Origin of the sequence: Labrys sp. WJW, from assembly GCF_001676615.1 — a bacterium.
Taxonomy (GTDB): domain Bacteria; phylum Pseudomonadota; class Alphaproteobacteria; order Rhizobiales; family Labraceae; genus Labrys; species Labrys sedimenti.
This window is the reverse complement of record NZ_LYXZ01000006.1, coordinates 1-57,000: the sequence shown is the minus strand read 5'-3', so window position 1 is coordinate 57,000 and position 57,000 is coordinate 1. Positions and strand designations below refer to the sequence as shown.

Below are 57,000 nucleotides of genomic sequence, written 5' to 3'. Positions count from 1 at the left end.
CTCGGCGGCGTGCTGATCGACTGGAATCCCCTCTATCTCTATCGCCAGCTCCTGCCGGACGAGGAGACGGCCCGCCGCTTCCTCGCCGAGGTCTGTACGCCGGCCTGGAACGGCCAGTTCGATGCCGGCAAGCCGTTCGCCGAAGGGGTGGCCGAGCTTTCCGCGGAATTTCCCCATCATGACGGGCTGATTTCCGCCTTTCACGCGCGCTGGGCCGAGATGTTGGGCGGGGCCATCGAGGGGACGGTCGCCATCCTGGAGGAACTGCGCCGGGAAGAAGTGGCCCTGCATGCGATCTCGAACTGGTCATCCGAAACCTTTCCGATCGCGGTTGAGCGCTATGCTTTCCTCTCCCATTTCGAGGTGCTGATCGTCTCGGGCGAAAGAAAGCTGGCCAAGCCGGATCCGGCGATCTTTGAACTGTTCCTGCAGGAAACCGGCCTGTCGGCCCAGGATTGTGTCTTCATCGACGACAATGCCGAGAATATCGCCACCGCCTCGCGCCTCGGCTTCCAGGCGATCCGCTTCCGCGATCCCGAAACCCTGCGCCGGGACCTGCGGGCTCTGGGCCTGCTGGGTACGCAACCTGCCATGTGACGGGTCTTGTCAAATCTCGGGATGGAAAATCGCCGCCTCGCTCGCCCCTGTCGCCAGGGTCGCGTAGCCCCTCAAAATCAACGAAGGCACATTTAGCCAATTTCTCCGGACAATGTTCCAAACGCTCCTGGAGCAAAGCGCGTTTAGACGGAAACGCGTCTTTGCTCCAGCTCTTTGGTTATAGACACGTCTTTGCGACTCTTGGCAATTCCGCCAAATCGCAAAACGCTCTAGCGCCAGCCCGACGTGCGCCCGACGGCGGCGCGGAAGCGTTCACGCCAGCGCTCGCGGGGGGCCTCGCCGGGCTCGTAGAGCTTCCGGTTCGAAGCCGAGACGGGCGGTATCTCCACACCGATGCCAAGGGCTGCGAGTTGGGCCGTGCCCAGGGCGGTGGTCTCGTCGAAATCGGACAAGGCGACGGCCTTGCCGGCGCTGTCGGCCAGGAACTGGCAGAAATAGGGGCTGCGCGACAGGCCGCCGTCGATGGCGATCACATCGCCCGTCTGCACTTCGGCCTCCATCGCCGCCAGGATGTCGCAGGTGAGCAGCGCAATGCCCTCGAGCAGGGCCTGGCGCAGATCCGCGAAATCGGAGGCCGGTGTCAGGCCGATGATGACGGGGGCGGCGGTGCGGTCCCAATGGGGGCAGGCGAGGCCCGAAAAGGCCGGCACGAAGACGAGCCCCCGTTCGACCGCCGGCGGTCGCCGGAACTGGTGGAAATCGTCGACGCCGCTGGCGATCCCGGTCTTGATCGCCCATTCGATGCTCGAACCGACGTCATAGACGCCGCCATCGAGGGCGTAGGTCGGGCGATCGCCGATATGCCAGGCTACGGTCGGCAAGAGCCCGCCGGTCAGCGATGGTGCCTTGGGGATCGTCGAGGTGACGGCCAGGCAGAAGGCGCCGGTGCCGAAGGTGATCTTGAGGTCGCCGGCGCGGCGGCAGCGATGGCCGTAGAGGGCGGCCTGCTGGTCGACCAGCGAAGCCGTGATCGGCCCGGTTTGCGTCTTGCCGAAGGCCGCCACGGTCTGCCGGATCGGCGGCAGGCTGTCGAGGGGCACGCCGAACAGGGCGCAGAGTTCCTCGTCCCAGGCTCCCGTCGCCAGATTCATCAGCGAGGTGCGGGACGCCGTGGTGGCATCCGTGGCGAACTCGCCCGTCAGGCGTTGCAGGAAGAAGGCATCGGTGGTGCCCAGGCGCAGCCGTCCCGCAGCGCGAGCCTTGGCAACCTCGGGAAGGTTGTCGAGCATCCAGCGGAATTTGGTGGCGGAAAAATAGGGATCGAGCGGCAGGCCCGCCCGTTCCAGCACGGTCGCGGCCTTGCCGTCCGCCCGCAACCCTTCGACTATGTCCGCCGTGCGGCCGTCCTGCCAGACGATCACGGGGGAGAGAGGCTTGCCGGTGACGGCATCCCAGGCCAGGCAGCTTTCACCCTGGTTCGACAGGCCGATCGCCGCCGCCGGACCTGCGGCTTCCAGGCAGATCCGGATATTGGCCAGCAATTCTTCCGGATCGTGCTCGACCCAGCCCGGATTGGGATGATGCTGGCCGTGCCGGATGGCCTTGACGATGGCGATGGCGCCGTCCTCGTCCACCACGAGGGAACGGGTGGAGGTGGTGCCCTGGTCGATTGCAACGATGTTTGCCATCGAGAACTGCTCCTATGGCGCTTAGCTTTGGACCACCTGCAGCGTCAGCTCGGCCGCTGCAGGCGGAATGGCGAGACGCGCGGTGGGAATCAGGATTCGTCGTTCCGGCCCGGACGCGATCGTCCGTGACCACAGCATGGAATCGCCGGCCGAAAGCGACAGGGTTCCTCTCAACCGTTCGGAGAGGCGCAGCTGGAGTTCCGGCAAGGCGCGGGGCAGATCCGCCCGGCCGATTTCCTTGGGGTCGATTCCTTGGGGGTCGATTTCCTGGGGCACGACCAGCTTGATGCCCGCACCGGTGCGGATGGGAATGGTGGCCTGTCGGGCGGGCAGTCCACCCTCGAGGTCGCGGGCGATGCTGCCGGCGATGCGCCGTGCCTCGGCCCAGCACCAGCCGGCGGTCTCCACGGGCCTCAGCAGGTTGCCGGCGGCGAAGATCGCACCGTCCCGGGTGCGGCCAAAGGCATCGACGACCGGGCCGCCGCTGCCCTGGTCGATCGCCAGGCCGCCGAGGCGGGCCAGAGCCGATTCCGGCGTGAAAGCGCCGGTGAACAGCACGCCGTCGCAATCGATACCGAGCTCTCCTGCTTGCGAGCGCGTGACCACTTGCTGTACCCGACCCTTGCCATTGATGGCGCCGATTTCGGTGCGATAGTGCACGGGAATGCCGAGCAGGCGCGGCAGCAGCCAGAAGGGAAAGCGAGCAGTCGGATTGGCGTTCGGCTCGATCACGGCGGCGGGGCGGATACCGCCCGACAGGCAGGTGAGGATGGCCGACATCGCCACCAGTTCGGTGCCGACGATCACGGGGCGGCGGAAGGGCGCGAGCTTTTCCAGATGCACATAGGCCTGCAGGGCGGCCGTGTTGAGAATGCCGAGCGGGCGTTCGCCCGACACCAGCCGCGCGGCACGCGAGGCCTCGCGCGTGCCGGTGGCCAGCAGGATGCGCCGCGGCCGGTAGTCGACGAGGCCATCGGGTGACACAGCCCTGACCAGCCCGTCCTGCACCGAGAGCACGGAGTGGCGGGTGAGGATCTCGACCCCCCGGTCCCTCGCTCGGGCCTCCAGCCGCGCCGCATAGCGCGTGCCAGAGAGGATGCGGCGGAATTCGCGCATGCCGAAGGGCGAGTGGCCGCAATGACGCGGAATGCCGCCCACGATCGTGTCGCGCTCGAGCAGCACCACCCTGTCGACCCCGAGTTCCCGGAGCGTCGTCGCCGCCGACAGGCCGGCGGGGCCGCCACCAACCACCAGGACATCCGGAGCCATCGTCTCGGCCGCACTCATCGTGCCGCTCCGCTGTCGAGGGGTACGGCAAAACGGCCCTGGGTCAGGCTCGCCAGCCTGGCGCTGCAGTTGAAGCCCTGGCAGCGCCCCATGGCGCAACGCGTGCGCCGCTTCAGGCCGCCGAAATCGCCGGCGGCCAGCGGGCGAGACAGGGCGGTCTCGATTTCGCGCCTCGTCACCAGCTCGCAGTGGCAGATGATTTCCTCATAACCCGGCCGGTCATAATCGCGCGGCAGATGCTCGGCGAGATTGGGCATCGGGGAGGCGGGGCCGGCTGCGACTGGCGCGATGCTGCCGCCTGCCTCCTGGTAGAGGCGCAGCACATGGCGGGCGATGCCGAGCGAGGCGGACAGGCCGGTCGAGCGGATGCCGCCGACGCTGATCCAGTTGCGCTCGGCATAGGCATCGATGCGATAGTCCTTCTTTTCCGTGGCCGGCCGCAGCCCGGCATAACAGGCGGTCACGGGCATGCCGGCCAGGGCCGGCAGGATCTCGACGCCGCGGCGGATCAGGGCTTCGAGCGCGTCGTGGTCGACATCGGCCCGGTCGCGGTCCTGCTGTTCCTCGGCTGTGGGGCCGACGAGCAGGTTGCCGAACACGGTACGCGTGACCACCACACCCTTGGTGCGTTCATTGGGCACCGGCAGGATGATGGCCGAGGCCAGCCTGTAGGCCGCCTTGTCGAAGACCACGAACTGGCCCTTGCGGGGGCGGATCTCGAAGGCGCAATGGCCGAGAAGAGCCTTGTCGATCTCGTCGCCATGGTTGCCGGCGCAATTGATCACGCTGCGAGCCTCGACAGGCCCGGCCGTGGTTTCGAGGCGCCAGGCCTGGCCGTCGAAGCGGCCGCCGGTGACGCGGGTGCCGCGCAGGACGGTCGCGCCATGGGCCATGGCCTGCTCGACATAGGCGAGGAAAGGGCTCCAGGGGTCGATCAGTGCTTCGTCCGGCACGAAAAGGGCCGACCGAGCCGCTTCGGACAGGCCCGGTTCCCTGGCGCGCAATTCGGCGCGGCCAATCAGCGCGACATTGTCGATGCCGTTCTCCAGCGCCTTGGCGCGAATGCCCTCGAGGCCGGCTTCCTCGGCCTCGTTCCAGGCGACGACGAGGGCGCTGCTGCGCAGGAGCGGCAGTCCCAGGGCCTGGTGGATCTCGAGATATTCGGCATGGCCGTCGCGGATGCAGGCGAGTTCCAGACTGCCGGGCGGGGCGTCGAAACCCGTATGCAGGATGGCGCTGTTGGCCTTGCTGGCGCCGGAGAGGATGTCGCCACCGGCTTCGATCAGGGTGACGGCGAGCCCTTCCAGTGCAAAGCGCCGGGCGATCGCGCATCCCACGACCCCCGCGCCGATAATGGCGACATCGCTGACCATTGTGCCGTCTTCCCTCCAGGCCGCTCCGGGCACGGGCCTGTTCCGCCATCTGAGCAAATTCGCGGCTGCTTCGCTACTGGCTGGTGCTGCCACCCCTCATCCCCCTGCCGGGACCTTCTCCCGTAAGGGGAGAAGGGATTTGATTGGGATGGGCGTTGGAGATCGCAACGGGACCAAGGCACTGGACCAACAGAGTAAAACTCTCTTCTCCCCTTGCGGGAGAAGGGAGCGGCAGCCGGATGAGGGCTGAGCCACCTCTCGAAGATTATTCGATCACCATCAAAGATTCATATTTAATATATAGAAATAGTAGTCTATTGTGCCTTCCTCTCCTTGGCGGGCCGTCGGCGCCGCATCGAAATCGAGATGGCACGATGAGTTACAGGCTGAGTCTGCTCGACAAGAGCCCCCTCGCTCCCGGCGACAACGCGGTCGATGCCCTCAAGCGTACGATTGCCCTGGCCCGGGCGGCTGAGCGGCTCGGCTATCATCGCTTCTGGGTTGCCGAGCATCACAATGCCCCCGAACTCGCCAGTTCCGCCCCCGAAGTGCTGATTGCCTTCCTGCTGGCCCATACGGCGCGCATCCGCATCGGTTCGGGCGGCGTGATGCTGCAGCATTACAGCGCCTACAAGGTGGCGGAAGTCTTCAACCTCCTCGCGTCGCTGGCGCCGGGGCGGGTCGATCTCGGCATTGGCAAGGCGCCGGGCGGGCTGCCGCTGGCGACACGTGCGTTGCAGGGCGCCCATGATCCCGCCCGCAAGCCGGGCTTTGCCGAGCAGCTCGACGATCTCGGCCGCTTCCTGGAGGGGGCGATCGCGGCCGGCGAGGTGCTGGCCGGGTTGAGTGCCACCCCGCGGCCGCCCGTGGCGCCCGAACGCTTCCTGCTGGGCGCCAGCGTGGAGAGCGCTCAGCTTGCCGCCGCCCGGGGCTGGCAGTTCGTGTTTGCCCGCCATCTCAATGGCGACGACGCGCTGCTCGCCGATGCCGTGGCCGCCTATCGCAGCCAGGCCGGGCGACCGCCTTTGGTGGCTGTGGCCGCCATCGTCGCCGACAATGCGGCCGAGGCGGCGCGCCAGGCTGCCGGCTTGCAGCTCTTCAAGGTGCATGTTCCCGGCGCCCAGAGCGTCACCGTCGGCAGCGAGGCGCAGGCGGAGGATTATGCGCGCCAGGCCGGTGCCAGCGAATTCCGCGTCGAGCGCAAGACGCCGAGCGTTCTCGCCGGCACGGCGGGCGACGTCCTGGCGTCGCTCGATCGCCTGCATGAGCGCCACGGTATCGAGGAATTCATCATCGAGCCGGCCGTGAAGGGCGATGCGCGGCTCACTTTGGTCGAGCAGCTCGCACAGGAACATGGTGTCACTGCGCGCCGGCCCCCGGCCACGCAGCCGGCGCCGCAGCGCCAAGCCATTCCCGCCTGACCGTCACGCATTGGAGGAGAGAGATTTGAGCAGGAAACGCATTCCCTTCGGTGTGATGCTGCAGGGCCCGGGCGGCCATATGAACGCCTGGAAGCATCCGAGCGTGCCCGCCGATGCCAGCATCAATTTCGAGCATTATGTCCGCACCGCACGCCAGGCCGAAAAGGCCGGCATCGCCTTCGTCTTCATCGCCGACGGCCTCTACATCAACGAGATCTCCATCCCGCATTTCCTCAACCGGTTCGAGCCGATCGCCCTGCTTTCGGCCCTGGCCGCCTCGACCGCCAGTATCGGGCTGGTCGGTACGCTCTCGACCTCCTATTCCGATCCTTTCACCGTGGCCCGGCAGTTCGGCTCGATCGACGTGATCAGCGGCGGCCGCGCCGGCTGGAACGCGGTGACCTCGCCGCTGGAAGGCTCGGCCCGCAACTACAATCGCGACAAGCATCCCGAACATGCGCTGCGCTACGAGATCGCCGGCGAGCATATCGAGGTGGTCAAGGGGCTGTGGGACAGCTGGGACGACGATGCCTTCCCGCGCGATCGCGAAACCGGTCGCTATGCCGACTTCGCCAAGATGCACCGGCTCGATTTCAAGGGCCGCTTCCATGCCGCCGAAGGGCCGCTCAACCTCGGCCGCTCGCCACAGGGCCAGCCGGTGCTGTTCCAGGCCGGCGCCTCCGATGATGGCATCAAGCTCGCCGGCCGCCATGCCGATGCGGTGTTCGCTGGTTCCGAATCCTTCGAGGACAATCGCGAGCTGTCGCGCAAGCTCAAGCAGAGTGCGCTGGCCCATGGCCGCCAGCCCGATCATCTCAAGATATTCCCCGGCGTCGCGCCGATCGTGGGATCGACGCAGGAAGAGGCGGAGCGCAAATATCAGGAGATCCGCGCCCTGGTGACGGATCACGAGGCGCTGCTCTATCTCGGCCGCTTCTTCGACCACCACGATTTCACAGCCTATCCGCTCGACGACCCCTTCCCGGATCTCGGCGATATCGGCGCCAATAATTTCCGTGCCCATACCGACCGCATCAAGCGCGTCGCGCGCGAGAAGAAGCTCACCTTGCGCGAGATCGCGCTCGATGTCGCGACGCCGCGTACCAGCTTCATCGGCACACCGGAGGCGATCGCCGACGAGCTGGTTCGCTGGGCGGAAGGAGGGGCCGCCGATGGCTTCGTGCTCGGCTTCCATGTGCTGACGGCCGGCCTCGACGATTTCGAGGCGCATGTCCTGCCGATCCTGGAGGCTCGCGGCCATCACCGTCCGGCCCAGTTCGGCACCACGCTCCGGGACCATCTCGGCTTGCCCTATCGCGAAAGCCGGTATGCGGTGCCGAGAGCTGGTACCGGCGAGGAGGCGGCTTGATGACGGCGCAATTTCCTCCGCCCTCGGCCGCCGCGGCCGAGATCGCATTGCAGGGCGACGAGTTCATCGCCCTGCGCCGCAAGCTTCATACCCAGCCGGAGCTGGCCTACAAGGAAGAGAAAACCAGCGCTCTCGTCGCCGATTATCTGGAAGGCTGGGGCTATGAGGTGGCGCGCAATGTCGGCGGCACCGGGGTGGTCGGCACGCTAAGGAGCGGGCCGGGCACGCTGCGAAACGGCGTGGGCAGCAAGACCGTCGGCATCCGGGCCGACATGGACGCCCTGCCGATCACCGAGGCCACGGGCCTGCCCTATGCCAGCACGGTGCCGGGGGTGATGCATGCCTGTGGTCATGACGGCCACACGGCGATCCTGCTCGCGGCGGCCAAGCAACTGGCCGAAACCCGTACTTTTTCCGGCACGCTCCGGGTGATTTTCCAGCCTGCCGAAGAGAATGGTGGTGGCGCCCGCGCGATGATCAAGGACGGGCTGTTCGAGCGCTTCCCGGTCGATGCGGTGTTCGGGCTGCACAACTGGCCGGGCGTGCCCGCCGGCGAGTTCGGCTTCCTGCCCGGGCCGGCCATGGCCTCGGTGGACCTTGCCGTCATCCGCATCATCGGCAAGGGCGGCCATGGCGCCAAGCCCCAGCAGGCGGTCGATCCGGTGGTAGCCAGTGCCTCGCTGGTGCTGGCCTTGCAGACGGTGGTCTCACGCAATGTCGACCCGCTCGAGGCGGTGGTCGTCACCGTCGGCTCGATCCATGGCGGCATTGCGCCCAATGTCATCCCCGACAGCATCGAGCTGCAGCTGACCATCCGTACCTTCGACGATGCCGTGCGCGAAGCGGTGCGCCAGCGCATCATCGACCTCGCGCAGAGCCATGCCGCCTCCTTCGGCGCGCGCGCCGAGGTTCATTATCCGCGCGGCTATCCCGTGCTCGTCAACCATGCCGGGGAGACCGCGTTCGCCCGGCAGGTGGCGGCCCGCCATTTCGGGGAAGAACGCATCCGCCGGGGCTTCCGGCCGATCACCGCAAGCGAGGACTTCGCCTTCATGCTCAAGGAGCGGCCGGGCAGCTACCTTTTCATCGGCAATGGCGACAGCGCCGACCTGCATAACCCCCATTATGACTTCAACGATGCCATTCTGGCGGATGCGGCGCGCTATTGGGTCGCGCTGGTCCAGGATTATCTTTCCGATAATAGTGAGCCGGCAAAATGACAGATGCTTTCTTCTACACCACGCCGCTGGACGAGCAGGCTCGTCCCCTGATCGAGGCACTGACCTTCGAATATCAGTCGCGCTACGGCAATTATTGGGGCGAACCGGGTTCGGCGGAAATGAGTCGCTATCCGGCCGAGCTCTTTGCGCCGCCCCATGGCAATTTCGTGCTCCTGCTGCGCGACGGGGTCGCCATCGCCGGCGGTGCCTTCAAGCGCTATGACGAGCGAACCGCAGAGTTCAAGCGCGTTTGGACCCATCTCGACCTGCGCCGCCAGGGCCTCGCCCGCAAGGTGCTGGTCGAACTCGAGGCGCAGGCCGCCCGCCAGGGCTATAGCCGCATCTATCTCACCACCGGCTTTCGCCAGCCGGAAGCCGCGGGCCTCTATCTGTCGACCGGCTACACTGCTTTGTTCGACGTCACCAAGGATCCGGAGACCTACGGCTCGCTGCCCTTCGAGAAGGACATCCTCCATCTCGCGGCCGAAGTCGGGCAGTCGATTGCAGCCGAGGCGCCGCCGACGGACGACAGGCTGGTCGCACTCAATGTTGCCCGAGCCGCGCGGCAGTCCGTGCCGGACCACGGCCAGCCTGGGCGCAAGGCAGGCTGACAGGGCCTTTCGGCCAAAATCACTTCGCCATTTAATCTACTTTTTCTATGGACTAACTGAATCAAGAACGAAGGAAGCGCAAGATGGCCTCCACCACGGATTTCGACGGTGTACTTGCAGGACCCCAGATTGCAGGACCCCAGGCGAGCAGCGCGACCGACTATTCGCGCTACCGCGTGGTGCCGGCCCGGCATCCCTGGCGTGCCGTCGGCACGGTGGTGGCCGTCCTCATCCTTGGTGTCACCCTCTATTCCATCCTGACCAACCCGAAATGGGGCTGGAACGTCTTTGCGCAATATTTCGTCTCCGAGCCCGTCCTGGTCGGACTCGTCCGCACGGTACTGCTTACCGTGCTGGCCTCGATCTTCGGCTTCCTGCTCGGTGGCACACTCGCTTTTGCGCGCGTCTCCAAATCGCCACTGCTCGCCGGGATTTCCTGGGGCTATATCTGGCTGTTGCGCTCGGTGCCGCTGATCGTGCTGCTGCTGATCCTCAACAATCTCGGCTATCTCTACACCACGCTGGATATCGGCATCCCCTTCACCGGGATCCTGTTCGCCCAATACAATCTGGTGGAGATCCTCAGCCCCTTCGCAGTGGCGCTGATCGGTCTTAGCCTGAACCAGGCCGCCTTCTCGGCCGAGATCATCCGGGGCGGCATCCTGTCGGTCGACCAGGGCCAGCACGAGGCCGCCGCCGCGCTCGGCCTGTCGCGCCGCCGCCATGCCCTCGGCATCGTGTTGCCCCAGGCCATGCGCGCCATCCTGCCGAGCGGCTTCAACGAGATCATCGGCTTGGCCAAGTCGACCTCCATGGTCTATGTGCTGGCGCTGCCGGAACTGTTCTATACCGTGCAGGTGATCTACCGGCGCAATCTCGAGGTCATCCCGCTCCTGATGGTGGCCACGGTCTGGTACCTCATCATCATGAGCGTGCTCTCGCTCATCCAGCTGAGGATCGAGCGGCATTATGCCAGGGGCGCCCTGCGCACCGCCCCGGCATCTTTGCTGGAGCGAATTACCGGCCGCGACAGTAGCCGGCAAAGTAAGTCGCCTCCGCTATCGCAGCCGACGGCGCCAGCCATCCGCAAGCCGCTGGTTTCAGCGTTGCGCCCGGCCCGCCAGGAAGGGCTGATCGAGATCCACGGCCTGTCCAAGCGCTATGGCAGCCACACTGTCCTGGACAATGTCAGTCTCACCATCCGGCCCGGCGAAGTCACGGCCATTCTCGGCCCCTCGGGTGCGGGCAAGTCGACCCTGCTGCGCGCGATCAATCATCTGGAGCGCGCCAATGAAGGCTTCATCGCCATCGACGGCGAACTGATCGGTTATGAGCGCCGCGGCTCCGTGCTCTACGAGCTGAAGGAGAGCGCCATCAGGCAGCGGCGTTCCTCGATCGGCATGGTGTTCCAGAACTTCAACCTGTTCCCGCATCTGACGGTGGTGGAGAACATCATCGAAGCCCCGGTCTCGGTGCAGAGGGTGCCGCGCGCCGAGGCGGTCGAGCAGGCGCGCGACCTTCTGGCGCGTGTCGGCCTCGCCGACAAGGCGGACTCCTATCCCCGTCAGCTCTCGGGCGGCCAGCAGCAGCGCGTCGCCATCGCCCGCGCCTTGGCGCTCAAGCCCAAGGTCATCCTGTTCGACGAGCCGACCTCGGCCCTCGATCCCGAGCTGGTCGGCGAAGTGCTGGAGGTGATCAAGGAACTCGCCAGCTCCGGCACCACCATGGTGATCGTCACCCATGAGGTCGGCTTCGCCCGCGAGGTCGCCGATACCGCGGTGTTCATGGAGAACGGCCGCATCCTCGAAGTCGGGCCGCCCGCACAGCTCTTCAATGCGCCCGCCCATTCCCGCCTCGGCGAGTTCCTCGCCAAGGTTTTGTGACGCCCAAATTTCTTCGACGTCCACGTTTCTACGACGTCCATGCCGGCGCGCGGGAAGCCGCCGGTGCCCTTCTTCCTCTCAAGCTCGATCAGGAGACCCCATGACCACCCGCCCTGCCTCCATCGCCGCCGGAACCCTCGCTGCCGCGCTGGCCCTCGGCCTCAGCTTCGCCGCCTTCGCCGGCGAGTTCGACCTCAGCCCGGAGCAACCCGGCCGCCTGCGTGCCGACAAGAACGAAGAGGCCATCAAGGCGATCGCCAAGGATGCCAAATTCGCGCGGGACGGCAAGTTCGTGGTGGCGGTCAATCCCGGCCTGCCGCCGATCGCGACCTATGCCACCGATTCCAAGACGCCGATCGGCTTCGATCCGGACCTTTCCCAACTGGTGGCCGACAGCCTCGGCAAGGAACTGGTGCTGGAAACCGTGGCATGGGCGGATTGGCCGCTCGGCCTGTCCTCGGGCAAATATGATGCCGTGATCACCAACGTCACGGTGACCGAGGAGCGCAAGGAGAAGTTCGATTTCTCCACTTATCGGCGTGACATTCTCGGCCTCTATGTCAAGTCGGACAGCGCGATCACCTCGGTGAAGGAGCCCAAGGACATTGCCGGCCTGAAGGTGATCACCGACGCCGGTACCAACCAGGAAAAGATCCTGCTGGCCTGGGACAAGCAGAACCAGGCCGCCGGCCTCAAGCCGGTCGAGGTGCAATATTACGACGACGATGCGGTGAAGACCCTGGCCCTGCAGTCTGGCCGCGCCGACATCACCTTCAGCGTCAACGCCACCCAGGCTTTCCAGTCGGCGCAGACGGGCAAGACCAAGCTGGTCGGCACCATCTCCGGTGGCTGGCCTGTTACCGCCGACATCGCCGTCACCACCCGCAAGGGCGGTGGTCTGGCCGATGCCGTGACGATCGCCATCAACGGCCTGATCAAGGATGGCAAATATGCCAAGACGCTCGCCCGCTGGAACCTGAGCGCCGAGGCGATCGACAAGGCTGAGACCAACCCCCAGGGCCTGCCGAAAAGCTGAGGGCGAGCGCGACGATACAACATGGATCCGTAAGGCTCTGTCATCCCCGGCTGAGCCGCTCGCGAGCAGAGCGAGAGAGGGCGAGGGGAAGGGGATCCAGGGGCCAGAAGGCGAGGCCCCTTAGCCCCTGGATCCCCTTTCCTTCGCTACGCTCAGCCGGGGATGACGGCTCCTTTTTCGAACAAATCCCAACCAAGAAGATTGCTCATGCCCACTCCCGTCGTCAGCCATGTCGGCTTCCTGTCGCCGGGAAGCTATCCGGACGATGATCCGGCGGGCGGGCTGGAGCGCACGCTGCAGCTGTTCGAGCTTGGCGAGAGCCTTGGCTATGACAGCGCCTGGGTGCGCCAGCGCCACCTCGAGCCGGGCGTCTCCGCCGCCGCGGTCTTCCTGGCGGCGGCAAGCCAGCGTACCCGCCATATCCAGCTCGGCACCGCGGTGATCCCGATCGGCTATGAGAGCCCCTACCGCCTGGCCGAGGATCTCGCCACCGTCGACGTGCTCGCGCGCGGGCGCCTCAATGTCGGCCTGAGTGCCGGCACGCCGCCGCATGCCGAGTTGCTGGCGCCGCTGGTCTTCGACGGCGACTGGCGCAGCCATGATTTCTCCCATGCGAGGGTGCAGCGGCTGGCCGATAATCTCCGCGGGCGCTATCTCGGCGCGCCCGACAGCCTGATCGACATTCCCGGCGGACGCATCCGGCCCCGTCTGCAGCCCTATGCCAAGGGGCTGGTCGAGCGCCTGTGGTATGGCGGCGGCTCGTTGCGCTCGGCCGAATGGGCCGGCCGCAACGGGTTCAACCTCCTGATGGGCAATGTCACCACGGGCGAGGGCACCGACGATTTCTTCGAGGCGCAGGCGCGTCAGCTCGAAACCTATCAGGCCGCTTCGGCCCGGCCCCGCGTCGCCCTCGGCCGCGTCATCGTGCCCCATGACAGCGCCGATCGGGCGACGCGGCGGCGCTATGCCGACTATGCCGCGAGCCGGCATGCCCGCACGCTCGTGCCCAATGGCCCGCGGCGCACGCTCTACGCCGCCGATCTCATCGGCCCCTCCGAGCAGATCCTTGAGCGCCTCGCCGCCGATCCGGTGCTCGCCGGCGTGGGCGAGTTCCGGCTGGAGCTGCCCTACGCCTTCGACCAGCACGACTATGAGCAGATCCTCACCGATTTCATCCAGCGCATCGCGCCCGGACTTGGCTGGGGATCTGGAAGCGCGAACTTCTCAGCGACAGGCTCGCCTGTCGCGATATCCGCTTCTTTTTCAGCCCGCGCGCAGCATTCCTGAAAGGACGATGCGGACTGGAAGTCCGCGCTCCGAAGCAGCCCCCGCCAAAACAAACGAGACATGACATGAATTCCGGCACTCTCCGCGCCGCCGTGGCACAGCCCGGCCGCATCCACGACAACCTCACCGACCTGATCGGCAACACGCCGTTGCTCGAGCTGCACAATTACGCCCGCAACCGCAATCTGTTCGGGCGGATCGTCGCCAAGATCGAGTACTTCAATCCCGCCGGCAGCATCAAGGACCGCGCGGCCTGGGCCATCATCGCGGAGGCCGAGGCGGCCGGCCGCCTGAAGCGCGGCGACCTCATCGTCGACGTGACCAGCGGCAATACCGGCATCGGCCTTGCTGCGGTGGCAGCCTCGCGCGGCTACCGGGCCAAATTCTATGTCAGCGACAATATCAGCCAGGACAAGGTCAAGCTGCTGCGCCTCTACGGGGCGGAGGTCGTCACGGTGAAGAACGAGTTCTTCCTCGACCCGGAGGCGATCGACAAGATCACGCAACGCATCCGCGAGGAGAATCCCTCGGCCTTCTTCGCCGACCAGCTCGCCAATCCCGCCAATCCGCGGGCTCATTTCGAGACGACAGGCCCCGAGATCTGGCGCGACACCGCCGGCAGCGTCGACATCCTGGTTGGTGGTGTCGGTACCGGCGGCACCACGGCCGGCGCCGGGCGCTTCCTCAAATCGAAGAAACCGGGCCTTAAGGTGGTGATCGCCGAGCCGGCCGAGGGTTCCATCCCGACGGAGGAGAATCCCTATCCCGACGAGATCGACGGGGTGCACAAGGTGAGCGAGGTGCCGCCCGAGCAGCTTCCGAAGAATGTCGACACCGGGGTCGCCGACGAGATCATCGCACTGAGCACGGCGCAGGCCCGGCGGACGGCGCTGGAGCTGGTGGCGGAAGAAGGCGTCTTCGCCGGTACTTCCTCGGGCGCCGTGCTCTGGGCCGCCACCCAGTTGGCCGCCCGGGCGGAGAACACCGGCAAGGTCATCGTCGCCATCCTGCCGGATACGGGCGAGCGCTATCTCGGCTCCACCTGGTGGCCACTCGAGACGGCGCCGGGGGTTGAGGGGCCGAACGCGGAGTAGTTGAGTTGAGACTATGAGAAGGCCATGCAATTGACACACGCCGTCATTGCGAGCGTAGCGAAGCAATCCAGTTTTTCGTGTCCGGCCGGCTGGATTGCTTCACTGCGCTCGCAATGACGGGGGCCATTATCAGCCAACATTTAATGGCCGTCGGCAGCGCCGTCAGTCGACCTGCCCGTTGCTGCGGGCATGGGCCTGGGTGATCTGGCTGCCCGGCGGGACGCTGCGGGTCAGCCAGACATTGCCGCCGATTGCCGAGCCCCGGCCGATGGTGATGCGGCCCAATACGGTGGCGCCGGCATAGATGACGACGTCGTCCTCGACGATCGGGTGGCGAGGGCTGCCCTTGACGAGTACGCCGTTCTCGTCGGTGGGAAAATGGCGGGCGCCTAGCGTCACGGCCTGGTAGAGGCGGACGCGCTCGCCGATGACGGTGGTCTCGCCGATCACCACGCCGGTGCCGTGGTCGATGAAGAAGCTGCCGCCGATCTCCGCGCCGGGATGGATGTCGATGCCGGTCTTCGAATGGGCGATATCGGAGATCAGCCGGGCGAGGAAGGTAGCGCCCAGGCCGTGCAGGGCATGGGCGAGGCGGTGATAGATGATCGCCGTCATGCCGGGATAGCCGAGCAGGATCTCGGGAAAATTCGTGGCCGCGGGATCGCCGCGGAAGGCGGCGGTGAGGTCGCTGACCAGCACACCGCGAATGGCAGGCAGCCGGCTGGCGAAGTCGCCGGTGATGGCCAGGGCCTGCTCGTGCAGGCTGGCCTCCGGCGGGGCCTCCTCACGGGTGAAGGCGAGGCTGCGGCGCACCTGCTCCGTCAGCAGGATCAGGGCGTTGTCGAGAGTCGAGCCGACGAAATAGTCGATATTGCCGGCGCCGATCTCCGACTGGCCGTAATGGCTGGGAAAGAGGGCGGCCTTCAGCCCGTCGAGGATCGTCGTCACCGTCTCGCGCGAGGGTGTGCGGCGGATGCGGCCCTGGTGGCGGATATTGTGGGTGATCTCGCGCGAGAGCCTGAGCTGGGCCACCAGGGCATCGAGATTCCAGCCCGGCGCCGGAGGGCGCGGCGTCTGCGCAGCCTCTTCCTGCAAGGCGATGGCATGCTGCAGGGTCTCGTTCATGGCATGGCCCTTCGTGACGTCGCGATTGCACGGCCCCAGGGGCGAAACCGATGCGGTCCGAATGTTGTAAATTTTATTTTCTACTATTTCTATAGACAAATTGTAAATTTCGATCGAAGCTGGATTCCAGCATCGCTCCTGCATCACGGAACCGACCATGACACCTGGCCTTGCCTCACCCCTTTCCGCCGTTCCTTCCGGTTTTTGCATGGGATGGGCCGGCCCGATGGCGGCCAAGGCCTGAGCCGCGTGGGGTTGGGCGTGGCCGGTACGACGCGCGAAGCGAGGAGCGTCATCGATGCGGGGCGGGGGAGCGCCGTGACGAAGGCCCGCTTTTGTCCGCGCACTGCCTATCTGCGCAGGCTGATCGCGCAAGGCCGCATCGTCGCAGCCAAGCAGCAGGCGGGTGCCTGGCTGAGGGAAGCCTATGCTTCGCCGCAATTCCTGACCCTGATTGCCGAATTGCTCGACCCGGCCAAGCCCGATCGCAGCCGTCGCCGGCCGCCGCCCGCGCAATGGCTCGATATCGGCGAGGCCTTCGACGCCCTGCGCGACGACGGCTTCACCCATGACCAGACGATCCTGGTGCTCTGCGACCGTTTTCATCGGTCCGCCAGCCTCATCGAAAAGGCACTCACCTTCTATCGAGGGGCCCGGCACACGCACGATCCGGTGCCGGCGCGACGGGAGCCACCCGTCGACGCCACGGCCCGGAAATAGCCGCATGGCGGCAGATCCGGCTTATTCCACGCACGGTGTACGGGATTTGCGGAAGCCACGCGGCATGTCGGTTGTTAGGGCATTTGTCCGGCGCTCCGGCGCGCTGGATATACGTCGAATCAAGATTTCCTTCCGCGCCATGAACCAGACAAGGAGCACCGTATGGCCGATGAACCCGCCGTCCGCCGGACATTGAACGAGGCGGCGGCAAGGCAGCTTGCCAATGCCACCAAGACCAGGGCCCAGTGGTCCGGCATCACGCCGCGCTGGCTGGTTTCCTTTCTGCCCTGGACGCCCGTCGAGGCCGGCATCTATCGCCTGAACCGGGTCAAGGAAGACCAGGGCGACATCAGCGCCGAGGTCGAATGCTCTCCCCGACGCGACCAGGATCCGGACCTGCCGGAGACCTTCGTGGATTATGAGGAGGCGCCACGCGAATACTCGCTCAATGCCGTCACCACGGTGCTCGACGTGCAGACCCGCGTCTCCGACCTCTACAGCCATCCTTACGACCAGATCCAGGAACAGCTTAGGCTCCTCATCGAGAAGGTGAAGGAGAAGCAGGAGAACGAACTGGTCAACAACAAGGAATATGGCCTCCTGCCCAATGCGCAGGCCGGCCAGCGCATCAAGACCCGTACCGGCGCTCCCACGCCCGACGATCTGGACGAACTGATCACCAAGGTCTGGAAGGAACCCTCCTTCTTCCTGGCGCATCCGCGCGCCATCGCCGCCTTCGGCCGCGAATGCACCCGCCGCGGCGTGCCGCCGCCGACCGTCACCTTGTTCGGCACGCCCTTCCTGACCTGGCGCGGCCTGCCGCTGGTGCCGAGCGACAAGCTGGAGGTCGACGCCAAGGGCAAGAGCAACATCCTGCTGCTACGCACCGGCGAGAAGAAGCAGGGCGTCATCGGCCTGTTCCAGCCGGGTGTCCCCGGCGAGGTGCAGCCCAGCCTGTCGGTGCGCTTCATGGGCATCAACCGCAAGGCCATCGCCTCCTACCTGATCTCGCTCTATTGCTCCTCGGCCATCCTCACCCATGATGCGCTGGCGGTACTCGAGGGGGTCGAGGTCGGGAAGTACCACGACTATCCCGACAAATATGTCTGAGTGGGGTTGATCCGACAGGGCGCGCCGCCCCTCACCCTTACCCTCTCCCCGTAAGAACGGGGCGAGGGGGCGCCGAGTGTGGCGTCAACTAGGCGAGGCGCTGAGCGTGCTGGATAAGATGCGACGTCACCGTCTCCCTCGCCCCGCACCTGTGGGGAGAGGGTAAGGGTGAGGGGCGACTCTGACCTTGCAGAAGAGCGCTGCTGATCCGATTCCCACCGTATGCCATGATGATCCCCGGCACCGTCCGGCGGACGTCTCCAAGGAGCTCCCGCTCGATGACGACAGGCCTTTCCTCGACCCCGTCCTGGCCGGATCCGGCGGTGCTGGCCGATCTCGCCAACGCCTTGTTCCAGGCGCCGCCTAGCCAGGGTACCGTGCCGCTGGCGCCGACCGTGCCGGCGGTTCCGCCGAGTCCGACTTTGGCGCCGGCGCCTTCCATCACCACCAGTGTCGCCCCGCAGGTGCCGGCCCGCCCGCCTGTCGGCCCGCCCGACCTGCCGCCGGTGACCATTCCCTCGATCGTGCCGACGCCGACCATCCCGATCGCGCCGGCCACCGCGCCGCAGCCACTGTCGGGCGCCTCGGCCATTCCCTCGGATGTACCGCAGCCCGGCGGCTCCGCAGGTCCCTTCGTGCCTGCCGTGCCCACCCAACTCGACTTCTCGGTGTTGCCGGCCGGCATCGCCGAGTTCCTCTCGCTGCTGCGTCCCGACGTGGCCGCAGCAGCGCCCCTGCAGGCGCCGTCCACGGCTTCGGTTCCCGGCTCGATCGCCCAGCCTTCGCAGGATGGCTATTACTTCCTGCGCGACGGGCAATCCCTCGCGCCCTCGTCGCAATCCGCCCCGTCGGCCGCGCAGCCGGTGATACCCACGGCGCCGCAGATCCCGACGGTCGCGTCCTCCCCCGCGCAGGCGGCACCGCCTGCCGTACCGGCCGCGCCGCGCCTGTTCGATTTCAGCGCTCTCTCCCTGGAACTGCGTCCCGATGCCGTGCCGGACCTCGCCTCGTCGGGCCGCCCTTTCGACGCAAACTCGGTCAAGCGCGATTTTCCGATCCTGCAGACCCAGGTGCATGGCAAGCCGCTGATCTGGCTCGACAATGCGGCGACGACCCAGAAGCCGCAGGCAGTGATCGATCGCCTCAGCCATTTCTACGAGCATGAGAATTCCAACATCCACCGCGCCGCCCATGCGCTGGCCGCCCGGGCCACGGATGCCTATGAAGGCGCGCGCGAGAAGGTGCGGCGCTTCCTCAATGCCGGCTCGACGCGCGACATCATCTTCGTGCGCGGCACCACCGAAGGCATCAACCTGATCGCGCAGGCTTATGGCCGCCGCCATGTCGGGGAAGGCGACGAGATCCTGATCACCTGGCTGGAGCACCATGCCAATATCGTGCCCTGGCAGATGCTGGCCGCCGAGAAGGGCGCCAGGCTGCGCGTCGCACCGGTCGACGATACCGGCCAGGTGATCCTCGAGGAGTATGAAAAGCTCATCAATCCGCGCACGCGCATCGTCTCGATCACACAGGTCTCCAATGCGCTCGGCACCGTGACGCCGACGCGGGAGATGGTGGCCATCGCCAAGCGCCACGGCGCCACGGTGGTTGTCGACGGCGCCCAGTCGGTCTCGCATATGCGCACCGACGTGCAGGCGCTCGATGCCGATTTCTTCGTGTTCTCGGGACATAAGGTGTTCGGGCCGACCGGTATCGGCGTGGTGCATGGCAAGCCCGACGTGCTCGCCCATCTGCCGCCCTGGCAGGGCGGCGGCAACATGATCGCCGACGTCACCTTCGAGAAGACGATCTATCACGGCCCGCCCGAGCGCTTCGAGGCCGGCACCGGCAATATCGCGGATGCGGTCGGGCTCGGCGCGGCGCTCGACTATGTCGAGACGATCGGCATGGATGTGATCGGCCGCTACGAGCACGAGCTCCTGGTCTACGCCACCGAGCACATGCTCACCGTGCCCGGCCTCAAGCTGATCGGCACCGCCAGGGACAAGGCGAGCGTGCTCTCCTTCGTGCTCGACGGCTGCCGGACCCAGGATGTCGGCGTGGCGCTCGACCGCGAGGGCATCGCGGTACGCGCCGGCCATCACTGTGCCCAGCCGATCCTGCGCCGCTTCGGCCTGGAAAGCACGGTGCGCCCCTCGCTCGCCTTCTACAATACGTATGAAGATGTCGACGCGCTGGTCGCGGCTCTGAGAAGGATCCAGAGCGGGCGGGGGTATTTGTAGGGGGAGCTTCCCTCGCCCCTCTTCCGCAAGGGGCTATCGCATTCACACATCTCAACCAAGACAGGTAAAGCGCGGGAATCCCTCACCGACGTCGGGGAGGATGGGCCGGCGAAGCCGGCTCGGGTGGGGTAAAGTGGTGAAACCTGGCCATGTTCTGGCCGCCTGGCGCCACTTTCCCCCTTCCGTCGCCGCTACGCGGCGACACCTTCCCCGACGTCGGGGAAGGATTCCCACGCCCTATATTGAAATCGCCAGATATGTGAGTCGGGTCGGGAGAGGGATAGAGGGTGAAGGAGCTGGCGCCCCTACTTGCCCAGCCAGATCGTGCCCGACGGATTGTCGACGGGAACGCCGACGGCATTGCCATATTCGGTCCAGGAGCCGTCATAGTTGCGGGCGTCATAGCCGAGGAGGCGCTTGAGGGCGAACCAGCTATGGCTCGAGCGCTCGCCGATGCGGCAATAGGTGATGATCGGCTTGGTTCCGTCGATGCCCTTGGCCGCGTAGATGCCGCGGATTTCCTCGACGGGCTTGTAGGTGCCGTCCTCGTTGACGATGGTGGCCCAGGGCACGTTTTCGGCGCCGGGCACATGGCCGGCCCGGATCGCGAGTTCCTTCACGCCCTCGGGAGCGAAGATCTTGCCGGCATATTCGTCCGGTGAGCGGATGTCGACCAGCGCGCCATCCACCTTGCCCTGGGCAAAGCCGAGCACGTCGGGAAGCCGGGCGCGCAGGCTCTCGTTGCGATCGGGCAGCGTCAGCGTGGAAGCCGCGAAATCGGGTATGTCGGCGGTGAGGGCGAGGCCGCGAGCCTCCCAGAGCTTGCGGCCGCCATCCACCAGCTTGGCGCGGTCGCCGAAGCCGTAGACATCGAGCACCCATACGCCCCAGGCGGCGAACCAATTGTTGTTGTCGCCATAGACGATCACGGTGGTGTCGTCCTCGACGCCGGCCTTGCGCAGGGTGTCCTGCAGCTTCTCGCGTGAGGCGATGTCCCGGTTGACGGTGTCGACCAGGTCCCGGTGCCAATCGAGATTGACCGCCCCCGGTATATGGCCGCGCTCATAGACGGTGGGATCGACGCTGACCTCGAAGATCCGCACCTTGGGATTGCCCAGATTTTCGAGAAGCCAGTCAGCCGTAACCAGGGATGGGGAAGCCGGTGTCGTCATCGCTTGCCTCGTTGCAGGAGTGTCCGGAAGGCGAGCTTAATTCATAAATACACTTAGTCCATAATTTTTATATAATAATCTTGACCAAGCCCGGTTCCCTGTCATTATTCCGCCATATCGATCGAAAGACGCGTCTTTCCCTTGAAATTCGGAGCAGGCGGCATGCGACATAAGATCGGACTTCTCGGCTTTACGGCACTCGCTTTCGCGCTGCAGGCGCCCGCGGCAAGGGCGGAAACGCCGCCGGGGATCGCCGTGGTGGCGCAATCCATCGACGACGTCACCAGCTTCGATCCGGCGGAGGCCTTCGAGTCGACGACGGGGCAGGTGGCCAACGCGCTCTATCAACGCCTAGTGCAGGCCGATCGCGATGAGAGCGCCGCGATCAAGCCGGCCCTGGCCTCGAGCTGGGAAGCGGGCGCCGACGGCAAGAGCCTGACCTTTACCCTGGCAAAGGACGCCAAATTCGCTTCGGGCAATCCCGTCCGGCCGGAGGACGTGATCTTCTCCTTCTCGCGGGCTGTGAAACTCAACAAGGCGCCCGCCTTCATCATGAACGAACTCGGCTGGACCGCCGACAATGTCGACGGCGCCATCAGCAAGATCGACGACGGTAGGGTCAGGCTGCGCTGGCAGGCCGATGTCGGCCCGTCCTTCGTGCTGGCCATCCTCACGGCCAACGTGGCCTCGGTGCTCGACGAGGCTGTGCTGGCACCACAGGCGAGGGATGGCGATTTCGGCAATGGCTGGCTGAAGTCGCATTCGGCCGGCAGTGGTGCTTTCAAGATCAATGCCTATACCGCGCATGAGGCATTGGTACTGGATGCCAACCCGACTTCGCCGGGCGGTGCACCCAAGCTGCAAGGCCTCGTCTTCCGCAATGTGCCCGATCCGGCAGCCCGCCGCCTGCTGGTCGAACAGGGCGATGTCGACATCGCCCGGGGCCTTGGCACGGACCAGATCGAGACACTCAGGGACAAGAGCCAGATCAGCATCTATGCGACGCCCTCGGCGCGGCTCGAATATCTCCTGATCAACACCAAGGCCAATCCGACCCTCGGCAATCCGGCCTTTTGGGAAGCGGCGCGTTATCTCGTCGACTATGAGGGCATCGCCAGGAACCTCTTGCGCGGGCAATATCGCGTGCACCAGGCCTTCCTGCCGGCTGGGTTCCCGGGGGCCTTGAGCGATACCCCCTACAAGCTCGATGTCGCCAAGGCCAGGAAGATCCTGGCGGATGCCGGCATCGGCCCGACCAGGATCGGTTTCCCCGTCTTCAACGAGCCGCTCTTTCTCACCATTGCCCAGTCCCTGCAGCAGAGCTTCGGCCAGGCCGGCCTCACGCTCGACATCCAGCCGGGCGTGAGCAGCGAGATCTTCGCCAAGGCGCGTTCCGGCCAATACGAGGTGACCTTGCGCTATTGGGGGCCGGACTATTTCGACCCGCATTCCAATGCCAGCGCCTTCGCGGTCAACCGCGACAACAAGCATAACACCATCGCCAAGCAGGCGGGCTGGGTGATCCCCGAACTCAGCGACGAGACGGCTGCCGCCGTCAAGGAGCAGGATCCGGCCAGGCGCGCGGCCCTCTATCAGGAGCTGCAGCGCAAGATCCAGAAGAGCTCGCCCTATGTCGTGATCCTGCAGGACAGCGATCAGATCGTGCTCGCCAAGGGCGTCACCGGCTATTTCCAGAGCCCCAATGGCGATGTGTTCTACGATCGCGTCGAGAAGCGCCCTGCCGCGGTGCGGGCTGATACCAACTGACCGGAGATCGGGACATGGCCCGCAGCCGTGACAAGCTCTTTCTGCTCGAACCCGGATTCGAGGATCCCAACCATCCGGGCCAGCGTTTCGTCTGCCCGTACAGCAACCAGATCGAAGGAGTGCTGGCGAGCTTTCCGGAACTCGCCGGCCGTCTCGACATCGAGCGCGTACCCTTCGCCCGGCCGCGCCGGGCGGTGATCGCCGAACTGGGTGAGGCCAACCAGTCCCTGCCGGCTTTGATCCTGGCGGAGGGACCGATTCCCGACGACGCGGAGCGCTTCGGGGAGGTCGCCTTCGTCAAGCCGACCCAGCGCATTCTCGAACTTCTGGCCGAGCGGCACGGCTTTCCGCGCCTGCACGCCTGAAATCAGCCTTCAACCACCGACGGAGTGAAACCATGCACTTGAGGCGGCGGGCTCTGGATCAGCTCTTGCAGGGGCGCCATGCTCATAAGGGCGGGCGCACGCTGGCGCAGCGCGCCCGCAACCTGACGGCGATCGCAACGGCCTATTCGTGGGATGAACTGCTGGCCGAACGTGGCATCGGGCAGGTCACGGCCCTCGAGGTCGAGCGCTGGCTCGCCCTCAACGGGCTGCAGTTGCGGCAGGCGGGCGCCGGACCGTTCCGGCACGGCTGAAGCTTATCAGGTTTGTGCCGAGGCCATGGCAGCATCCACCTGCCGGACCTGCCTGAGCGTGCCGGCCCAGCGGTGAAGCTGCCCGATCATCACGTCCATGGCTTGGCTGGCCTCGGGGCCGGGTATGAAACGGCCCTCGGCGTCGATCGCCCGCCAGGCATTGGCAAGGCTCACGCTGTCGCGCAGGGCGATCGCATGCAGCTCGGCAAAGACCAGCCTCAATTGTTCGACCGCCCGCAACCCGCCGGAAATGCCGCCATAGGAAATGAAGGCGATCGGCTTTTCCGCCCATTCGCGGCCGGCCGCATCGATGATCAGCTTGGCGGCTGCCGTATAGCCGTGATTGTATTCCGGTGTTACCAGGACGAAGCAATCGGCGTGGGCCAGCCGGCGGCGCAGTGCCTGTCTCGCCGGGCAGTCTTCCTGGTGCAGCAATGCCGCAAGATCGATTTGCTGCGGATCGACGATGTCGATGTCGAACTGCCGGGACTGGACAATCCGCGAATGAGCCCATGGGCCGACGGTGTCGCAGAAGCGGCCTCGGCGGCTGCTGCCATAGATCAGGCCGAGGCGGAGGAGCTGCCTGCTCATGCCGGCCTCCCATGGTTTTCCAGCCCCACGCGGCGAAAATAGGAATATTTCGTGATTTCAGGCGGCTCAGTGTGTCGGTCGGTCGGCCCAATTGTCATCGAACTCAGTCTCCATGCAGGCAATGAGTTCTTCTACAAGTTCAAGTGAACTTGAGATCAAGTGATAAACGTGCTTTGATGCCAGTATGGATCCGACCCTCACCATCAATCAGATTTCACGTCGATCGGGCGTGGCGGCATCGGCCCTGCGCTATTATGAGGAGCGCGGCCTGATCCGGGCCGAACGCGCCGGCTCTGGGCATCGGCGCTTTCCGCGTTCGACGCTCAGGCGCATTGCCTTCATCGTCTTCGCCCAGCGCCTGGGCATGACATTGGAGGAGATCGGGCAGGAACTCGCCCGGCTACCGAGCGATCACGTGCCCGGTGGCGAGGATTGGGCGCAATTATCCCAGCCCTGGACCGAGCGGATCGATGCCAGGATCGCCGAGCTTCAGCGGTTGAAGAACGGCCTCACGCGCTGCATCAGCTGCGGCTGCCTGTCGCTGGAATTCTGCCAGCTCGCCAATCCGGACGACCGCGCCGGTCGTCTTGGGCCCGGGCCCCGTTATTGGGTGACGACGCGCAACAATTGAGGCAGCAGGTCGGCGGGCATCGAGCGGCCCCGTTTGCGATGCATGGAAGGAGCTGCATTGCCGGGTCAAGCCCGGCAATGGCAAAGGTCGAGCCAGGTCGATCCGTTTGTCGACGGACGAACCCTTACTCCATGCCGAGGGCCTGGAGATACAGCTCCAGGATGGCATCTTCCTCGGCGCGTTCGGCGGCCGGCTTTTTGCGCAGGGACACGATCTTGCGCAGGATGGTGACATCGAAGCCGTTGGCTTTGGCCTCGCCATAGACTTCCTTGATGTCGTCGGCGATCGCCTTCTTGTCCTCTTCGAGGCGCTCGATGCGCTCGATGATCGACTTGAGCTGGTCTGCGGCGACCGAGGTTGCGTCCGTCATTGCTTACTCCTGAGACAAATTTGGGGGCGGATGTGGCTGATAAAGCCGAGTCGGGTCAAGCCTTTCCGACTCGGGTCTGGAACCCGTGCCTGTCAAACCTTCGTCTGCGTACGTGATCCCCAGTGCTCGATGCGCCGGATGGCGGGATCGACGATCAGGGGCGACAGGGCGCGTGCGATGCGGTCTGCCCAGTCCTCCGCGCCCTCCTGGGTGCCGATGAGGTCCTGACGCAATTCGATCAGGGCGTGGGGCAGGCCGCGCAACGTGGCGTGCTGATGGAGCGTGTCACCTTCCAGGGCACCATCATAGGGCTCGTTGTCGCCCACCACCAGGGCAGGGTCGCGCTCGAAGGCCTCGATCAACGGCCTGGCGATGCGCGGATCCTTGTCCCAGAGCAGGGTGACGTGCCAGGGGCGCGGCACCCCGCGCCAGACCGGCGTGAAGGAATGCACCGAAAACAGCACCGGCACGATGCCGCGGGCGAGCTTCTCGTTCACCAGCTCTCCGATCGCCCGATGATAGGGACGGTGAAAATGTTCGATCCGCCTGCCGATCTCGGCATGGTCGGCCCGGGCATTGCCGGGCACCAGGGCGCCGTCGGACAGGCGCATCACCAAAGTGGGGTCGTCGGCGCCGCGATTGGGGTCGATCAGCAGGCGCGAGAAGCGGGTGAGCAAGGCAGGGGCCCGCAGCCGTGCCGACAAAGCGTGCGTGACCGCCCGCGCTCCGATGTCATAGCCGATATGGCGTTCGAGCTGCGCCGGCGGCAGGCCGAGCGTGCCATAGTCGGCGGGCAGGGCGTTGGAGGCGTGGTCGCAGAGCAGGATGAGACCTGAGTCGAGCTGGCCATCCAGCCTTTCGATAGGCGAAAAATCGGACTGCAAGGGAGATACTGACCAAAGGCACGGATATTGTGGGATCGGATGAGGCAGCATAAAGACGAGCCTGAGCCGGCGCCACCGCCAATGCATCTTCCCCATCCGCGAATTCGAGCGGATGCGGATACGCTGGTTCGCATGCGTGACCTGCCAGGAACCACTCCCGATGAGCTCTGCAGTCCAATCAGCGGCCCCGGCGCGAAACGCCTTCTGGCCTGCTTTCGCCGCACTGATCGTCGGAGCCGTGGCGATGGGCATTTCGCCGATCTTTGTGCGGCTGACGGATGTCGGGCCCTTCGCCAGCGCCTTCTACCGCGTGCTGCTGGCCCTGCCGGTGCTCTATGCCTGGATGCGGATCGAGGAAAACAAGGCCGATGCGCCGGACACCGGCGCGGCCTTCTCCTGGCCGGTGCTGGTCACCGGCGTGTTCTTCGCTGCAGACCTCTTCTTCTGGCATCTCGCCATCACCAATACCACGGTGGCCAACGCCACTTTCTTTGCCACCATGGCGCCCTTGTGGGTGGTGATCCTGGGGTGGCTGGTCTATCGGCGCAAGGCGAGTCGCGCCGCCCTGATCGGCCTCGGCCTGTGTCTGCTGGGCGGGCTGGCCCTTGTCGTCCAGTCCCTCGGTTTTGCCCCGGGCCACCTCATTGGCGACGGCTATGCCGGGGTGACGGGAATTTTCTTCGGCGCCTATTTCCTGGCGGTGGAGAAAGCAAGGCTGCGCCACCGCGCGGCGCGGCTCACTTTCTATATGTCGGTGGTGGCGGTGGTGATCCTGGCCGTGGCGGCGCTATGGGCGACGCAGAGCCTGGGCCAGCGCTTCCTGCCGGCCGGGGCGACGGGCTGGCTCGTCCTGATTGCTCTCGCCTGGGTCAGCCACGCCGGCGGACAGGGGCTGCTGTCGGTCGCGCTCGGCTCGCTGCCGGTGGTATTCTCCTCGCTGGTCATCTTCCTGGAGGCGGTGGCGGCGGCAGCGCTCGGCTGGCTGATCCTCGACGAACCGGTCTCCCTGCTGCAGGCGCTCGGCGGGCTGGTCATCATCGCCGGCATCTGGGTGTCGCGCCCACGCCCGGCCTGAGAATGGCGCGGAGGCCGAAATCAGTGGTGGCAACCGTGGTTTACGCCTTCTTGCCGCCTTTCTTGCGTCCGAACGAAACGATATCAAGAGGGTCCACAACAGCCTCCAGGTCGAATCGCTCCGGATGATCTCTTCCTCTCTCCGCCTCCCGCTCGCTGCCGCCGTGATCTGTCTGGCGCCGTTGCTCGCCGCCAGTCCGGCCATGGCCGATTTCCGCCTGTGCAACAATACGTCGAGCCGGGTGGGCGTCGCCGTCGGCTATCGCGACAAGCAGGGCTGGCTCACCGAGGGGTGGTGGAACGTCGCGGCGCGCAGCTGCGAGTCCATCCTGAAGGGCCCGCTGGCGGCGCGGTTCTACTATGTCTATGCGGTCGATTACGACCAGGGCGGGGAATGGAGCGGCAACGCCTTCATGTGCTCGCGCGACAAGGAATTCACCATTCGCGGTTTCGAGAACTGCCTGGCGCGCGGCTATAACCGCACCGGCTTTTTCGAGATCGATACCAGCGAACAGAAGGCCTGGACGGTCCAGCTTTCCGAGCAGGCCCAGAACGGGGCGAAGCCCAAGTCGAACGCTCCGGCCGACACGCCTCCCGCGCAAGGGCCTTCGGCTCCGGCTGCACCGGCACCGGCTGTCCCACCCGCCTCCGTTGCGGCGCCCGCTCCGGCCAATCCGCCGGCCGTGACAACGCCGCCGGTGGTCTCGCCCGCCGCGCCGTCGCCGATGACGCCGCAGGATGCGCCAGCTCCCGCCCCGCCGGCGCAACCCGCCGGGGAAGGCGCGCAGCCGTCGAACCCGCCAAACCCCAGTGCGCCCGCCCCCGACAAGCCGCCTCAGGACGCGGCTGCGCCACAGCCCGGTGCCGATGGAGCTCCCCCGGCGGAAGGGACGCCTGCCACGCCCGCGCCCCCTCTGCCGCCTGAGCGACCACCTTCGGCACCCTAGAGCAAAGCCCGTTCACGCCTGAACGCGCTTTGCTCCAGCTCTTTGGTTCGACGCGTCTTTGCGGTTCGAGGTGATTCCGCTCTATCGCCAAACGCTCTGGGCGAATTAGCGGGCCAGCGTGGCATTTATGTCACTTAACTGGCGTGAAAATCGGACTAGAGTGCCATCTCATCCTTGCGGATGCGCTGTGTCAGCGCCACGAGATCCGCGCAAAAAAACCAAGATAAGAAAGAAACAGTCGTATGCGACGCCAGCGAAAAGTAAAAATTCTCGCCACCTTGGGTCCTGCCTCGTCGTCGCGGGAGATGATCGCCCATTTGTTTCGCGCCGGTGCAGACCTGTTCCGCATCAATATGAGCCACACCTCGCATGACCGCATGCGCGAAATGGTCGGCCTGATCCGTGACGTCGAGAAGGAATGCGGCCGACCGATCGGCATCCTGCTCGACCTCCAGGGCCCCAAGCTGCGGATCGGCGAATTCGTCGGTGGTGCTGTGCAACTGGCCAATGGGACCAGCTTTACGCTCGATTCGGACCCGACGCCCGGCGACGCCAGCCGGGTCTACCTGCCTCATCCGGAAATCCTGTCGGCCCTGCGGCCCGGTCATACCCTGCTACTCGACGACGGCAAGGTGCGGTTGAAGACCACCGAGGCGACCGGCGACCGCGCCGTCACCGAGGTGATCGTCGGCGGCAAGATGTCGAACCGCAAGGGCGTTTCGCTGCCCGATACCGAGATCGCCGTCTCGGCGATGACGCCGAAGGACCATGCCGATCTGGAGGCCGGGCTCGGCGCCGGCGTCGACATTGTCGCCCTCTCCTTCGTGCAGCGTCCCGAGGACATTCTGGAAGCGCGCGAGATCATCCAAGGCCGTGCCCTGGTGATGTCGAAGATCGAAAAGCCCCAGGCGATCCTGCGTCTCGACGAGATCTTCGAGACGTCCGACGCCCTGATGGTGGCGCGCGGCGACCTCGGTGTCGAGTTGCCGCTCGAAAAGGTGCCCGGCCTGCAAAAGCGCATCGTGCGCGGCGCGCGCAAGCTCGGCAAGCCGGTCGTGGTGGCGACCCAGATGCTGGAATCGATGATCACCTCGCCCGTACCGACGCGCGCCGAAGTGTCGGACGTGGCCACGGCCGTTTATGAGGGCGCCGATGCCGTGATGCTCTCGGCCGAGAGCGCTGCCGGCGAATTCCCGCGCGAAGCGGTCGCGACCATGAACCGCATCGCCGAGGAGGTGGAGCGCGACGTCCTGCACCGTACCATCATCAACGCCCAGCGCAGTGAACCCGAGCAGACCGGTGCCGACGCCATTGCAGCGGCCGCGCGCACCATCTCCGAAACACTCGACCTCGCCGCCCTGATCGCCTGGACGGCCTCGGGCTCGACAGGCATCCGCATCGCCCGCGAACGCGCCGAGAAGCCCCTGCTGGCGCTGACGCCCAATGTCGGCACGGCGCGCCGGCTCGCTCTGGTCTGGGGCGTGCATGCCGTGCTGACCGACGATGCCCGCGACATCAACGACATGGTCGATCGGGCCTGCCGCCATGCCTCGCAGGACGGTTTCGCGCAGAGCGGCCAACGCGTGCTGATCATGGCCGGCATTCCCTTCGGCACGCCGGGCGCCACCAACATGGTGCGCATTGCCGTGATCGGCGCCGATGGCGGCGAAGGGGCCTGACCACTCTGTCACGACGGGTTTGCTAAGAAATTAGCCGGCAATACTATTGCCGGCTAATATTTTGAGTCCATGGACCATAAATGTGGGAACTCGGGCTGGATCCCATAGTGGCCGGTCGTGATTCGGCTGGCTCGACACCAGGCGTGGCGGTACTTTCGTGGGGGCACAATTCCGGGGCTGTTATAAAGAGCCGGCGAACTATTGTGCCGCCTGTCGCATCGAATCCTGCTCATCGGCGGCCTGGGCGACACGACCGATCTCCTCCAGCACCACCTGCTTGGCCGTGTAGTGGATCTGATGACCGCCACCGGGAACCAGGACCAGGCGTGACCCTTGCACCTGCCGGTGCAGCGCCTCGGCATGGATGCTGGTCGACACCACGTGATCGGCCGGATCGGCAACGATGGCCGTGGGGACCGCGATCTCGTGATAGCGGGGAGACTGGGCCACCAGGCAGGCTTTGAGGGCAGCGACATCCTGCCCGTTCCAGCGGAACTCGTTCGGTCGCAACACCAGCGCGGCGCTGGCCTTGCGGACATAATCGGCCGGAGCCTCGCCTGGCCGGAAGGAATCGTCGACCGACTTCTTCAGGCCCCAGCTGCCGGCCGGGGTCATCACGGTGTGCACGAAAAGCCGCCCCAGCACCGGCAGGGCGGCGAGACGGTAATACCAGTTGATGCCGCCCGGCCAGGGATGGGTCGCCCCGGCCAGCACCACCAGGCCGGCGACCCGATCCTTGTGTTCGACGGCCAGCAGCGTGGCGAGCGAGCCGGCCAGGGAATGGCCGACGACGATGAAGCGGTCGACGCCATGCGTATCCAGGGCCGCCATCACCAGCTTGGCCTGGGCCGCGGTAGCGGCATCGCCGCGGCCGTTCGGCCGGTCGCTCCAGCCATGCCCCGGCCGGTCCACTGCAATCACGCGACGCTGGCGCGCCAAATCTTCGCCGATGCCATAGACGATGTCGCGGGCATTGGAGGTCGCGCCGTGCAGGAGCAGCACCGGCAGCTTCTCGCTGCCATGGCCGGCACCGAGATCGATCAGGTGCAACCGGCCACCGGGGACGGGCGCGAACGCGCCTTCGGGCGGGTTTTCTGCGGCGATGCGGGCGGCGATGACGGCGGTGGCCTGGATGGCTCCGAGCACATGGGCAAGGAGAAGAATGCCGATGAAGAGCAGAAAGAGGGTCAATCGCGGCCTTTCGGCATAGGGAAGCGAGAAGGAACTATGCTTCTAGCCGTTTTGCAACCAGCTCGAAAGTCCCGGGATCGCAAGCTTCCAGCGTTGCCGCAATGGCACAGGAACACGGAGGAGCGATCTCCAGATCGACCATCTTTGAAAACGTTATGCCTGATTGTGGGCGAAGACGGTCGATCTCGCTCCATCACTTTGATGGAGCTGGGGAGATCGACCCTCCAATGCCATGTCGCAATCGCCAAGCTGGCGCCGATGAGCTTCTAGTGTGCTGCTTTGGCAAGCACCGTTCCCGAGGCCAGGCCGAAGCTTCTGTCCCGGAGCTTGTACCAGGATGCATAAAGGCTGATCCGTCATTGCGAGCGCAGCGAAGCAATCCAGGAGCCGTAAACTCTATGCCTTCAAGTCCCTGGATTGCTTCGCTGCGCTCGCAATGACCGAATGGGTGAGTCAAATTTTATGCAGGCTGGTATCAGATATCGCGCCCTTCGACCTCGGGCTTGAGCTCGTCCATCATCTTGCGGGCGCCGGCAATGTGAGGATTGATCGCCAAAGCATGCTTGAGCGCTTCATAGGCGTTCTTCTTGTCGCCCAGGTCGACCAGCATCATGGCCAGGCCGTTCCAGGCGCCATATTCGCGCGGATTGCGCCGCAGTGTCTCGGCGACGTCGGCGATCGAGCGCATATAATCCTTTTTCAGATAATAGGCGGTGGCGCGCTTGTTCCACGCCTCGGCGTAATCGGGCTTGAGATGGATGACGGCATTCAGGATCTTGATGGCCTTGTCGGTGTTGGAGGCCTTGATCGCCGTCAGCGCCCGGTCCATCAGGAGGTCGGTGGTATCGCTGCCCGAGCGCAGCTCCACGCGCTCGATGGCGAGCGCGATATTGTCCGCTTCCTTTTCCGACTGGGCCTTGGCAAGGCGCTCATAGAGCCGGTCGAGCGCAGGATCGCCGGCCGGCCGGGTTTCGGCCAGGGCGATGGCAGGGGCGGCAAGCATGCCGATCAGGGCCAGAATCGCGATCCTCATGCCTGGATACTGGCGCGAGATTGTGGCGGATTCAAAGACAAAAACCCGGCCGCATCGCTGCGGCCGGGTTCAAACGCGGCAGACCCGATAATTCGGCGCAAAATCAGCCCTGGCGGGCCTTGTAGCGCTTCTGGGTCTTGTTGATGATGTAGACGCGGCCCTTGCGGCGGACCAGCTGATTGTCGCGATGGCGCGTGCGCAGCGACTTGAGCGAATTGCGGATCTTCATGGTACTCGTGCCTCAGGTTGGAGCACGCGAGAAGACGCAAGAGCTCCCAAATTCGAAAGATGCGGGGTTCTAGCGACGAGGGCGCTGGATGTCAACACGGTCGGCGCTGCCATTGTCGTGGCGGAGCGGCAGAACTGCGTGCCGGGCCTATGCCATCGCGGCTCTATTGTCTATGACTGGCCCGACGAGGAGATCCGCATGGCCGACTACAAGCTCTACGCCTTCGGTGAATCAGGCAATTGCTACAAGGTGGCGCTGATGCTGGCCCTGACGGGCACGCCGTGGCAGCGCCTGCCGGTCGATTTCTTCAATGGCGAGACCCGCACCGACGATTTCCGCGCTGTCAACGAGATGGGTGAAGCGCCGGTGCTGCTGCATGACGGCAAGGTGCTGAGCCAGTCGGGCGTGATTCTCGATTACCTCGCCGAGCAAACCGGCCGCTTCGGGCCTGACAATGCCGACGAACGGCGCGAGATCCTGCGCTGGATGCTGTTCGACAACCACAAATTCACCAGCTACTACGCCACCCTGCGCTTCCTCGTCGGGTTGCAGAAGAGCGGCGAGAGCCCGGTGACCGAGTTCCTGCGCGGGCGGGCCAAGAGCGCCTTTGCCATCGTCGACAAGCATCTGGCGGGTCGGGATTTCCTGGTCGGCAACAGACTGACCATCGCTGACCTGTCCCTGGCCGGCTATGTCTTCTTCGAAGAAGAGACGGGGCTGCCGCTCCAGGCTTATCCCAATATCCTGGCCTGGCGCGCCCGCATCGCGGCCATGCCGGGCTGGAAGCCGCCCTATGAGATGGTGCCGCATGCCCCACCGGCCCGGGCCTGATCGAAGCTGCCGGTCCTTGTCATTGCCGGGCCTGACCCGGCAATTCAGGCCCAAGCAACGAAACCGGGTCGAGCCAGGGAAAGACAAAGGCCGGTGTCTCTTTCATCATTAGTCAGATAGTTAAGGCCGCCGAGCGCCCAAATAGAAACCGACGATACGGGACATTTCCTTGCACGCACCCGCCCCGACTTCCCTGCTCGACCGCTACCTTGCCCTCGTCGCCGCCGGCGGGCTTGAACGCGATGCGGCCCAGGAGGCAGTCCTCGCCCGCCTGCAGACCGTCCTGGATGGATTGGGTGAGATGTCGGCGACGGGCAAGCCCGGTGCCTTCGGCTGGCTGTTCGGGCGCGCCAAGCCCAAGCCGGCGCCGAAAGGCCTCTATATCTGGGGCGAGGTCGGGCGCGGCAAGACCATGCTGATGGACCTGTTCCATGAAGCGGTCCCGGCCGGCATCAGCCATCGCCGCGTGCATTTCAATGCGTTCATGAACGACGTGCATGAGCGCATCTTCCATTACCGCAGCGAGATCCGCGCCGGGCGGGTCAAGGGCGACGATCCGATCGGCCCGGTGGCCGAGGTGCTGGCCAGGGAAGCCAGGCTCCTGTGCTTCGACGAATTCTCCGTCACCGACATCGCCGACGCCATGATCCTCGGCCGCCTGTTCACGCAACTGTTCGCGCATGGGGTGGTGGTGGTCGCCACGTCAAATGTGGTGCCCGACCGGCTCTATGAGGATGGCCTGAACCGCGCGCTGTTTCTGCCCTTCATCGCCCTGCTGCAGCAGCATATGGAGGTGGTGAAGCTGGAGGCGCGCACCGATTATCGCCTCGAGAAGCTTTCCGGCGGGGAGACCTATCTCGTCGGCAGCGGGCCACAGGTCCGCGCCGGGATGGATGCGGCCTTCGAGCGCCTTACGGGCAGGAAAGAGGGCCTGCCGCTGGTGCTGACCGTCAAGGGCCGTGCCCTGAAAGTGCCGCAAGCCGCCATGGGCGTTGCCCGTTTTTCCTTCGCCGAACTCTGCGGCCAACCCCTGGGCTCGGCCGACTATCTCGCCCTCGCCGAGCATTTTCACACCCTGCTGATCGACGACATCCCGGTGCTCAAGCAGGAGCAGCGCAACGAGGCCAAGCGTTTCATCCTGGTCATCGACTGCCTCTATGATCGCGGCGCCAAGCTCGTAGCCTCCGCCGCGGCGGAGCCAACCGGGATCTATCCCTATCAGGAAGGGCGCGAGGGCTTCGAAATCCAGCGCACCATTTCGCGCCTGATCGAAATGCGTTCGGAGGCCTATCTGGCTCAGCCCCACCGGGCGCCGTTGAAGACTTCGCTGGTGGACGGCTGAACCGGCGGGGGACGGAACATGGGCGGCAAGAGCGAACCGACCGGCGCGCGTCTCCTCGACATCGCTACCGATCACGTGCGCAAGCATGGGCTGGAGCGCACATCCGTGGTGTCCGTCGCCCGCGAGGCCCAAGTCAGCCATGCTGCGGTCTATCGCTATTTCGCCTCCAAGGACGCGCTGATCGATGCCGTCACCGCCGATTGGCACAAGGCAGTGGAGACCCAGCTCGCCGTGGTCGCCGATGCGCCCGACCCAGCCGACGACAAGCTGGAGCGCCTGATGCTGCTGCTGGCGCGGCTCTATCGCGAGCGCCTGGACCAGGAGCCCAATCTCTATGCAGCCTGGTTGTCGGCGATCGGCGAGAACCGCGCCGTGGTGCGCAAGCATCGCCGCCGCATCCGCAGCCTGATCGAGCGCGTCGTCGATGAGGGGCGGTCCATCGAACTCTTCCGGGCGCGCTCGAACGAGAGGCTGATCGCCTTTCTTGGCGATGCCCTGCACCGCTTCATCGATCCGGCCGCCATCGCCGCGGATCGGGATGCCAACCGCCTCGAACTCGACCAGCGCCTTGCCCGCCTGTTGCGCGTGGTGATTCGCGCCATGGTGGCCGGCAGCGTGTAAGAGTCTGCGATCCCCGAGGGCCGTCTTTCCGAGCTATTAATCATTCCACGGCATTGTTCTTGCTTCCCCCTTTCACGCCCAATGCAGCGGGCGCAGGACGCGAAGCATGTATGATAGTGCCGTGCCGGCCTCCGGCACTTGTGTCGACCAGCCGACCCTCGATCCCGGCGCCCTTCTCGGCGCCCTCGGCCAGGCTAGTTACGAATGGTGCCTGGAGACTGACCGCCTCGCCTGGGGGGCAGGTGCGTCCGCCGTGCTCGGCGTGCGGGCCGCAGCCGACATCGCCGATGGCAAGGCCTTCGCCCGCCTGATCGACCTCGATCGGCCCGGCGGCCGGCACGAGGCCATTCTCCAGAGCCCGCATGGCGGGACGGCCGAGGGCACGCCCTATTGCCTGCGCTACAGCTACCGCCCGCATGCGGCTGGCCGGAAGCGCTGGATCGAGGATCGTGGACGCTGGTTCGCCGGGCCGAATGGGCGCCCCGTGGTCGCGCGCGGCTTGGTGCGTGTCGTGGCCGAATGCCCGGAAGACGAGACCGGGGCCGCCGCCCATGGGGTGATCGGCATTCACGATCGTGTTTTCGCCGCCGCCCTGGCCGATGCCTGCGCAGCGGGCCGGCAGGCCGGGCTGTTCCTGGCGACCATCGACCAGCTCGGCGCCCTTCATGGTGCTTTCGGCGCCGTGGTGGCGGATCGCGTCTGCGCCCAGGTGATGCGCGGATTACGCAGCGTGTTGCGCATCGGCGACAGTCTTACCAGCATTGCGGACGGCAAGTTCGCCGTGATGCTGCCCGGTTGCCAGGCCGGGGATGTCAGGGCGGCGGCGGAACGCTTCCGGCTGGTGGTCGAGCGTATCACCGTGGAGGCAGAGGTCGGCATGGTCCGGCCGACGGTCTCGATCGGTGCCGTCCACATCGCACCTTCGGCGGAGACCGCCGGCACGGCCTTGCATGCGGCCCAGCAGGCCCTCGACCGCTGCGAGCGCGAAACGCCGGGGGGTATCGCGATCTTCGCGGAAGGCGATCACCAGGCCGCTTCGGCGAACGCGGCGCAGCGCCTGGCGCTGGCCCTCAACGAAGACCGCGTCTTCCTCGGTTTCGAGCCGGTGCTGGCGGCCCGGTCTTCGGGACGGCAGGCTTTCCGGGCTCGCGCCTTTATCCGGATGCCTGCCAATGCCGCGACATCGGCTTCCGCCACGCTGCAGCCGGAGTCCATGCAACCGGCCTGGCTGACCCCGACCTGCGACCGCGCGCTTGTCCGCCGGCTTGCATTGCGGCTGGTGGACCTGGCCGGCATGGTGCTCGACCGCCATCCCGGTGTCGAGCTGATCCTGCCCCTGCCGGTCGTCGTCGATCCGCGCCGGGGCCCCGGCGACAGTTTCAAGCGCTTGACCATCGAGCTCGACGAGGCGCTGGCCAAGGCCGATCTCGCCAACAACGGGCGTTACTGCAGGGCGATCCGCGCCTCCGGTGCCCGGCTCGGCATTGGCGGTTTCGGCGGCGGCCATCTCGGCTTCGCCGAACTCAAGCTCCTTGAAGTCCGCCAGGTAACGCTCAACGGCGTGCTTGTCGAAATGGCCGACCAGGTCGCGCAGGGCCGTTTCGCGCTGCGCAGCCTCGTCGAGACCGGCGCGCGGCAGGGTCTCGATGTCGCAGCCGAATGGGTGGATGACGAGATCGTCGCCCGCCAGCTGGTGAACTGGGGCTGCAGCCGCCTGATGGGAACGGTGGCAGGCCCGCTCCGGCTGGAGCTGCCGCGTCTGCGCGATGCCGGCCGCCAGGCACCGATGGCGCTGACCGGGACGTGAGACGCAACCTGCCTTCTCCTTTCGGGAGAAGGTGAGCGGCGCCTACTTCTTCTCGTCGCTGATACGGTCGAGGCGCGACTTCATTTCCGCCAGTTCCTTCTTGAGCGTGTCGAGGTCGTCGCTGCTCTTGGAGGTTGCGGTTGCAGCCGGTTCCTTCACATCCTCGCCGTCGGCCTGGGTGAAAGGCGAGAACAGGCGGAAAGCGCGCTGGAAGGCCGCCATGTTGTTGCGGGCCTGTTCCTCGAGCGCCCCGAAACCGCCATTGACCCAGGGCGCCTGGCCCCAGCCGCTGGTGAGGTGCTGCGTCATCTGTTCGCGCAGCTTCTGCTGGTCTCGCGTGAGATTGTCGATGGAGAATTCGAGGAAGCTGGGCACCAGCGCCTGCATGCTGTCGCCATAGAAGCGGATCAACTGGCGCAGGAAGGTGATCGGTAGCAGGTTCTGGCCCTTGCTCTCCTGCTCGAAAATGATCTGGGTGAGCACCTGGCGGGTGATGTCCTCGTTGGTCTTGGCATCGTGGACCACGAAATCCTCGCCGGCCTTGACCATGGCGCCGAGATCCTCGAGCGTGACATAGGTCGAGGTACCCGTGTTGTAGAGGCGCCGGTTGGCGTATTTCTTGATCGTGGTCGGCTCTTTAGCTTTCGCCATCCTACTGCCCCTTACGCTCGTCCCTGCCCTGCAGAATTTCCGAACGGGCTCGCCTGCACAAGCCTGGAAATTCCGAACCTACCGGGTTGCCGCAACGGCTTCCCGCCCGATGACGGTACCCCGTTCCGGAATCGCTCTTCCGGGAGGATGATCACCCCCACGGTCTGACAAATCTAGGCTCTTTTCGCGGTCGCGAAAACATCTTTGTGCAAGCGCGGTAAACTCACCTGGCGCATTGACGGCGGCGCGCCAAGCGTCCCATATGCCCAGGCAGATGGTGGTTGAGCGGGCGTGGATCGGCTCGGCCGCAATCTGAAGGACTTGGAGGATTCGCAGACTTTCCCTGCTTCATCCCTGCGAGGATGAAGCAGGGAAAGTCTGCTTCTGAAAGAGTTGGTCCGCCGGGCCGTCGCAGAACGGAACACTAGAGGAGTGAAATTGCCATGAGTGATGTCGTCATCGTCAGCGCCGCGCGCACGCCGGTCGGCTCCTTCAACGGCGCCTTCGCAGCAACGCCGGCCCACACGCTCGGTGCGGCAGCCGTCAAGGAAGCGCTGGCCCGCGCTAAGGTAGAGGCCGGCGAGGTCGACGAGGTCATCCTCGGCCAGGTGCTGAGCGCCGGCGGCGGCCAGAATCCGGCCCGCCAGGCAGCGATGGCGGCCGGCGTGCCCCAGGAGAAGACCGCCTTCGGCCTCAACCAGCTCTGCGGCTCGGGCCTACGCGCCGTCGGCCTCGGCCTGCAGCAGATCGCCAATGGCGACGCCTCCGTCATCGTGGCCGGCGGCCAGGAATCGATGTCGCTCGCCCCGCATGTGGCGCATCTGCGAGCCGGCGCCAAGATGGGCGATGTGAAGTTCCTGGATTCCATGCTCAAGGACGGCCTGATCGATGCCTTCCAGGGCTATCACATGGGCACGACCGCCGAGAACATCGCGGCTCGCTGGCAGCTCACCCGCGAGGAGCAGGACGCCTTCGCCGTCGCCTCGCAGAACAAGGCCGAGGCCGCGCAGAAGGCCGGCCGCTTCAAGGACGAGATCGTCGCGATCACGGTGCCCGGCCGCAAGGGCGACGTCATCGTGGATGCCGACGAATATCCTCGCCATGGCGCCACGCTCGACGGCATGGCCAAGCTCCGTCCGGCCTTCAGCAAGGACGGCACGGTGACCGCCGGCAATGCCTCCGGCATCAATGACGGTGCGGCCGCCGTGGTGCTGATGAGTGCCAAGGATGCCGAGAAGCGCGGCCTCACCCCGCTTGCCCGCATCGCTTCCTGGGCCACTGCCGGCGTCGATCCCGCCATCATGGGCACGGGGCCGATCCCGGCTTCGCGCAAGGCGCTGGAAAAGGCGGGCTGGAGCGTCAAGGACCTCGACCTGGTCGAAGCCAACGAGGCGTTTGCGGCGCAGGCCCTGGCCGTCAACAAGGACATGGGCTGGGACCCCTCCATCGTCAACGTTAATGGCGGCGCCATTGCCATCGGCCATCCGATCGGTGCCTCCGGCGCCCGCGTGCTGGTGACGCTGCTGCATGAGCTCGCCCGCCGCGGCGGCAAGAAGGGCATTGCCACCCTGTGCATCGGCGGCGGCATGGGCATCGCTTTGACCGTCGAACGCTGATCGGCTCACGGCGATGCGCAAGCCTCTAGCGGCCTGGTGAACGCCATGCCGCGGGAGGCTTGAATGGAAGGGCGGTTCCTCCACCGGAGGAACAGGGGACGCCCTCGGTCTCTGCCTCTTCCCGTGCAGGGGAGGGGAAGTACGTGTCGGGCCGGTCCTCAGGGGCGAAGACCGGTTCGGGACTTCCTGGAGCACAGCGGGCTCATGACTGAACGCTTATTTGCTCCAACTCTCTGTCTCCACGCCAATCCAGCGGATTGGCTGGAGCGTATTTGCGATTTCGGGTGACTCCCTCAAATCGCAAAACACGTTAGTCCAATGAAGAACACCATCGTTACCAAGGAGGCACCATGACCAGAGTTGCAATCGTCACCGGCGGAACGCGTGGCATCGGCGCGGCCATCTCCAAGGCGCTCAAGGCGGCTGGCCACACGGTTGCCGCCAGCTATGCCGGCAATGACGAGGCAGCGGCCAAGTTCAAGGCTGAAACCGGCATTGCAACCTACAAATGGGACGTCGGCGATTTCGATGCCTGTGCCGCCGGCGTGGCACAGGTGGAGAAGGATCTCGGCCCGGTCGACATCTTGGTCAACAATGCCGGCATCACCCGCGACGGCTTCTTCCACAAGATGAGCAAGGACCAATGGTCCGCCGTCATCCGCACCAATCTCGACAGCCTGTTCAACATGACCCGTCCGGTCATCGAGGGCATGCGCAACCGTGGTTTCGGCCGCGTGGTCGTGATCTCCTCGATCAACGGCCAGAAGGGACAGGCCGGACAGGTCAACTATTCAGCCGCCAAGGCGGGCGATATCGGCTTCGTCAAGGCACTGGCCCTGGAAGGGGCGGCCAAGGGCATCACCGCCAATGTGATCGCACCGGGCTATATCGGCACCGAGATGGTGCAGGCGATCGACCCCAAGGTGCTGGAAACCCGCATCCTGCCGCTGATCCCGACCGGGCGTCTGGGCCAGCCCGAAGAAATCGCCCGCGCCGTGGTGTTCCTGGCTTCAGACGATTCCGGCTACATCACCGGCTCGACGCTGAGCATCAATGGCGGGCAGTATCTGGCCTGAGGCCGCTCGGCCCGTCCGTGGCAGTCGAGACGATCGATGGAACGCGGCGGCTTGTTTCGCGTTCCATCATCGCAGCCGGCACAGGCCGCTTCCCGACAATCTTGCGTCATCCTCTCCCGGGCCGGGAGAGGAAAGTTTCCATGAGCAGTTCATGACCGTCGATTTCCATCACCGCCTCGCCTCCGTCGCCAGTGAGATCGAAGATGTGCTGGTGGCGATCTTCGACGTCGCCACCACGCCCCCGGTGCCGACTCGGCTGTTGAGTGCAATGCGCTATGCCGCCCTGGGCGGTGGCAAGCGGCTTCGCCCCTTCCTGGTGGTCGAAACCGCCCGCCTGCTGGGGGGCGACCAGACCACGGCCCTGCGCGCCGGCGCTGCGATCGAACTCGTGCATGTCTACAGCCTCGCCCATGACGATCTGCCGGCGATGGATGACGATGAATTGCGGCGCGGCAAGCCGACGCTGCATCTGGCCTATGACGAGGCTACGGCCATCCTGGCAGGCGATGCCCTGCAGACCCTGGCCTTCGAGACACTGGCGGATGCCGCCACCGGCACTGATGCGGCCATGCGCGCCGAACTGGTGCGCCTGCTGGCCAAGGCCGCCGGCGGCGCGGGCATGGCCGGGGGCCAGATGCTGGACCTGGCGGCGGAAGGGCGTTTCGAAGGCACATCCGAGCTCTCGGCCCAGGCCATCGTCCAGCTCCAGGCGATGAAAACGGGCGCGATCCTGTCGTGCGCGGTGGAGATGGGGGCGGTGATCGGGCGCGCCGATGCGCCAACCTATCAAACCCTGCTGTCCTATGGACGCGCTCTGGGCGCGGCCTTCCAGATCGCCGACGACATTCTCGACATCGAGGCCTCCAGCGCGGAACTCGGCAAGGCCACCGGCAAAGATGCCGGCCGCGGCAAGGCGACCCTGGTCGGCTTGTGGGGCCTGGAGAAGGCGCGGGCCGAACTCGAGCGTCTCACCGGCGATGCCCTCGCCGCCCTTTCCGGTTTTGGTGCCGAGGCGGACGTCCTGCGTGCTGCCGCCCGCTTTACCGCGGACAGGCGCAAGTGAGACCTTAAGCGAGGCTTCCGGGGTGAGGCATTTCCTGCGTCCACTGACTGCCAGGCCGGTCCTGCTCCGGAGCCTCGTCGCCGGCATGGCGCTCGGCCTCGTGATCCCAGGCCTGCCCTGGCTCGAGCGCCTGCTGGCCGGGTGGTGCCTGGCCACCATCCTGTTCGTCGTGATCGTCAGCTACAGCCTGTCGCGACTGCCACCGGGGCGCTTCTCCCACAAGGCCGATTCCCTCGACGAAGGGGCAGTGATCATCCTGGTGCTGTCGATGCTGGCCGCGGCCCTCAGCTTTGCCGGGGTGATCTTCGAGCTTCAGGCGACCAAGGAGCATGCCGGCGGAGACAGCCTGTCCCTGCCGCTGATGGTGGCGACCATCGTCTGTTCCTGGTTCTTCATCCATACCATCTTCGCCATCCACTATGCCCATATCTACTACAATGGCGGTGGTCAGCCGGGTAAGTCGAGCCTGGATTTCGGCGGGGATCCCGAGCCGCCGGATTATTGGGATTTCGTCTATTTCTCGGTGGCGATTGGCGCTTCCTCGGCGACGTCCGACACCAATCTGCGCTCGCGGCTGATGCGCCGCATCGTCGCCGCGCATGCCGTGTTCTCGTTTTTCTTCAACGCCACCATCCTGGCCCTGGCGATCAACATCGCCGCCGGCCTGCTGGGCGGGAATTGACGGGCCCGGCGGCGTGATGGCTGCATAGATCACGGGCCGGCCTGCCTCCGGCCCGCCGGATTCCTCGACCGGGCGGAGGTCGACAATGCTGGCAGCATCGCGGCTATGGCCGTGAGTGCCTTCGCAGGTCAGGCGATGGCCGTCGCCACGTTGCGTTCGACCCGCATGCCCTTGCGTTCCTCGGAGGGGGTGCGGTCGAAATGCTCCGAATAGCATTTGGAGAAATGCGAGGCCGAGACGAAGCCACAGGCCAGGCCCACCGAGAGGATCGGCATCGAGGTCTGCCGCAGCAACTGGCGGGCACGGTTGAGGCGCATTTCGAGATAATAGCGGGTCGGCGTGGTGTCGAGATAGCGCTGGAACAGCCGCTCGAGCTGGCGCGGCGACAGGCGCACCGTGCGGGCGAGCTGGGCGCAGGAGACCGGGCGTTCGAGGCGCTTGTCCATCTCGCCGATCACGGCGAGGAGCTTGGGATGGGAGACGCCGAGGCGCGCGCGCAGCTCCATGCGCTGGCGCTCATGGGAATCGCGCATGCGGTGATGGATGAGTTCGTCGGTGACGAGGGCCGCGATCACCGCGCCCTTCTTGGCCGTGATCAGTGCCAGCATCATGTCGATCGAGGCGGTGCCGCCAGCGCAGGTGAAGCGGTTGCGGTCGATCTCGAACAGTTCCTGCGTGGCGTCGATCTCGGGGAATTCCTCACGGAAGCTGTCGTAGTTTTCCCAGTGGATGGCGCAGCGATGGCCGTCGAGCAGGCCGGCCCGGGCCAGGATATAGGTGCCGGTGCACACGGCGCCGATCGAGACGCCGTAGAAGGCAAGCTTGCGCAACTTGGCGATCAGCGGGCCGTGATCGTATTTCTGCACATCCATGCCGGAACACACGATGATCTCCGGCATCGGCCCGACATCGCCATAGGAACCATCGACCGCCAATGCCACGCCGTTCGAGGCCTCGATCGGCTGGCCGTCCGGCGAATAGAGCCGCCAGGCGAAGGCCTTCGCGCCGGTGACGTAGTTCGTCAGGCGCAGGACCTCCACGGCCGCCGCGAAGGCGATCATCGAGAAATTCGGGGTGAGCAGAAAGCCGACGGTATGCGTGGCGCCGATATCCGGCCGGATATTCATACGCGATTCTCCCTAGAACCTCCGCCGGGGGGCCGGCGGTACGAAGCGTGACGGAGGCGGGAAAGCGCACCCTGTGGAGCGCTCGCCCTCATGATGGCATCGGGCATCTACGTGCCCATTATGGTCAAAAGCGACGGTTGCGGGGCGGTTTGTACCGCATTGTCCGAAACGACGAGGCAGGACGATATTGCGACATTTTTTGAAGAATTCTGATGTGGGCCCGACCATATGTCGCGTTTAATGTCGTAATTTGACAAATATGAGATATTCGGATGCGACCCAATGGTCAAATACTATCCCAAATGCGTCCTGTCAGGGGCCTGGTGGACAGAACCTTTTGTGCAATTTCTTCCAATGCGACAAAAGGCGCGTCGCTTCCGTGCTAGACTGCTCATCGGCGGGATGATGATAGTCGCGCCATTCAAGACTCCATCCAACGGGCGGCAACACGTGCGGTTTTCTGTCTTTTCCCTGGCGCGCAACGCGCTGCGTGGTCATCAGGACTGGCCCGAGCAATGGCGCTCGCCCGAACCGAAGGCCAGTTACGACGCCATCATCATCGGCGCCGGCGGGCATGGCCTCGCCACCGCCTATTACATGGCCGCCGAGCACGGCATGACCAATATCGCCGTGCTCGAAAAGGGCTGGCTGGGCGGCGGCAATACCGGGCGCAACACCACTATTATCCGCTCCAACTATCTGTGGGAGGAGAGCGGCAAGCTTTACGACCACGCCATGAAGCTGTGGCAGAACCTGTCCCAGGTGCTGAACTACAATGTGATGTATTCGGCCCGAGGCGTGATGATGCTGGCGCACAACGTGCACGACATCCAGGTCTTCAAGCGCCATATCCATGCCAACCGCCTGGCGGGCATCGACAATGAATGGCTGACGCCGGAAGAGGCGAAGGAATTCTGCCCGATCCTCAACATCTCCAAGGACATCCGCTACCCGATCATGGGCGCCGCCCTGCAGCGTCGCGGCGGCGTCGCCCGCCACGATGCGGTGGCCTGGGGCTATGCCCGCGCCGCCGACGCGCTGGGCGTCGACATCATCCAGAACTGCGAGGTCACCGGCATCCTGCGCGATGCCTCCGGCGCCATCTCCGGGGTGGAGACCTCCAGGGGCACGATCCGGACCAAGAAGCTCGGCGTGGTCGCCGCCGGCCACACCTCGGTGGTGATGGACATGGCCGGCGTGCGCATGCCGCTGGAAAGCTATCCCCTGCAGGCCCTCGTGTCCGAGCCGCTCAAGCCGATCATGCCCTGCGTGGTGATGTCCAACACCGTGCATGCCTATATGTCGCAATCGGACAAGGGCGATCTCGTCATCGGCGCCGGCACCGACCAGTATGTCTCCTATTCGCAGACCGGTGGCCTGCATATCGCGGCCCATACGCTCGACGCGATCTGCGAGCTCTTCCCGGTGGTGCGCCGCACCCGCATGATGCGCAACTGGGGCGGTATCGTCGACGTGACGCCCGACCGCTCGCCCATCCTCTCCAAGACCCCGGTGCCCGGCCTGTTCGTCAATTGTGGCTGGGGCACGGGCGGCTTCAAGGCGACGCCGGGCTCGGGCCATGTCTTCGCCCATACGGTGGCGACAGGCGAGCCCCATCCGATCGCCGCTCCCTTCACCCTCGATCGCTTCCGCACCGGACGCCTGATCGACGAAGCGGCCGCCGCCGCCGTCGCGCACTGAGGACCGTCATGCTGCTCATCCGCTGCCCTTATTGCGAACAGGATCGCCCGGAACTGGAGTTCCGCAACATGGGCGAGGCCCATATTGCCCGTCCGGCCTTCGCGGACAACCCGACGGACGAGGTCTGGGAAGGCTTCCTCTACACCCGCTCCAATCCCAAGGGGCTGATCGCCGAGCGCTGGCGCCACGTACATGGCTGCGCGCGCTTCTTCAACGCCGTGCGCCACACCGTGACCGACAAGTTCGTGAAGACCTATAAGCAGGGCGAACCCAAGCCCGACCTGGCGGCGCTGGCCACCGAGCTTGCTGCCGCTACGCCCTCCAATACGGAGGCGCGCTCGTGACCGCCTCCCTCCGTACCGCTGCCGGCGGGCGCATCGACCGCGCCAAGCCGATCAATTTCAGCTTTGACGGCATCGCCTATCAGGGCGTGCGCGGCGATACGCTCGCCTCGGCCCTGCTCGCCAATGGCGTGCACCTGATCGGGCGCTCGTTCAAATATCACCGGCCGCGCGGCATCATGTCGGCGGGCTCGGAAGAGGCGAATGCGATGGTCACGGTGATCCGGGATGCCGGCCGCACCACGCCCAATCTGCGCGCCACGCAGGTCGAGCTCTATGAGGGCCTCGTCGCCACCAGCCAGAACCGCTGGCCTTCGCTGAAATTCGATGCCGGCGCCGTCAACGACGCGATGTCGCCCTTCTTCGCGTCGGGCTTCTACTACAAGACCTTCATGTGGCCGCAGAGCTTCTGGAAAACGGTCTATGAGCCGAAGATCCGCGCCGCGGCCGGCTTCGGCGAGGCGCCCAAGGTGGCCGATCCCGATCGCTACCTCAACCGCTATGCCCATTGCGACGTGCTGGTGGTGGGTTCCGGGCCGGCGGGCCTGGCAGCCACCATCGCCGCGGCCGAGACCGGCGCCTCGGTGATCCTGGTCGACGAGCAGGCCGAGCTCGGCGGCTCGCTGCTGGCCGAGACCACGGCGACCGTCGAAGGCCGGGCCGCACGCGACTGGGCCACCGACATCATCATGTCGCTGGCCCTCAACGACCGCGTCCGGCTGATGCCGCGCACCACCGCCTTCGGCTGGTATTCCGACAATTTCGTCGCCCTGGCCGAAAGGCTGACCGATCACGTCGCCCAGCCGGAAGCCCGCACGCCGCGCGAGCGGCTCTGGCAGGTACGCGCCAAGCAGGTCGTCATCGCCGCCGGTGCGATCGAGCGTCCCCTGGTGTTCCCGGAGAATGACCGTCCGGGCATCATGCTGGCCGACTCGGCCCGCATTTATGTCAACCGCTACGGCGTCAAGCCAGGCAACCGGGCGGTGGTGTTCACCGCCTGCGACAGCGCCTATCAGGCTGCGCTCGACCTCAAGGCCGCCGGCGTCGAGATCGCCGTGATCGCCGATATCAGGCCCGATGGCGGTGCCCTGGTCGGTGCCGCCCGGGAGGCCGGTATCCGCGTCAGCCTCGGTGCGACGATGATGGGCACCAGCGGGCGGCTGCGCGTCAATGCCGTCAGGCTCGGCCGTGTCGGCACCGACGGCACCGTGAGGGACCGGGAGACGGTCTCCTGCGACCTCGTGCTGATGTCGGGCGGCTGGACGCCGACCGTGCATCTGTTCTCGCAGTCGCGCGGCAAGCTGCGCTACGACGAGGCCAAGCAGATCTTCGTGCCGGGCTTCGCCCGCGACGAGGAGCGTTCGGCCGGCGCCTGCCGCGGCGTGTTCGACTTCGGCGCGGTGATCAATGACGGCTTTGCCGCCGGCCACGAGGCCGGGCGTGACGCCGGCTTCGACAAGGGCGCCCTCAAGACCTTCGACGTCGATCGCGAGACCTCGCAGGAAGGGTTCTACACCGGGGCGCTGCCGCATGACCGCAATGCCAACCGGGTCAAGGCCTTCGTCGACTTCCAGCACGACGTCACCGCCAAGGACATCAAGCTGGCGACGCGCGAGGGCTTCCGCTCGATCGAGCACGTCAAGCGCTACACCACCACCGGCATGGCGACCGACCAGGGCAAGACCTCAAACATCAATGCGCTGGCCATTGCCGCCAAGGCGATCGACAAGAAGGTGCCGCAGGTCGGCCTGACCACCTTCCGCCCGCCTTATACGCCGACCACCTTCGGCCTGTTCGCCGGCACGGCGCGCGGCGACCTGTTCGATCCCGTGCGCAAGACCGCGATGCACGAGGCCGAGGTCGAGATGGGCGCTGACTTCGAGGATGTCGGCCTGTGGAAGCGCGCCTGGTACTATCCGCGCGCCGGCGAGAGCATGCATGATGCGGTCAACCGCGAATGCAAGACGGTGCGCGACAAGGTCGGCATGTTCGACGCCTCCACCCTCGGCAAGATCGAGGTGGTCGGCCCGGATGCGGCGGAGTTCATGCACCGCATCTATGTCAACCCGTTCATGAAGCTGGAGCCGGGCCGCCTGCGCTACGGCATCATGACCCGCGACGACGGCTTCGTCTATGACGACGGCGTGGTCGGCCGCATGGCGCCCGATCGTTTCCACGTCACCACGACGACCGGCGGTGCGCCGCGCGTGCTCTCGCATATGGAGGACTACCTCCAGACCGAGTGGACCGATCTCAAGGTCTGGTTCACCTCCACCACCGAGCAATGGGCCGTCATCGCCGTGCAGGGCCCGCATGCCCGTGACGTGCTGGCGCCCCTGGTGGAAGGCATCGACATCTCCAAGGACGGCATGCCGCACATGTCGGTCAAGGAAGGCCGCATCTGCGGTGTCCCGACCCGCCTGTTCCGCATGAGCTTCACCGGTGAGGCTGGCTTCGAGGTGAACGTGCCGGCCGCCTATGGCCGGGCCGTCTGGCAGGCCATCCATGCCGAGGTCGTCAAATATGACGGCTGCGCCTATGGCACCGAGGCGATGCACGTGTTGCGCGCCGAGAAGGGCTACATCATCGTCGGCCAGGATACCGACGGCACGCTGACGCCGGACGAGGCCGGCGTGGGCTGGGCTGTGGGCAAGGCTAAGGCCGATTTCGTCGGCAAGCGCGGCCTGATGCGTCCCGATCTGCAGGATCCCAACCGCAAGCAGTTCGTCGGCCTCCTCACCGTCGATCCCGGCGTGGTGCTGGAAGAGGGCGCACAGATCACCGAGGTGGCGCAGCCCGCTATCGGCGAGCATGCCCTCGGCCACGTCACCTCGGCCTATTGGAGCGCCAATCTCGGCCGTTCCATCGCTTTGTGCAATCTCGAGCGCGGCCGCTCGCGCTATGGCGAGACGGTCTATGTGCCGATGCCCGGCGGCTCGATCGCCGTAAAGGTGGTCGACCCGATCTTCATCGACAAGGAAGGAGCGCGGCTCAATGGCTGATATCGCAACCCGCCGCGATCCGCTCGACGGCATCGCGCCGATCACCGCCCGCAGTCGCCTCACCATCGAGGCGGCCCCGCGGGGCGCCCGCCTGGTGCTGCGCGGGCCGGACAGCGCTGCCGTCGCGGCCGGCCAGGCCTTCGGGCTGGCGCTGCCGACCGCTCTCAATACCGCCGCCACCGACGACACCCGCACCGCCTTCAAGCTCGGCCCGGATGAGTGGCTGCTGCTCGCGCCGGAGAATACCGAGGCCGAGGTCTACGCCGCCATCGAGGCGGCTGTGCAGGAGCCGCATTCGCTGGTGGATGTCAGCCACCGCAATGTCGGCATCCTGGTCTCGGGCTCGCTGGCCGCCGACGTGCTCAATGCCGGCGTCATGCTGGATCTCGATCCCAAGGCCTTTCCCGTCGGCACCGCCACCCGCACGCTCTATGCCAAGACGGAAATCGCGCTGTGGCGCAAGGGCGCGAACGACTTTCACGTCGAGGTCTGGCGTTCCTTCACCGATTACCTGCATGGCCAGCTCGAGCAGGCTGCGCGGGAATATGTGAAATAGAGCGGCACAGGCATTGCCCCAACGCTCGCGGGCTGCATTGGGGAGACTGGATTGACCCCCGGCAAGATCCATATCCATGAGGACGATTGGGGCATGCGCTCCCTTCATCCCTTGATGGCGCTTGCCCATTACCGAACGGATCTGAACAAGGCCGCACAACACGCCGCCGATCATGCTGCGCCCGACGGCATGGGCTGGACGGACGTGCATGTCATTGCCGATGCTCCCGAGGAGCAGGCGCAATTCGTCGCCTTGACGCCGGAGGCTTTCGGCGCAGCCCTGGCTTTTCTTCCTCGTGTGATGCAGTTCAACGCGACCGCATCGGCCGGCTTCGAGAAACATGACGAATGGGGCTACTATAATCCGGATGCCCTATGTTTCGGTCACGATGCAGATTTCTATCTGATATGTAGCCATGATGCCGGCATCATTCGGGAAATCTTCTTCGAAATGTCCTCGCCGGATGACGTCCGGCTCGGGCTTTTCCGAGAGGCTCTCTCACGGTTGAATGCCATTGAGCCGCTCTGTCTGGTCGACTATTGGACCGACACGGCGCTCGATGTCGCGGACCGGGAGGCGCTGGACGCCTATTGCCGGCTGGTCTCGCAATAGCGGAGACCAGGTCAGGCGCTCGTCCGCCGTCCCAAGCGCATCAGATGGCCGTTTGCCGCCACGTCGCGATGCACGCGCACAGAGCGAGGAGAAGGAGCAGCCGCTACCGCGGGCTCAGACACCCAGCATCAGCTGGATGTTCTGCACCGCGGCGCCGGAGGCGCCCTTGCCGAGATTGTCCAGCCTCGCCACCAGCACGGCCTGGCGATGGGCCTCGTGCGGGAAGACGCGAAGCTCGAGCCGGTCGGTGTCGTTGAGCGCTTCCGCCTCGATCTTGGCGGCGCCGTCCAGCGGTTCGACGCTGACCAGCCTGGCGCCGGCATAATAGTCGGCGAGGATGGCGTGGAGGTCCGCCGCCTTTGGCTTGCCCAGCAGCGTGTCGAGATGCAGCGGCACCGAGACCAGCATGCCCTGGCGGAAATTGCCGACGGACGGCACGAAGATCGGCCGGCGGGTCAGGCCGGTATAGGCCTGCAGCTCCGGCACGTGCTTGTGCTCCAGCGTCAGGCCGTAGAGCTCGAAGGAGGGAGCGGTGCCCGCCTCATAGGCCTCGATCATCGATTTGCCGCCGCCGGAATAGCCACTGACCGCGTTGACGCTGACGGGATAGTCCTGCGGGATCACGCCGGCATCGACCAGGGGACGCAGCAGGGCGATCGCGCCGGTGGGGTAGCAGCCGGGATTGGCGACGTGGCTCGCCTTGGCAATGGCCTCGGCCTGACCTGGCGCCAGTTCGGCAAAGCCGTAGACCCAGCCGGGCGCGACGCGATGGGCCGTGGAAGCGTCCAGCACCTTGGGCTTCTTGCCGTCGAGCTCGGCGATCAGCGCCACCGTTTCCTTGGCGGCGGCGTCGGGCAGGCAGAGCACCACGAGGTCGACCTCGGCCAGCAGCGCCTTCTTCGCCGCGATGTCCTTGCGCAGTTCGGGTGCGATGCTGCGCAGGGCAACGCCCGCCACCGACGCCAATCGCTCGCGGATGCCGAGGCCCGTGGTGCCGGCTTCGCCGTCGATGAAGACGGTGCGGACGGCGCCGGCCTGGTGCGGCTTTTCGGCGAGATCGGAGAGGGCGGCCATGTCTGATCCTCCTTGAGGAGAGGCGGGCTGTCGGGAACGCTGGCTATATCGGAGCAAGAGGTGTCACTGTCAATGCCGGAGCGTATTGCGGAGCTTAGGGACCGTTCAAGAATAGGCGCTCTGATCGATTGTCATCCCGGGCGCCGCCCCAGGCGGCGGGAAGGGGATCCAGGGGTCGTAGATACGATCTCTAGCCCCTGGATTCCCTTCCCCTCGCCCTCTCTCGCTTCGCTCACGAGAAGCTCGGCCGGGAATGACGGCGCGCTCATTCTTGAACGGTCGTTTAGCGCTCTTCTGGTGGGTCGATCTCCAGATCGACCATCCTGAAAGTCCCGGGGTCGGCGCCTATGGGGCGGGACGTCCATGCATCGGAAAGCGCGCCGCGAGCATTTCCTTCAGATCCGGTGGGTAACAACTTACGTCGTGGCGGCGAATATCGTTACAGCGGCTGGAATCACATGTTTTAGCGCAAAAAGTGTGGTTTTCGGCACGCTCACTTGATTTGGCTCCGATGCCGGAGCGGGTCATAGTCAAGGCCATGCGGAGCGGCAACCAGCCGTTTCCGCCATCCAGCAACAGAAGGAAACTCCCATGTCCGTGTTCACCAAGGCCAGTACCGCTTTCGCTCTGGCCGGCGCCGTCGCCAGCGCCGCTGCCTTGCTGTCGGCTCCCGCCAAAGCCGACGATTCCAAGGAAAAATGCTACGGCGTCGCCCTCAAGGGCCAGAACGACTGTGCGGCCGGTGCCCATTCCTGCGCCGGCACCTCGACGATCGACTATGACGGCCAGTCCTTCAAGCTGGTGCCGAAGGGAAGCTGCGTCACCATGAAGACGCCGACGGGCATGGGCTCACTGACGCCGGTCAAGAGCTGATCGCTCTCTCATCTCGGCGCGTTTGCCGAGGTATGCTCCTATCCAGACCATACCGAGCAAGACGCGACGAGCCTTCTCCCCTTGCGGGAGAAGGTGCCATAGCGAGGTCCTTCCAGGACCTCGCGTTCAAGCAAGAGATTTGGGGGCGGATGAGGGGAGAAACGCAACTCGGCAAGGTGCGCGCTAACACCCCTCATCCGTCCTTGCTTTGCAAGGCCATCTTCTCCCGCAAAAGGGGAGAAGGCCAGTTGAGCCTCTTTGGGCAGGGGTTCGAGATATGCGTATGCCCCGGAACGCCCTCGGAGAATCCCATGAACCATTCCGCCAGCACGACACTGCCTTTGCGCGCCGGCGCCGGGCTCAAGCCGGAGCATGTCGAGACCATTCTCACCACCCGGCCTGACATCGGCTTCTTCGAGGTTCACGCCGAGAATTATATGGGGGCGGGCGGCCCGCCGCATGCCCAGCTCCGGGCGATCTGTGAAAACTACGCGCTTTCGCTGCATGGCGTCGGCCTGTCCATCGGCGCGGCGCGGCCGCTCGACAAGGATCACCTCGCCCGGTTGAAGACGCTCGAACAGCGCTACCACCCGGCGAGCTTTTCCGAGCACCTGGCCTGGTCGAGCCATGAAGAGGTCTTCCTCAACGACCTCTTGCCGGTGCCCTATACGCCCGAGACCCTGCAGCGCGTCTGCGACCATGTCGGCGAAGTGCAGGATATCATGGGGCGGCGCATGCTGCTGGAGAACCCCTCGACCTATCTCCTGTTCGAGGAGAGCTCCATCGAGGAGACCGATTTCCTGAGCGAGATCGCCCGGCGCACCGGCTGCGGCCTCCTGCTCGACATCAACAATGTCTTCGTCTCCGCCACCAATCACGCGACCTCGCCCGAGGCCTATCTCGATCGCTTCCCGCTCCATCTCGTCGGCGAGATCCATCTCGCCGGCCATGCCGAGACGATTGACGATGCCGGCGCGCCGCTCCTGATCGATGCCCATGATCGGCCGGTCGCCGATCCGGTCTGGGCGCTCTATGAACGCGTCATCGCCCGCACCGGGCGGCTGCCGACCCTGATCGAATGGGACAATGACGTGCCGGATTGGCCGGTTCTGGCCCGCGAGGCGGCGCTTGCCGAGGTGGCGATGGCACGCATCATCAAGGCGAGGGCCGCCTGATGTTGGCCGACACGCAATCCTCGTTCCGGCACGCTGTGCTCGACCCGGCCGCCGCGCTGCCGCAGGGGCTTGCAGCCCATAACGGCGTGGCGCCCAACCGGCGCTTTGCCGTTTATCGCGACAATGTCGCGCTCGGCCTCGCCGCGGCGCTGGAGAGCCGCTTTCCCACCTCGATCGCCATCGTCGGCGCCGACTTCTTCCGGGCCCTGGCCATCCGCTTTGCGCGCGAGCATCCGCCACGCTCGCCGCTGCTGCTCGACTATGGCGACGACCTGCCGGCTTTCACCGAAGGCTTCGAGCCGGCACGGGAGGTCGCCTACCTGCCGGATGTGATGCGCCTCGAGATCGCCCGGGCCCAGGCCTATCACGCCGCCGATGCCGAGCCGGCTCCGCCATCGGCGCTCGCAGCCCTCGATCCTGCGCGGCTGCACGAGGTGCGGGTCGAGATCCATCCGGCGGTTCGTCTCCTGCGCTCGGCCTTCCCGGTGGCGACGATCTGGCAGATGAATGCCGGCGGCGAGGCGCGGGAGATCGTGGATTGGTCCGGCGAGGACGTGTTGGTGACCCGACCCCGCCTCGACGTCGAGGTGCAGATCCTGCCGCCGGGCGGCCATGCCTTTCTGGCCGCGCTGCTGGCCGGGGATCCCTTGGAGGCGGCGGCGGAGGCCGCCTTCGCCGAAGCCCAGGATTTCGACCTGGCCGCCGCCATTGCGGGGCTGGTTGCGGCCGGAATCGCCTGCCGCTTCCAGATCTGAACCTGTCGGAGAGTGTTGCCATGACCCGCACGACATTCGCATCCTCCGAACCGGCAGCGCCGGGATTGGCGGATCGCCTGATCCATCTCTTCACGCTCATTCCGCATTGGCTGATCGCCCTGATCGCCCGCCTTGCCCTGTTCCGGGTGTTCTGGTGGTCGGCCCGTACCAAGGTGGCCGACGGCACGCTGTTCTCGCTGTCGGACAGCGCCGTCTATCTCTTCCAGGAGGAATACAAGCTGCCGCTGCTGCCGCCGGAGCTTGCCGCCCACCTGGCCCTGCTGGGCGAAAGCGTGTTCTCCGTCCTGGTCCTCGTCGGATTGGCGACGCGGCTCGGCGGCCTCGGCCTGTTCGGCATGGCGCTGGTGATCCAGCTCTTCGTCTATCCCGACCATTACAACGAGCATCTGCCCTGGATGGTCTGCGCCCTCTATCTCGCCAAGTTCGGCGGCGGCTTCCTTTCCCTGGACGCCCTGATCGCCCGCTGGACCGGCCGGAAGGTCTCGTTCGCCTGAGGCGGGGGCCTGATGGCTGCCGGGGAACCGTGGTCTTGTTGGTGCCGCGTTGCCCCTCACCTCTATCCTCTCCCCGCAAGAGCGGGGCGAGGGGACGCAGGCGTTGCGATCGACGCTCAGACCATGCATCTCGCCCGACGGTTGGGCGAGACTGGACGCTTTCGGTGAGGCGTGACCGGCCGAGGTCTCCTCGCCCCGTTCTTACGGGGAGAGGTACGGTGAGGGGCTGCGCAACCGTCGTGGGCGGGCATGAGCAATCACCGGTCAGCTGTCAGAGACACTCTGCTCAGCCTGCATCCTGCCTGACCTTGGCATAGTGCCGGCTGGCCTTGGCGCGATTGCCGCAAGTAGCCATGTCGCACCAGCGGCGGGTCCCGCTCTTGCTCTCGTCGAGGAAGAGGAAACGGCATTCGGGGTTGGCGCAGCGCCGGATGCGGTGTCGATCGGCGGCGGGAATGAGATCGCCGGCCGACCACAGCACCGAGGCGAGCAGATGCGTCGCCGAAGGCTCGAAAGGCCCGATCTGCCAGGCATAGCCGTCCTTCGCGCGCACCAGGCGGTTGCGACCGGGAGCCTGGGCGATGGCCTGGGCGAGAGCGGCGAAGTCGCGCTCCTCGACGGCCTGCTTCTCGGCGATCGCGGCCAGAGCGCGATAAAGCGTTTCGCGCAGACGGATCGCCGCGTCGAAGAGGCGGTCGGCATCATCAGGGTGTTCACCGGCCCAACGGCTGGCCTGCTCGATGCGTTCACCCGCCTCTCCGCCGGTCCGCTTCGTCCAGGCCAATAGATCGGCCACGCCGTGCAGCCGCTCGACCGGCGTTTCCCGTCCTCGCCAGGAACGCGTATTCGCGAAGGCGATGCACAGGTCATCGCGTACCGGTGAAATCAACGTCATGGCATCCCTTCGAGCCCGGACCGGTTCCGGCTGGCCGGGCCACGCAGCGCGGCAAGCCTCGAAGAATTCTAACCGTCTTGGGGGTTGACAGTCAACGCGACCGGCTCGACAATACTAACCACCATGATGGTTATATAGATGCCGAACCCACCGCGAGGAGGGCGCCTTGGATCGCGATAGGAGTGCCGCGCTGACAGGAAACGGACGCGCCTTCGAGGGAACGCCGCCCCGGCAGGCCGAAGCTGGCAGTGCCGGGGCCCGAATCCCGCTCTGGGCGATGCTGGCAGCCCTTTCGGCAGTGGCGGCCATGAGCCAGGCATTCCGGACCGTCGCCACGCTGCTCGCCGGCGAACTCAAGCTGGAATTCGGTGCCTCTACCCAGGAGATCGGCCTGTTCGCCGGCGCATTCCATTTGTCCTTCGCACTGGCGCAGATCCCCATCGGCGTGGCCCTCGACCTGTTCGGACCACGCCGCACCGTCTGCGCTGCCTTCCTGCTTGCCTGCCTCGGTGCGTTGGGGTCGGCCCTCGCGCCCAATCTGCCCGTGCTAATCGCCAGCCAGGTCTTGATCGGTGTCGGTTGCGCGCCGGCCTTCCTGGGCGCCATCGTCTTCGTCACCAATCGCTATCCCGCCTCGCAATTTGCGCGCCTGTCCGGCCTCGTCCTCAGTTTCAGCGGCATCGGCATGCTGATGACGGGCACGCCGCTCGCCCTGGTGGTGGAAACCTGGTCGTGGCGGGCCGGTTTCCTGGCGCTTGCCGGGATCTCGATCCTCGTCCTGGCGGCCAATGTCCTGCTCGTCCGGGACGAAGCGCCCGCGCCAGGGCGTAGCCGCCCAAGCCTGCTCGACGCCTTTGCCAAGGTGGGCCCGCTGCTGGCCGAGCGGCATTCGCTCGGCATCCTCCTGCTCGGCGGCGTCTCCTATGCCGCTTTCCTCACCCTGCGAGGCCTGTGGGCCGTGCCGATGCTGATGGAGCGGCACGGTTTCAGCCTGGTCGCGAGCGGCCACGTCATGCTGGCGACCTCGGTCGCAGCCCTGCTCGGGCCACCCGCTTTCGGCCTGCTGAAGCCCGGCAATCGCGGCCGGCGCACCTGGATCATCGCCAGCGCGGCCCTTTGCATTGCCGCCTTTGCGGTCCTGGCGGGGCAGATCTCGAGCCTCGTCGATATCGCCGCCGTGATCCTGCTCGGCTTCATGACCGGCTATTTCATCCTGCAATATGCCGATGTCCGTGCCGCCTATGCCGAAGAGGTCGCCGGCCGGGCCTTCGCCATCTTCAACACGGCCATCTTTCTCGGCGTCGCCGTGATGCAATGGCTGACGGGATTGGCGGGATCCGTCGCGGCGGCTCGGAATGCCGATCCCTTCCTGCCCGTCTTTGCGGTGATCGTCGTGCTGCTGGCCGCCGGCATTGCCAGCTTCGTCCTGCTGCCCTGGCCGCGCGGCAAGGGCTGGGAGCGCTGACGCGTCGCACCGGAAAGCTTGCCTCTTCCCCCTTGCGCTTCAGGGCGGGAGCGCTCTACTTCAAGGCATGAATTTCGCCAGCGACAATTGGGCTGGAGCCAGCCCCAAAATCATCGAGGCGCTCGCACGCGGCGCCGATGGCATCGCCCCCGCCTATGGCCAGGACGATCTCACCCGCGAATTGAAGGCACGCCTGGCCGATCTGTTCGGCCGGGAGGTCGGGCTGCTCTTTGCCGCCACCGGCAGTGCCGCCAATTCCCTGGCCTTGAGCGCTCTCAGCCCGCCCTATGGCGCCATCTATGCCTATGAGGAGGCGCATATCGTCGGCGACGAGGCCGGTGCGCCCGAGTTCTTCACCCATGGCGCGCGCCTGGTGCCGATCCCCGGTGCCGGCGGCAAGCTGACGCCATCAGGGCTGGAGGCCACGCTGGCGCGCGGCTCGGGCTCCGGTTCCGCCATCCCCAGGCCCGCCGTGCTGTCGATCACCCAGGCGACGGAAAGCGGCACCGTCTATCGCCGCGGCGAGATCACGGCCTTGACCGATATCGCCCGGGCAGGCGGCCTCAAGGTGCATATGGACGGCGCACGTTTCGCCAATGCCTTCGCCTTCCTCGAAAAGGCCGATGGCATCAGCGCCGCCGACATCACCTGGAAGGCGGGTGTCGATGCCCTCGCCTTCGGCCTCACCAAGAATGGTGCCCTGATGGCCGAGGCCGTGGTGCTGTTCGAGCCGGAGAAGGCCGCCGAACTCGAATGGCTACGCAAGCGCAGCGGCCATGTCTTTTCCAAGGCCTGGCCGATCGCGGCCCAGTTCCTGGCCATGCTGGAGGGCGATCACTGGCTCGATCTCGCCCGCCATGCCAATGCCATGGCAACGGCCCTGTCGCAGGGCCTCGTCGCGGCGGGGCATCGGCTCGGCTACGAGACCGAGGCCAACGAAGTCTTCGCCATCCTGCCGAAAACCGTGATCGCCCGGGTGAGGGAGGCCGG

At 65.7% G+C, this 57,000-nt stretch carries 52 protein-coding genes and 1 pseudogene (1 of these 53 only partly in view); 38 read left to right on the top strand and 15 right to left on the bottom strand.

The genetic code is table 11. The features are described 5' to 3' along the window. A protein-coding gene (locus BA190_RS04705; RefSeq protein ID WP_068283326.1) for an HAD family hydrolase crosses the window boundary here: on the top strand, positions 1–597 show its 3' portion. 33 nt of this gene lie to the left of the window's left edge; only the last 597 of its 630 coding nucleotides appear in the window; the start codon falls outside the window, past its left edge; it ends in the stop codon at positions 595–597. 230 nt (positions 598–827) lie between these two features. Here the strand turns inward: BA190_RS04705 and BA190_RS04700 are convergent, their stop codons facing one another. The 3 genes from BA190_RS04700 to BA190_RS04690 are packed head-to-tail and all read right to left on the bottom strand — an operon-like array spanning position 828 to position 4,906. After that, entirely contained in the window at positions 828–2,246 is a 1,419-nt protein-coding gene (locus BA190_RS04700; protein ID WP_068283322.1) for an FGGY family carbohydrate kinase, read from the bottom strand. A gap of 21 nt (positions 2,247–2,267) precedes the next feature. Further along, positions 2,268–3,533 (bottom strand): NAD(P)/FAD-dependent oxidoreductase, encoded by a 1,266-nt coding sequence (locus BA190_RS04695; protein ID WP_068283318.1) that lies wholly within the window; start codon positions 3,531–3,533, stop codon positions 2,268–2,270. After that, entirely contained in the window at positions 3,530–4,906 is a 1,377-nt protein-coding gene (locus tag BA190_RS04690; RefSeq protein WP_068283315.1) for an NAD(P)/FAD-dependent oxidoreductase, read from the bottom strand. The genes BA190_RS04695 and BA190_RS04690 overlap by 4 nt, the downstream gene beginning before the upstream one ends. Before the next feature lie 374 nt (positions 4,907–5,280). Between BA190_RS04690 and BA190_RS04685 the strand changes: the two genes are divergently transcribed. The 8 genes from BA190_RS04685 to BA190_RS04650 all read left to right on the top strand — a co-directional run bounded on the left by BA190_RS04685 (position 5,281) and on the right by BA190_RS04650 (position 14,827). Continuing rightward, complete coding sequence (locus BA190_RS04685) at positions 5,281–6,327, top strand: MsnO8 family LLM class oxidoreductase (protein ID WP_068283313.1); 1,047 nt, start codon at positions 5,281–5,283, stop codon at positions 6,325–6,327. A gap of 55 nt (positions 6,328–6,382) precedes the next feature. Continuing rightward, positions 6,383–7,696, top strand: a complete 1,314-nt coding sequence (locus BA190_RS04680) for an LLM class flavin-dependent oxidoreductase (RefSeq protein WP_371260290.1) — start codon at positions 6,383–6,385, stop codon at positions 7,694–7,696. Next, positions 7,696–8,916, top strand: coding sequence for a M20 aminoacylase family protein (locus tag BA190_RS04675; protein ID WP_068283309.1), 1,221 nt, complete (start codon positions 7,696–7,698; stop codon positions 8,914–8,916). The genes BA190_RS04680 and BA190_RS04675 overlap by 1 nt, the downstream gene beginning before the upstream one ends. Continuing rightward, on the top strand, positions 8,913–9,527 hold the full coding sequence (locus BA190_RS04670) for a GNAT family N-acetyltransferase (protein ID WP_082979455.1): 615 nt from the start codon (positions 8,913–8,915) through the stop codon (positions 9,525–9,527). The genes BA190_RS04675 and BA190_RS04670 overlap by 4 nt, the downstream gene beginning before the upstream one ends. Before the next feature lie 83 nt (positions 9,528–9,610). Beyond that, positions 9,611–11,410, top strand: coding sequence for an amino acid ABC transporter permease/ATP-binding protein (locus BA190_RS37115; RefSeq protein ID WP_082979454.1), 1,800 nt, complete (start codon positions 9,611–9,613; stop codon positions 11,408–11,410). A 100-nt stretch (positions 11,411–11,510) separates the two neighbouring features. Then, on the top strand, positions 11,511–12,446 hold the full coding sequence (locus BA190_RS04660; protein ID WP_068283308.1) for an ABC transporter substrate-binding protein: 936 nt from the start codon (positions 11,511–11,513) through the stop codon (positions 12,444–12,446). Positions 12,447–12,653: 207 nt separating this feature from the next. Beyond that, positions 12,654–13,733, top strand: a complete 1,080-nt coding sequence (locus BA190_RS04655; protein ID WP_068283304.1) for an LLM class flavin-dependent oxidoreductase — start codon at positions 12,654–12,656, stop codon at positions 13,731–13,733. 65 nt (positions 13,734–13,798) lie between these two features. Continuing rightward, entirely contained in the window at positions 13,799–14,827 is a 1,029-nt protein-coding gene (locus tag BA190_RS04650) for a PLP-dependent cysteine synthase family protein (protein WP_068283302.1), read from the top strand. Between the two features lie 162 nt (positions 14,828–14,989). Here BA190_RS04650 and epsC read toward each other — a convergent pair whose 3' ends face one another. Continuing rightward, positions 14,990–15,952 (bottom strand): serine O-acetyltransferase EpsC, encoded by a 963-nt coding sequence (gene epsC / locus BA190_RS04645; RefSeq protein WP_082979453.1) that lies wholly within the window; start codon positions 15,950–15,952, stop codon positions 14,990–14,992. Positions 15,953–16,213: 261 nt separating this feature from the next. Between epsC and BA190_RS04640 the strand changes: the two genes are divergently transcribed. The 3 genes from BA190_RS04640 to BA190_RS04630 all read left to right on the top strand — a co-directional run bounded on the left by BA190_RS04640 (position 16,214) and on the right by BA190_RS04630 (position 20,025). Continuing rightward, positions 16,214–16,672 (top strand): hypothetical protein, encoded by a 459-nt coding sequence (locus BA190_RS04640; protein WP_156771359.1) that lies wholly within the window; start codon positions 16,214–16,216, stop codon positions 16,670–16,672. Between the two features lie 162 nt (positions 16,673–16,834). Beyond that, complete coding sequence (locus BA190_RS04635) at positions 16,835–17,782, top strand: family 2A encapsulin nanocompartment shell protein (protein ID WP_068283297.1); 948 nt, start codon at positions 16,835–16,837, stop codon at positions 17,780–17,782. Positions 17,783–18,060: 278 nt separating this feature from the next. After that, positions 18,061–20,025 (top strand): family 2A encapsulin nanocompartment cargo protein cysteine desulfurase, encoded by a 1,965-nt coding sequence (locus BA190_RS04630; protein WP_245314554.1) that lies wholly within the window; start codon positions 18,061–18,063, stop codon positions 20,023–20,025. Between the two features lie 305 nt (positions 20,026–20,330). Here BA190_RS04630 and BA190_RS04625 read toward each other — a convergent pair whose 3' ends face one another. Further along, positions 20,331–21,197 carry a sulfurtransferase gene (locus BA190_RS04625; RefSeq protein ID WP_068283295.1) on the bottom strand — a complete coding sequence of 289 codons (867 nt, stop codon included), beginning with the start codon at positions 21,195–21,197 and terminating at the stop codon, positions 20,331–20,333. A 162-nt stretch (positions 21,198–21,359) separates the two neighbouring features. On the opposite strand from BA190_RS04625, the gene BA190_RS04620 reads away from it, so the two are divergent. Genes BA190_RS04620 through BA190_RS04610 form a run of 3 tightly spaced genes read left to right on the top strand, consistent with a single transcriptional unit; the run spans position 21,360 to position 23,601 of the window. Next, positions 21,360–22,964, top strand: a complete 1,605-nt coding sequence (locus BA190_RS04620) for an ABC transporter substrate-binding protein (protein ID WP_068283292.1) — start codon at positions 21,360–21,362, stop codon at positions 22,962–22,964. Positions 22,965–22,978: 14 nt separating this feature from the next. Then, entirely contained in the window at positions 22,979–23,329 is a 351-nt protein-coding gene (locus BA190_RS04615; protein ID WP_068283290.1) for a DUF3088 domain-containing protein, read from the top strand. 32 nt (positions 23,330–23,361) lie between these two features. After that, on the top strand, positions 23,362–23,601 hold the full coding sequence (locus tag BA190_RS04610; RefSeq protein WP_068283288.1) for a hypothetical protein: 240 nt from the start codon (positions 23,362–23,364) through the stop codon (positions 23,599–23,601). Positions 23,602–23,607: 6 nt separating this feature from the next. Here the strand turns inward: BA190_RS04610 and BA190_RS04605 are convergent, their stop codons facing one another. Beyond that, positions 23,608–24,192 (bottom strand): NADPH-dependent FMN reductase, encoded by a 585-nt coding sequence (locus tag BA190_RS04605; protein ID WP_068283286.1) that lies wholly within the window; start codon positions 24,190–24,192, stop codon positions 23,608–23,610. A 184-nt stretch (positions 24,193–24,376) separates the two neighbouring features. Here BA190_RS04605 and soxR point away from each other — a divergent pair, with 184 nt between their 5' ends. After that, positions 24,377–24,823, top strand: coding sequence for a redox-sensitive transcriptional activator SoxR (gene soxR / locus BA190_RS04600; RefSeq protein ID WP_068283282.1), 447 nt, complete (start codon positions 24,377–24,379; stop codon positions 24,821–24,823). A gap of 124 nt (positions 24,824–24,947) precedes the next feature. On the opposite strand, the gene BA190_RS04595 is transcribed toward soxR, so the two are convergent. Both BA190_RS04595 and BA190_RS04590 read right to left on the bottom strand, forming a co-directional pair. Continuing rightward, on the bottom strand, positions 24,948–25,193 hold the full coding sequence (locus BA190_RS04595) for a DUF2312 domain-containing protein (protein ID WP_068283279.1): 246 nt from the start codon (positions 25,191–25,193) through the stop codon (positions 24,948–24,950). Between the two features lie 92 nt (positions 25,194–25,285). After that, positions 25,286–26,077 carry an N-formylglutamate amidohydrolase gene (locus tag BA190_RS04590; RefSeq protein ID WP_068283274.1) on the bottom strand — a complete coding sequence of 264 codons (792 nt, stop codon included), beginning with the start codon at positions 26,075–26,077 and terminating at the stop codon, positions 25,286–25,288. 160 nt (positions 26,078–26,237) lie between these two features. Here BA190_RS04590 and BA190_RS04585 point away from each other — a divergent pair, with 160 nt between their 5' ends. The 3 genes and pseudogenes from BA190_RS04585 to pyk all read left to right on the top strand — a co-directional run bounded on the left by BA190_RS04585 (position 26,238) and on the right by pyk (position 29,777). Next, positions 26,238–27,152: a DMT family transporter gene (locus BA190_RS04585; protein ID WP_068283271.1), complete on the top strand. Its 915-nt coding sequence runs from the start codon at positions 26,238–26,240 to the stop codon at positions 27,150–27,152. A gap of 124 nt (positions 27,153–27,276) precedes the next feature. Then, a pseudogene (locus BA190_RS35690) lies at positions 27,277–27,846 on the top strand (DUF1036 domain-containing protein); the annotation flags it as partial. A gap of 494 nt (positions 27,847–28,340) precedes the next feature. Next, a complete protein-coding gene (gene pyk, locus BA190_RS04575; RefSeq protein ID WP_068283267.1) occupies positions 28,341–29,777 on the top strand; it encodes a pyruvate kinase in 1,437 nt (478 codons plus the stop codon). Positions 29,778–29,975: 198 nt separating this feature from the next. Here the strand turns inward: pyk and BA190_RS04570 are convergent, their stop codons facing one another. From BA190_RS04570 to ykgO, 3 genes are all read right to left on the bottom strand, one after another. Further along, entirely contained in the window at positions 29,976–30,968 is a 993-nt protein-coding gene (locus tag BA190_RS04570; RefSeq protein ID WP_068283264.1) for an alpha/beta fold hydrolase, read from the bottom strand. A 475-nt stretch (positions 30,969–31,443) separates the two neighbouring features. Next, the gene (locus tag BA190_RS04565) at positions 31,444–32,001 is read right to left on the bottom strand and encodes a tetratricopeptide repeat protein (protein WP_068283260.1); all 558 of its coding nucleotides are present in this window, start codon (positions 31,999–32,001) and stop codon (positions 31,444–31,446) included. A gap of 103 nt (positions 32,002–32,104) precedes the next feature. After that, positions 32,105–32,230, bottom strand: a complete 126-nt coding sequence (ykgO, locus tag BA190_RS04560) for a type B 50S ribosomal protein L36 (protein WP_068283257.1) — start codon at positions 32,228–32,230, stop codon at positions 32,105–32,107. Positions 32,231–32,428: 198 nt separating this feature from the next. Here ykgO and BA190_RS04555 point away from each other — a divergent pair, with 198 nt between their 5' ends. The 4 genes from BA190_RS04555 to BA190_RS04540 all read left to right on the top strand — a co-directional run bounded on the left by BA190_RS04555 (position 32,429) and on the right by BA190_RS04540 (position 36,831). After that, on the top strand, positions 32,429–33,061 hold the full coding sequence (locus tag BA190_RS04555; protein WP_068283255.1) for a glutathione S-transferase family protein: 633 nt from the start codon (positions 32,429–32,431) through the stop codon (positions 33,059–33,061). 163 nt (positions 33,062–33,224) lie between these two features. Next, entirely contained in the window at positions 33,225–34,403 is a 1,179-nt protein-coding gene (gene zapE / locus BA190_RS04550; protein ID WP_245314565.1) for a cell division protein ZapE, read from the top strand. Between the two features lie 18 nt (positions 34,404–34,421). Beyond that, positions 34,422–35,024 (top strand): TetR/AcrR family transcriptional regulator, encoded by a 603-nt coding sequence (locus BA190_RS04545; RefSeq protein WP_068283249.1) that lies wholly within the window; start codon positions 34,422–34,424, stop codon positions 35,022–35,024. 106 nt (positions 35,025–35,130) lie between these two features. Then, a complete protein-coding gene (locus BA190_RS04540; RefSeq protein WP_068283246.1) occupies positions 35,131–36,831 on the top strand; it encodes an EAL domain-containing protein in 1,701 nt (566 codons plus the stop codon). A 42-nt stretch (positions 36,832–36,873) separates the two neighbouring features. On the opposite strand, the gene phaR is transcribed toward BA190_RS04540, so the two are convergent. After that, positions 36,874–37,482, bottom strand: a complete 609-nt coding sequence (phaR, locus tag BA190_RS04535) for a polyhydroxyalkanoate synthesis repressor PhaR (protein ID WP_068283245.1) — start codon at positions 37,480–37,482, stop codon at positions 36,874–36,876. 443 nt (positions 37,483–37,925) lie between these two features. Between phaR and BA190_RS04530 the strand changes: the two genes are divergently transcribed. The 4 genes from BA190_RS04530 (at position 37,926) to BA190_RS04515 (ending at position 41,919) form a co-directional block, all read left to right on the top strand. Further along, positions 37,926–39,098: an acetyl-CoA C-acetyltransferase gene (locus BA190_RS04530; RefSeq protein ID WP_068283243.1), complete on the top strand. Its 1,173-nt coding sequence runs from the start codon at positions 37,926–37,928 to the stop codon at positions 39,096–39,098. A gap of 350 nt (positions 39,099–39,448) precedes the next feature. Further along, positions 39,449–40,174 (top strand): acetoacetyl-CoA reductase, encoded by a 726-nt coding sequence (phbB, locus tag BA190_RS04525; protein ID WP_068283240.1) that lies wholly within the window; start codon positions 39,449–39,451, stop codon positions 40,172–40,174. 151 nt (positions 40,175–40,325) lie between these two features. Beyond that, complete coding sequence (locus tag BA190_RS04520; RefSeq protein ID WP_068283237.1) at positions 40,326–41,237, top strand: polyprenyl synthetase family protein; 912 nt, start codon at positions 40,326–40,328, stop codon at positions 41,235–41,237. A gap of 22 nt (positions 41,238–41,259) precedes the next feature. After that, positions 41,260–41,919: a DUF1345 domain-containing protein gene (locus BA190_RS04515; protein WP_068283234.1), complete on the top strand. Its 660-nt coding sequence runs from the start codon at positions 41,260–41,262 to the stop codon at positions 41,917–41,919. Positions 41,920–42,047: 128 nt separating this feature from the next. Here the strand turns inward: BA190_RS04515 and BA190_RS04510 are convergent, their stop codons facing one another. Beyond that, a complete protein-coding gene (locus tag BA190_RS04510; RefSeq protein WP_082979449.1) occupies positions 42,048–43,046 on the bottom strand; it encodes a GlxA family transcriptional regulator in 999 nt (332 codons plus the stop codon). 450 nt (positions 43,047–43,496) lie between these two features. Here BA190_RS04510 and BA190_RS04505 point away from each other — a divergent pair, with 450 nt between their 5' ends. The 5 genes from BA190_RS04505 to BA190_RS04485 are packed head-to-tail and all read left to right on the top strand — an operon-like array spanning position 43,497 to position 49,258. After that, positions 43,497–44,747, top strand: coding sequence for a sarcosine oxidase subunit beta family protein (locus BA190_RS04505; RefSeq protein WP_245314552.1), 1,251 nt, complete (start codon positions 43,497–43,499; stop codon positions 44,745–44,747). An 8-nt stretch (positions 44,748–44,755) separates the two neighbouring features. Further along, positions 44,756–45,091 (top strand): sarcosine oxidase subunit delta, encoded by a 336-nt coding sequence (locus BA190_RS04500; RefSeq protein WP_068283231.1) that lies wholly within the window; start codon positions 44,756–44,758, stop codon positions 45,089–45,091. Beyond that, positions 45,088–48,090, top strand: coding sequence for a sarcosine oxidase subunit alpha family protein (locus BA190_RS04495; RefSeq protein ID WP_068283228.1), 3,003 nt, complete (start codon positions 45,088–45,090; stop codon positions 48,088–48,090). The genes BA190_RS04500 and BA190_RS04495 overlap by 4 nt, the downstream gene beginning before the upstream one ends. Next, positions 48,083–48,646, top strand: coding sequence for a sarcosine oxidase subunit gamma (locus tag BA190_RS04490; protein WP_068283225.1), 564 nt, complete (start codon positions 48,083–48,085; stop codon positions 48,644–48,646). The genes BA190_RS04495 and BA190_RS04490 overlap by 8 nt, the downstream gene beginning before the upstream one ends. A 51-nt stretch (positions 48,647–48,697) precedes the next feature. Then, positions 48,698–49,258 (top strand): hypothetical protein, encoded by a 561-nt coding sequence (locus BA190_RS04485; RefSeq protein ID WP_068283223.1) that lies wholly within the window; start codon positions 48,698–48,700, stop codon positions 49,256–49,258. Positions 49,259–49,372: 114 nt separating this feature from the next. On the opposite strand, the gene argC is transcribed toward BA190_RS04485, so the two are convergent. Beyond that, complete coding sequence (argC, locus tag BA190_RS04480; protein WP_068283221.1) at positions 49,373–50,332, bottom strand: N-acetyl-gamma-glutamyl-phosphate reductase; 960 nt, start codon at positions 50,330–50,332, stop codon at positions 49,373–49,375. A 591-nt stretch (positions 50,333–50,923) separates the two neighbouring features. Between argC and BA190_RS04475 the strand changes: the two genes are divergently transcribed. The 4 genes from BA190_RS04475 to BA190_RS04460 all read left to right on the top strand — a co-directional run bounded on the left by BA190_RS04475 (position 50,924) and on the right by BA190_RS04460 (position 53,650). Further along, positions 50,924–51,205, top strand: a complete 282-nt coding sequence (locus tag BA190_RS04475) for a DUF2282 domain-containing protein (RefSeq protein WP_068283219.1) — start codon at positions 50,924–50,926, stop codon at positions 51,203–51,205. 311 nt (positions 51,206–51,516) lie between these two features. Then, positions 51,517–52,380, top strand: a complete 864-nt coding sequence (locus BA190_RS04470; RefSeq protein WP_068283216.1) for a DUF692 family multinuclear iron-containing protein — start codon at positions 51,517–51,519, stop codon at positions 52,378–52,380. Continuing rightward, complete coding sequence (locus BA190_RS04465) at positions 52,380–53,135, top strand: DNA-binding domain-containing protein (protein WP_068283212.1); 756 nt, start codon at positions 52,380–52,382, stop codon at positions 53,133–53,135. The genes BA190_RS04470 and BA190_RS04465 overlap by 1 nt, the downstream gene beginning before the upstream one ends. Positions 53,136–53,155: 20 nt before the next feature. Then, a complete protein-coding gene (locus tag BA190_RS04460; protein ID WP_082979448.1) occupies positions 53,156–53,650 on the top strand; it encodes a DoxX family protein in 495 nt (164 codons plus the stop codon). 286 nt (positions 53,651–53,936) lie between these two features. Here the strand turns inward: BA190_RS04460 and BA190_RS04455 are convergent, their stop codons facing one another. Continuing rightward, on the bottom strand, positions 53,937–54,545 hold the full coding sequence (locus BA190_RS04455; RefSeq protein WP_068283208.1) for a CGNR zinc finger domain-containing protein: 609 nt from the start codon (positions 54,543–54,545) through the stop codon (positions 53,937–53,939). Between the two features lie 166 nt (positions 54,546–54,711). Between BA190_RS04455 and BA190_RS04450 the strand changes: the two genes are divergently transcribed. After that, positions 54,712–56,010: an MFS transporter gene (locus tag BA190_RS04450; RefSeq protein WP_202908422.1), complete on the top strand. Its 1,299-nt coding sequence runs from the start codon at positions 54,712–54,714 to the stop codon at positions 56,008–56,010. A 67-nt stretch (positions 56,011–56,077) separates the two neighbouring features. Beyond that, positions 56,078–57,000 (top strand): low specificity L-threonine aldolase (locus tag BA190_RS04445; RefSeq protein ID WP_068283204.1); only part of this gene is annotated, 923 nt, incomplete at its 3' end.

Coding starts and splice junctions, on each gene's coding strand:
- BA190_RS04700 (WP_068283322.1), bottom strand. CDS start 2,246: ATGGCAAACATCGTTGCAATCGACCAGGGCACCACCTCCACCCGTTCC.
- BA190_RS04695 (WP_068283318.1), bottom strand. CDS start 3,533: ATGAGTGCGGCCGAGACGATGGCTCCGGATGTCCTGGTGGTTGGTGGC.
- BA190_RS04690 (WP_068283315.1), bottom strand. CDS start 4,906: ATGGTCAGCGATGTCGCCATTATCGGCGCGGGGGTCGTGGGATGCGCG.
- BA190_RS04685 (WP_068283313.1), top strand. CDS start 5,281: ATGAGTTACAGGCTGAGTCTGCTCGACAAGAGCCCCCTCGCTCCCGGC.
- BA190_RS04680 (WP_371260290.1), top strand. CDS start 6,383: ATGCTGCAGGGCCCGGGCGGCCATATGAACGCCTGGAAGCATCCGAGC.
- BA190_RS04675 (WP_068283309.1), top strand. CDS start 7,696: ATGACGGCGCAATTTCCTCCGCCCTCGGCCGCCGCGGCCGAGATCGCA.
- BA190_RS04670 (WP_082979455.1), top strand. CDS start 8,913: ATGACAGATGCTTTCTTCTACACCACGCCGCTGGACGAGCAGGCTCGT.
- BA190_RS37115 (WP_082979454.1), top strand. CDS start 9,611: ATGGCCTCCACCACGGATTTCGACGGTGTACTTGCAGGACCCCAGATT.
- BA190_RS04660 (WP_068283308.1), top strand. CDS start 11,511: ATGACCACCCGCCCTGCCTCCATCGCCGCCGGAACCCTCGCTGCCGCG.
- BA190_RS04655 (WP_068283304.1), top strand. CDS start 12,654: ATGCCCACTCCCGTCGTCAGCCATGTCGGCTTCCTGTCGCCGGGAAGC.
- BA190_RS04650 (WP_068283302.1), top strand. CDS start 13,799: ATGAATTCCGGCACTCTCCGCGCCGCCGTGGCACAGCCCGGCCGCATC.
- epsC (WP_082979453.1), bottom strand. CDS start 15,952: ATGAACGAGACCCTGCAGCATGCCATCGCCTTGCAGGAAGAGGCTGCG.
- BA190_RS04635 (WP_068283297.1), top strand. CDS start 16,835: ATGGCCGATGAACCCGCCGTCCGCCGGACATTGAACGAGGCGGCGGCA.
- BA190_RS04630 (WP_245314554.1), top strand. CDS start 18,061: ATGACGACAGGCCTTTCCTCGACCCCGTCCTGGCCGGATCCGGCGGTG.
- BA190_RS04625 (WP_068283295.1), bottom strand. CDS start 21,197: ATGACGACACCGGCTTCCCCATCCCTGGTTACGGCTGACTGGCTTCTC.
- BA190_RS04620 (WP_068283292.1), top strand. CDS start 21,360: ATGCGACATAAGATCGGACTTCTCGGCTTTACGGCACTCGCTTTCGCG.
- BA190_RS04615 (WP_068283290.1), top strand. CDS start 22,979: ATGGCCCGCAGCCGTGACAAGCTCTTTCTGCTCGAACCCGGATTCGAG.
- BA190_RS04610 (WP_068283288.1), top strand. CDS start 23,362: ATGCACTTGAGGCGGCGGGCTCTGGATCAGCTCTTGCAGGGGCGCCAT.
- BA190_RS04605 (WP_068283286.1), bottom strand. CDS start 24,192: ATGAGCAGGCAGCTCCTCCGCCTCGGCCTGATCTATGGCAGCAGCCGC.
- soxR (WP_068283282.1), top strand. CDS start 24,377: ATGGATCCGACCCTCACCATCAATCAGATTTCACGTCGATCGGGCGTG.
- BA190_RS04595 (WP_068283279.1), bottom strand. CDS start 25,193: ATGACGGACGCAACCTCGGTCGCCGCAGACCAGCTCAAGTCGATCATC.
- BA190_RS04585 (WP_068283271.1), top strand. CDS start 26,238: ATGAGCTCTGCAGTCCAATCAGCGGCCCCGGCGCGAAACGCCTTCTGG.
- pyk (WP_068283267.1), top strand. CDS start 28,341: ATGCGACGCCAGCGAAAAGTAAAAATTCTCGCCACCTTGGGTCCTGCC.
- BA190_RS04565 (WP_068283260.1), bottom strand. CDS start 32,001: ATGAGGATCGCGATTCTGGCCCTGATCGGCATGCTTGCCGCCCCTGCC.
- ykgO (WP_068283257.1), bottom strand. CDS start 32,230: ATGAAGATCCGCAATTCGCTCAAGTCGCTGCGCACGCGCCATCGCGAC.
- BA190_RS04555 (WP_068283255.1), top strand. CDS start 32,429: ATGGCCGACTACAAGCTCTACGCCTTCGGTGAATCAGGCAATTGCTAC.
- BA190_RS04545 (WP_068283249.1), top strand. CDS start 34,422: ATGGGCGGCAAGAGCGAACCGACCGGCGCGCGTCTCCTCGACATCGCT.
- BA190_RS04540 (WP_068283246.1), top strand. CDS start 35,131: ATGTATGATAGTGCCGTGCCGGCCTCCGGCACTTGTGTCGACCAGCCG.
- phaR (WP_068283245.1), bottom strand. CDS start 37,482: ATGGCGAAAGCTAAAGAGCCGACCACGATCAAGAAATACGCCAACCGG.
- BA190_RS04530 (WP_068283243.1), top strand. CDS start 37,926: ATGAGTGATGTCGTCATCGTCAGCGCCGCGCGCACGCCGGTCGGCTCC.
- phbB (WP_068283240.1), top strand. CDS start 39,449: ATGACCAGAGTTGCAATCGTCACCGGCGGAACGCGTGGCATCGGCGCG.
- BA190_RS04520 (WP_068283237.1), top strand. CDS start 40,326: ATGACCGTCGATTTCCATCACCGCCTCGCCTCCGTCGCCAGTGAGATC.
- BA190_RS04510 (WP_082979449.1), bottom strand. CDS start 43,046: ATGAATATCCGGCCGGATATCGGCGCCACGCATACCGTCGGCTTTCTG.
- BA190_RS04500 (WP_068283231.1), top strand. CDS start 44,756: ATGCTGCTCATCCGCTGCCCTTATTGCGAACAGGATCGCCCGGAACTG.
- BA190_RS04490 (WP_068283225.1), top strand. CDS start 48,083: ATGGCTGATATCGCAACCCGCCGCGATCCGCTCGACGGCATCGCGCCG.
- argC (WP_068283221.1), bottom strand. CDS start 50,332: ATGGCCGCCCTCTCCGATCTCGCCGAAAAGCCGCACCAGGCCGGCGCC.
- BA190_RS04475 (WP_068283219.1), top strand. CDS start 50,924: ATGTCCGTGTTCACCAAGGCCAGTACCGCTTTCGCTCTGGCCGGCGCC.
- BA190_RS04470 (WP_068283216.1), top strand. CDS start 51,517: ATGAACCATTCCGCCAGCACGACACTGCCTTTGCGCGCCGGCGCCGGG.
- BA190_RS04465 (WP_068283212.1), top strand. CDS start 52,380: ATGTTGGCCGACACGCAATCCTCGTTCCGGCACGCTGTGCTCGACCCG.
- BA190_RS04460 (WP_082979448.1), top strand. CDS start 53,156: ATGACCCGCACGACATTCGCATCCTCCGAACCGGCAGCGCCGGGATTG.
- BA190_RS04455 (WP_068283208.1), bottom strand. CDS start 54,545: ATGACGTTGATTTCACCGGTACGCGATGACCTGTGCATCGCCTTCGCG.